The organism is Methylomonas aurea (genome assembly GCF_024505045.1).
Taxonomy (GTDB): Bacteria; Pseudomonadota; Gammaproteobacteria; order Methylococcales; family Methylomonadaceae; genus Methylomonas; species Methylomonas aurea.
Genome location: NZ_JANIBM010000009.1, coordinates 1 through 56,215 on the forward strand (window position 1 = coordinate 1; position 56,215 = coordinate 56,215).

At 56.0% G+C, this 56,215-nt stretch carries 56 protein-coding genes (1 of these 56 cut by a window edge); 33 read left to right on the forward strand and 23 right to left on the reverse strand.

The features are described 5' to 3' along the window. The first annotated feature begins 439 nt into the window (after positions 1–439). Positions 440–805 (forward strand): hypothetical protein, encoded by a 366-nt coding sequence (locus tag NP603_RS09775; RefSeq protein ID WP_256610687.1) that lies wholly within the window; start codon positions 440–442, stop codon positions 803–805. Between the two features lie 160 nt (positions 806–965). On the opposite strand, the gene NP603_RS09780 is transcribed toward NP603_RS09775, so the two are convergent. The 5 genes from NP603_RS09780 to NP603_RS09800 all read right to left on the reverse strand — a co-directional run bounded on the left by NP603_RS09780 (position 966) and on the right by NP603_RS09800 (position 4,624). Then, the gene (locus tag NP603_RS09780; RefSeq protein WP_256610689.1) at positions 966–1,271 is read right to left on the reverse strand and encodes a hypothetical protein; all 306 of its coding nucleotides are present in this window, start codon (positions 1,269–1,271) and stop codon (positions 966–968) included. 175 nt (positions 1,272–1,446) lie between these two features. Further along, positions 1,447–2,223, reverse strand: coding sequence for an N-acetylmuramidase domain-containing protein (locus tag NP603_RS09785; protein ID WP_256610691.1), 777 nt, complete (start codon positions 2,221–2,223; stop codon positions 1,447–1,449). 240 nt (positions 2,224–2,463) lie between these two features. After that, entirely contained in the window at positions 2,464–2,754 is a 291-nt protein-coding gene (locus NP603_RS09790) for an Rdx family protein (protein WP_256610692.1), read from the reverse strand. Then, positions 2,751–4,100 carry a UDP-N-acetylmuramate:L-alanyl-gamma-D-glutamyl-meso-diaminopimelate ligase gene (gene mpl, locus NP603_RS09795; protein ID WP_256610806.1) on the reverse strand — a complete coding sequence of 450 codons (1,350 nt, stop codon included), beginning with the start codon at positions 4,098–4,100 and terminating at the stop codon, positions 2,751–2,753. The genes NP603_RS09790 and mpl overlap by 4 nt, the downstream gene beginning before the upstream one ends. 14 nt (positions 4,101–4,114) lie before the next feature. After that, a complete protein-coding gene (locus NP603_RS09800; protein WP_256610693.1) occupies positions 4,115–4,624 on the reverse strand; it encodes an ankyrin repeat domain-containing protein in 510 nt (169 codons plus the stop codon). 67 nt (positions 4,625–4,691) lie between these two features. Here NP603_RS09800 and apaG point away from each other — a divergent pair, with 67 nt between their 5' ends. The 3 genes from apaG to NP603_RS09815 all read left to right on the forward strand — a co-directional run bounded on the left by apaG (position 4,692) and on the right by NP603_RS09815 (position 6,290). Next, positions 4,692–5,069: a Co2+/Mg2+ efflux facilitator ApaG/CorD gene (gene apaG / locus NP603_RS09805; RefSeq protein WP_256610694.1), complete on the forward strand. Its 378-nt coding sequence runs from the start codon at positions 4,692–4,694 to the stop codon at positions 5,067–5,069. Beyond that, complete coding sequence (locus NP603_RS09810) at positions 5,069–5,899, forward strand: symmetrical bis(5'-nucleosyl)-tetraphosphatase (protein ID WP_256610695.1); 831 nt, start codon at positions 5,069–5,071, stop codon at positions 5,897–5,899. Before apaG ends, NP603_RS09810 begins: the two co-directional genes overlap by 1 nt. A 73-nt stretch (positions 5,900–5,972) precedes the next feature. Next, entirely contained in the window at positions 5,973–6,290 is a 318-nt protein-coding gene (locus tag NP603_RS09815) for a hypothetical protein (RefSeq protein ID WP_256610696.1), read from the forward strand. 59 nt (positions 6,291–6,349) lie between these two features. On the opposite strand, the gene speD is transcribed toward NP603_RS09815, so the two are convergent. Next, a complete protein-coding gene (gene speD / locus NP603_RS09820; protein WP_256610697.1) occupies positions 6,350–7,129 on the reverse strand; it encodes an adenosylmethionine decarboxylase in 780 nt (259 codons plus the stop codon). Positions 7,130–7,133: 4 nt separating this feature from the next. Beyond that, positions 7,134–7,553 carry an OsmC family protein gene (locus NP603_RS09825; protein WP_256610698.1) on the reverse strand — a complete coding sequence of 140 codons (420 nt, stop codon included), beginning with the start codon at positions 7,551–7,553 and terminating at the stop codon, positions 7,134–7,136. A gap of 128 nt (positions 7,554–7,681) precedes the next feature. Here NP603_RS09825 and crp point away from each other — a divergent pair, with 128 nt between their 5' ends. Continuing rightward, the gene (gene crp, locus NP603_RS09830) at positions 7,682–8,335 is read left to right on the forward strand and encodes a cAMP-activated global transcriptional regulator CRP (protein WP_140914360.1); all 654 of its coding nucleotides are present in this window, start codon (positions 7,682–7,684) and stop codon (positions 8,333–8,335) included. A gap of 266 nt (positions 8,336–8,601) precedes the next feature. On the opposite strand, the gene NP603_RS09835 is transcribed toward crp, so the two are convergent. Further along, positions 8,602–9,387: a dienelactone hydrolase family protein gene (locus tag NP603_RS09835; protein ID WP_256610699.1), complete on the reverse strand. Its 786-nt coding sequence runs from the start codon at positions 9,385–9,387 to the stop codon at positions 8,602–8,604. 119 nt (positions 9,388–9,506) lie between these two features. Here NP603_RS09835 and NP603_RS09840 point away from each other — a divergent pair, with 119 nt between their 5' ends. After that, positions 9,507–10,700, forward strand: a complete 1,194-nt coding sequence (locus tag NP603_RS09840) for an MFS transporter (RefSeq protein WP_256610700.1) — start codon at positions 9,507–9,509, stop codon at positions 10,698–10,700. Between the two features lie 103 nt (positions 10,701–10,803). Here NP603_RS09840 and bamE read toward each other — a convergent pair whose 3' ends face one another. Further along, complete coding sequence (gene bamE, locus NP603_RS09845) at positions 10,804–11,148, reverse strand: outer membrane protein assembly factor BamE domain-containing protein (protein ID WP_256610701.1); 345 nt, start codon at positions 11,146–11,148, stop codon at positions 10,804–10,806. Between the two features lie 109 nt (positions 11,149–11,257). On the opposite strand from bamE, the gene NP603_RS09850 reads away from it, so the two are divergent. Both NP603_RS09850 and NP603_RS09855 read left to right on the forward strand, forming a co-directional pair. Further along, the gene (locus tag NP603_RS09850; protein WP_256610702.1) at positions 11,258–12,862 is read left to right on the forward strand and encodes a protein adenylyltransferase SelO; all 1,605 of its coding nucleotides are present in this window, start codon (positions 11,258–11,260) and stop codon (positions 12,860–12,862) included. 96 nt (positions 12,863–12,958) lie between these two features. Beyond that, the gene (locus NP603_RS09855) at positions 12,959–15,154 is read left to right on the forward strand and encodes a retention module-containing protein (protein ID WP_256610703.1); all 2,196 of its coding nucleotides are present in this window, start codon (positions 12,959–12,961) and stop codon (positions 15,152–15,154) included. A gap of 70 nt (positions 15,155–15,224) precedes the next feature. On the opposite strand, the gene NP603_RS09860 is transcribed toward NP603_RS09855, so the two are convergent. Further along, positions 15,225–15,812 carry a hypothetical protein gene (locus NP603_RS09860; RefSeq protein ID WP_256610704.1) on the reverse strand — a complete coding sequence of 196 codons (588 nt, stop codon included), beginning with the start codon at positions 15,810–15,812 and terminating at the stop codon, positions 15,225–15,227. A 245-nt stretch (positions 15,813–16,057) separates the two neighbouring features. On the opposite strand from NP603_RS09860, the gene aceE reads away from it, so the two are divergent. Together aceE and NP603_RS09870 are read left to right on the forward strand one after the other, a co-directional pair. Then, a complete protein-coding gene (gene aceE, locus NP603_RS09865; protein WP_256610705.1) occupies positions 16,058–18,730 on the forward strand; it encodes a pyruvate dehydrogenase (acetyl-transferring), homodimeric type in 2,673 nt (890 codons plus the stop codon). Positions 18,731–18,755: 25 nt separating this feature from the next. Then, the gene (locus NP603_RS09870; RefSeq protein WP_256610706.1) at positions 18,756–20,048 is read left to right on the forward strand and encodes a 2-oxo acid dehydrogenase subunit E2; all 1,293 of its coding nucleotides are present in this window, start codon (positions 18,756–18,758) and stop codon (positions 20,046–20,048) included. A gap of 120 nt (positions 20,049–20,168) precedes the next feature. On the opposite strand, the gene hisD is transcribed toward NP603_RS09870, so the two are convergent. The 7 genes from hisD to NP603_RS09905 are packed head-to-tail and all read right to left on the reverse strand — an operon-like array spanning position 20,169 to position 25,813. Beyond that, positions 20,169–21,470, reverse strand: a complete 1,302-nt coding sequence (hisD, locus tag NP603_RS09875; protein WP_256610707.1) for a histidinol dehydrogenase — start codon at positions 21,468–21,470, stop codon at positions 20,169–20,171. A gap of 5 nt (positions 21,471–21,475) precedes the next feature. Then, positions 21,476–22,102 (reverse strand): ATP phosphoribosyltransferase, encoded by a 627-nt coding sequence (hisG, locus tag NP603_RS09880; RefSeq protein WP_140911477.1) that lies wholly within the window; start codon positions 22,100–22,102, stop codon positions 21,476–21,478. 15 nt (positions 22,103–22,117) lie between these two features. Continuing rightward, positions 22,118–23,383 carry a UDP-N-acetylglucosamine 1-carboxyvinyltransferase gene (gene murA / locus NP603_RS09885; protein WP_256610708.1) on the reverse strand — a complete coding sequence of 422 codons (1,266 nt, stop codon included), beginning with the start codon at positions 23,381–23,383 and terminating at the stop codon, positions 22,118–22,120. Positions 23,384–23,416: 33 nt separating this feature from the next. Then, positions 23,417–23,728 carry an STAS domain-containing protein gene (locus tag NP603_RS09890; protein WP_256610709.1) on the reverse strand — a complete coding sequence of 104 codons (312 nt, stop codon included), beginning with the start codon at positions 23,726–23,728 and terminating at the stop codon, positions 23,417–23,419. Then, positions 23,729–24,193, reverse strand: coding sequence for an outer membrane lipid asymmetry maintenance protein MlaD (gene mlaD, locus NP603_RS09895; RefSeq protein WP_256610710.1), 465 nt, complete (start codon positions 24,191–24,193; stop codon positions 23,729–23,731). 1 nt (position 24,194) lies between these two features. Further along, positions 24,195–24,977, reverse strand: coding sequence for a lipid asymmetry maintenance ABC transporter permease subunit MlaE (gene mlaE, locus NP603_RS09900; RefSeq protein ID WP_256610711.1), 783 nt, complete (start codon positions 24,975–24,977; stop codon positions 24,195–24,197). Between the two features lie 17 nt (positions 24,978–24,994). Next, positions 24,995–25,813, reverse strand: coding sequence for an ABC transporter ATP-binding protein (locus NP603_RS09905; RefSeq protein WP_256610712.1), 819 nt, complete (start codon positions 25,811–25,813; stop codon positions 24,995–24,997). A 145-nt stretch (positions 25,814–25,958) separates the two neighbouring features. Between NP603_RS09905 and NP603_RS09910 the strand changes: the two genes are divergently transcribed. From NP603_RS09910 to NP603_RS09980, 15 genes are all read left to right on the forward strand, one after another. Beyond that, positions 25,959–26,933, forward strand: coding sequence for a KpsF/GutQ family sugar-phosphate isomerase (locus NP603_RS09910; RefSeq protein WP_504137831.1), 975 nt, complete (start codon positions 25,959–25,961; stop codon positions 26,931–26,933). Between the two features lie 13 nt (positions 26,934–26,946). Then, positions 26,947–27,480, forward strand: a complete 534-nt coding sequence (kdsC, locus tag NP603_RS09915; protein ID WP_256610713.1) for a 3-deoxy-manno-octulosonate-8-phosphatase KdsC — start codon at positions 26,947–26,949, stop codon at positions 27,478–27,480. Then, positions 27,477–28,043, forward strand: a complete 567-nt coding sequence (lptC, locus tag NP603_RS09920; RefSeq protein ID WP_256610714.1) for an LPS export ABC transporter periplasmic protein LptC — start codon at positions 27,477–27,479, stop codon at positions 28,041–28,043. Before kdsC ends, lptC begins: the two co-directional genes overlap by 4 nt. Then, the gene (gene lptA, locus NP603_RS09925; RefSeq protein ID WP_256610715.1) at positions 28,030–28,530 is read left to right on the forward strand and encodes a lipopolysaccharide transport periplasmic protein LptA; all 501 of its coding nucleotides are present in this window, start codon (positions 28,030–28,032) and stop codon (positions 28,528–28,530) included. The genes lptC and lptA overlap by 14 nt, the downstream gene beginning before the upstream one ends. Continuing rightward, on the forward strand, positions 28,530–29,255 hold the full coding sequence (gene lptB / locus NP603_RS09930; protein ID WP_256610716.1) for an LPS export ABC transporter ATP-binding protein: 726 nt from the start codon (positions 28,530–28,532) through the stop codon (positions 29,253–29,255). Before lptA ends, lptB begins: the two co-directional genes overlap by 1 nt. A gap of 13 nt (positions 29,256–29,268) precedes the next feature. After that, on the forward strand, positions 29,269–30,705 hold the full coding sequence (locus NP603_RS09935; protein ID WP_256610717.1) for an RNA polymerase factor sigma-54: 1,437 nt from the start codon (positions 29,269–29,271) through the stop codon (positions 30,703–30,705). Positions 30,706–30,744: 39 nt separating this feature from the next. Further along, positions 30,745–31,035, forward strand: coding sequence for a ribosome hibernation-promoting factor, HPF/YfiA family (gene hpf, locus NP603_RS09940; protein WP_054761376.1), 291 nt, complete (start codon positions 30,745–30,747; stop codon positions 31,033–31,035). Positions 31,036–31,090: 55 nt separating this feature from the next. Then, on the forward strand, positions 31,091–31,948 hold the full coding sequence (rapZ, locus tag NP603_RS09945; protein ID WP_256610718.1) for an RNase adapter RapZ: 858 nt from the start codon (positions 31,091–31,093) through the stop codon (positions 31,946–31,948). Between the two features lie 36 nt (positions 31,949–31,984). Continuing rightward, positions 31,985–33,343 (forward strand): magnesium transporter, encoded by a 1,359-nt coding sequence (gene mgtE / locus NP603_RS09950; RefSeq protein WP_256610719.1) that lies wholly within the window; start codon positions 31,985–31,987, stop codon positions 33,341–33,343. Positions 33,344–33,447: 104 nt separating this feature from the next. After that, on the forward strand, positions 33,448–34,155 hold the full coding sequence (gene minC, locus NP603_RS09955) for a septum site-determining protein MinC (protein WP_371928820.1): 708 nt from the start codon (positions 33,448–33,450) through the stop codon (positions 34,153–34,155). Positions 34,156–34,176: 21 nt separating this feature from the next. Further along, a complete protein-coding gene (gene minD / locus NP603_RS09960) occupies positions 34,177–34,989 on the forward strand; it encodes a septum site-determining protein MinD (RefSeq protein ID WP_054761387.1) in 813 nt (270 codons plus the stop codon). Next, positions 34,989–35,243: a cell division topological specificity factor MinE gene (gene minE, locus NP603_RS09965; RefSeq protein ID WP_054761388.1), complete on the forward strand. Its 255-nt coding sequence runs from the start codon at positions 34,989–34,991 to the stop codon at positions 35,241–35,243. Before minD ends, minE begins: the two co-directional genes overlap by 1 nt. 92 nt (positions 35,244–35,335) lie before the next feature. Further along, positions 35,336–35,533 carry a winged helix-turn-helix domain-containing protein gene (locus NP603_RS09970; RefSeq protein ID WP_140911460.1) on the forward strand — a complete coding sequence of 66 codons (198 nt, stop codon included), beginning with the start codon at positions 35,336–35,338 and terminating at the stop codon, positions 35,531–35,533. A gap of 310 nt (positions 35,534–35,843) precedes the next feature. Continuing rightward, positions 35,844–38,621: a glycosyltransferase gene (locus NP603_RS09975; protein ID WP_256610721.1), complete on the forward strand. Its 2,778-nt coding sequence runs from the start codon at positions 35,844–35,846 to the stop codon at positions 38,619–38,621. A 237-nt stretch (positions 38,622–38,858) separates the two neighbouring features. After that, entirely contained in the window at positions 38,859–40,097 is a 1,239-nt protein-coding gene (locus NP603_RS09980; protein WP_256610722.1) for a sialidase family protein, read from the forward strand. A 656-nt stretch (positions 40,098–40,753) separates the two neighbouring features. On the opposite strand, the gene NP603_RS09985 is transcribed toward NP603_RS09980, so the two are convergent. Together NP603_RS09985 and NP603_RS09990 are read right to left on the reverse strand one after the other, a co-directional pair. Next, positions 40,754–43,234, reverse strand: a complete 2,481-nt coding sequence (locus tag NP603_RS09985) for an ABC transporter permease (RefSeq protein ID WP_256610723.1) — start codon at positions 43,232–43,234, stop codon at positions 40,754–40,756. Then, positions 43,231–43,923, reverse strand: a complete 693-nt coding sequence (locus NP603_RS09990) for an ABC transporter ATP-binding protein (protein WP_256610724.1) — start codon at positions 43,921–43,923, stop codon at positions 43,231–43,233. Before NP603_RS09990 ends, NP603_RS09985 begins: the two co-directional genes overlap by 4 nt. Between NP603_RS09990 and NP603_RS09995 the strand changes: the two genes are divergently transcribed. Further along, positions 43,922–44,524, forward strand: coding sequence for an arylesterase (locus tag NP603_RS09995; protein WP_256610725.1), 603 nt, complete (start codon positions 43,922–43,924; stop codon positions 44,522–44,524). The genes NP603_RS09990 and NP603_RS09995 overlap by 2 nt on opposite strands. 18 nt (positions 44,525–44,542) lie before the next feature. Here the strand turns inward: NP603_RS09995 and NP603_RS10000 are convergent, their stop codons facing one another. The 3 genes from NP603_RS10000 to NP603_RS10010 form a co-directional block, all read right to left on the reverse strand. Then, positions 44,543–45,481, reverse strand: a complete 939-nt coding sequence (locus NP603_RS10000; RefSeq protein WP_256610726.1) for a glycosyltransferase family 2 protein — start codon at positions 45,479–45,481, stop codon at positions 44,543–44,545. Between the two features lie 34 nt (positions 45,482–45,515). After that, on the reverse strand, positions 45,516–46,610 hold the full coding sequence (locus NP603_RS10005; protein ID WP_256610727.1) for a GNAT family N-acetyltransferase: 1,095 nt from the start codon (positions 46,608–46,610) through the stop codon (positions 45,516–45,518). A 253-nt stretch (positions 46,611–46,863) separates the two neighbouring features. Continuing rightward, the gene (locus tag NP603_RS10010; protein WP_256610728.1) at positions 46,864–47,106 is read right to left on the reverse strand and encodes a hypothetical protein; all 243 of its coding nucleotides are present in this window, start codon (positions 47,104–47,106) and stop codon (positions 46,864–46,866) included. Between the two features lie 493 nt (positions 47,107–47,599). Between NP603_RS10010 and NP603_RS10015 the strand changes: the two genes are divergently transcribed. The 4 genes from NP603_RS10015 (at position 47,600) to tadA (ending at position 52,439) form a co-directional block, all read left to right on the forward strand. After that, entirely contained in the window at positions 47,600–49,018 is a 1,419-nt protein-coding gene (locus NP603_RS10015; protein WP_256610729.1) for an acetyl-CoA carboxylase biotin carboxylase subunit, read from the forward strand. Positions 49,019–49,033: 15 nt separating this feature from the next. Then, a complete protein-coding gene (gene oadA, locus NP603_RS10020) occupies positions 49,034–50,857 on the forward strand; it encodes a sodium-extruding oxaloacetate decarboxylase subunit alpha (protein WP_256610730.1) in 1,824 nt (607 codons plus the stop codon). Positions 50,858–51,001: 144 nt separating this feature from the next. Further along, the gene (locus NP603_RS10025) at positions 51,002–51,970 is read left to right on the forward strand and encodes an L-threonylcarbamoyladenylate synthase (protein WP_256610731.1); all 969 of its coding nucleotides are present in this window, start codon (positions 51,002–51,004) and stop codon (positions 51,968–51,970) included. A gap of 1 nt (position 51,971) precedes the next feature. After that, entirely contained in the window at positions 51,972–52,439 is a 468-nt protein-coding gene (gene tadA / locus NP603_RS10030) for a tRNA adenosine(34) deaminase TadA (RefSeq protein ID WP_256610732.1), read from the forward strand. A gap of 122 nt (positions 52,440–52,561) precedes the next feature. Here the strand turns inward: tadA and NP603_RS10035 are convergent, their stop codons facing one another. Next, on the reverse strand, positions 52,562–52,825 hold the full coding sequence (locus NP603_RS10035; protein ID WP_256610733.1) for a hypothetical protein: 264 nt from the start codon (positions 52,823–52,825) through the stop codon (positions 52,562–52,564). Positions 52,826–53,302: 477 nt separating this feature from the next. On the opposite strand from NP603_RS10035, the gene NP603_RS10040 reads away from it, so the two are divergent. From NP603_RS10040 to NP603_RS10050, 3 genes are all read left to right on the forward strand, one after another. Continuing rightward, positions 53,303–54,436 carry a S1C family serine protease gene (locus tag NP603_RS10040; protein WP_256610734.1) on the forward strand — a complete coding sequence of 378 codons (1,134 nt, stop codon included), beginning with the start codon at positions 53,303–53,305 and terminating at the stop codon, positions 54,434–54,436. A gap of 172 nt (positions 54,437–54,608) precedes the next feature. Beyond that, the gene (locus tag NP603_RS10045) at positions 54,609–54,845 is read left to right on the forward strand and encodes a TIGR02450 family Trp-rich protein (protein WP_256610735.1); all 237 of its coding nucleotides are present in this window, start codon (positions 54,609–54,611) and stop codon (positions 54,843–54,845) included. 3 nt (positions 54,846–54,848) lie between these two features. Then, positions 54,849–56,215, forward strand: partial view of a cryptochrome/deoxyribodipyrimidine photo-lyase family protein gene (locus NP603_RS10050; protein WP_256610736.1) — the 5' portion only. It continues 157 nt past the right edge of the window; only the first 1,367 of its 1,524 coding nucleotides appear in the window; it begins with the start codon at positions 54,849–54,851; the stop codon falls past the right edge of the window.

Sequence of the window (56,215 nt, forward strand, 5' to 3'; positions counted from 1 at the left end):
TAGCCCTGAGCTAAACCGCATCGAGTTACTCTGGCATAAAATGAAATATGAATGGTTGCCCTTCAAAATGTTTACTCCCGATGAGCTTGAAAGCGCCATTGATGAAATTGGACGGGGATTTGGCTCAAAATACACGTTAACTTTTTGCTAGGCGCTTAAGAAGCCAGAATTCACGCCCGATCAATTCAATGAAGCCTATGATGTAAGTGAGCAATTAAAGGCAAAATATAGAGGGATGTATGAACAAAATTTTAAATAAACACTATTATTTACTCATAAGTATTGTTTTGCTCTTCTCTTGTGTTGCGAAAGCTGATTATGATGACTTTTTAGAAGTAATTAGGTCGTCTATTGTTCCTGAGTCGGATACCATTTTTTTGGGAAGACGTCAGGATATAAGATAATAGAAAATGGATATGTAACTGATTCTGGCGAGGTATTGTCCATTGCCATCATTCAAGTAGAGGTCGTAAAACCGCTTAGAGGGAAGATTAAGGCAGGGGAGAAACATTTAGTATGCACCTGGTTTATGCCTGGAGGAGGAAGTTCTAAGGCGTATGGATTTGACTACGGAAAAGACAATGATGAAATAACCATCTTAGGAATAGCAACTGAATTCAATATACAGTTGCCTCACTTTCGCTATCACTTAATCGGCGGATTTAATACTGAATCTATAATTAAGGAAGGTTTGAAACTCCCTGAAAAACCTATTGAAAATAAATCTCGCATTTTGACAACTTTTTCCGAACCTAGAGATAAAATTATTAGAAACGCATGCAATGAAGCTAATGCTTGGCCTTAACAGGCTGGTGAAAAACTCAGAAAGGCAAGCAATCCACGGCCGTACGGCGGATGAATCGCACGGTGAGTGTCGTAAGGCGGATTCGGAGCGGTAGCGACAATCCGCCAAAACTCGAAACCACCCGGCGTTTTGCTATTGCGAAAACGCCCTACGGTCCGGGTTAGCGTTTCCGCGACAGCAATAGCAGCCAAACCAAAAACGGAGCCGAGTACACCGCAAAAGATGCTAACAGGCCCGGTATACCGTGCGGAGCCACTACCGTTTCGGTCAAAAACAGGGCATCGCCGAAAATTGCCGCAACCGGTAGGTAGTAAAACGACAGCATTACCAGAACGACAAAGCCGAATGGTAGCGGCGCGCCGAAAATCAGCAGCATTTCCAATAGGTTCGGCAGTACTGCCGCCAGCAGAAAAAACCGGCATAAGGTGCGGTATCGGTTCGGTTGGGGCGCTGTACCGTTATTCATCTTCAGCGTGATTTGGCAGGCTTGAGTCGTTACGGGAGCCGCTAAAAATTGCACGTCGATACGCTCAGTGCGAACGGCAGCCCCTATAAATCAGGGTATTACACGTTCATGCTTCGCGAAACTCCGCACGAACGGATAATTTTTAGAGGTTCCCATACGTCATGCTCGGCCTGGCCTACGCCGACTGAAACGCCTGGCTCAGCAGCGTGTTTTCCGTTGCGGTGTCCAGTTCGCCGGTTTTCGGCAGGCCGGTTTTTTCTTGATACGCCGTGATTGCCGAGCGGGTGCGTTTGCCGGTGACGCCGTCGATTGTGCCGGGGTCAAAGCCGAGATAGAGCAGCGCCGCTTGCGCCGTGCGTAAGCCCAAATCCGGCAGCATCACCTTGTATTGGGCGTGGGCCGCGGCCAGTCGGGTGTCGTATTGGTTTTTTTCGAAGCTCGGGCCGTTATAGCCGCGGGCGAACGCATCCCATTTGCCCTTTTGCATCGCGCCGGCCAAGCCATTGGCTTTGATGAAATTGGCCATCGCCAGCAACTGGGCGTTCTCGTCTGCAACGAATGCGGCCACCATGGCGTCCACAGTGGCAAATCCGGCGTCCTCGAAGTTAAAACCCATCACCTGGCCAATGCCCCAGGAAGCGCTTCTCAGCGCCGCCGCTTGGTCCAGTCCGAGCGCTCTGTGCAGGCGGTCGTATTCCGCCGCACCGCCGATGTAGCCGCCGGCTTTACTGTCGCTGATGTCAGGGGCGCTGCTGTCGAACCGGCCATCGGTTTGATTATGAAAAATATGCCGTTCAAACAGAATCTGCGGCCGCCGGTCTTTCAAAAAACCGAAGCCGCGCGTTTCCACGCTGAGCACCGCCCACACCTCGGGCTGGGCAACGCCCAAAGTGTTGCACACTTGCTCGATACCTTCGCCGCTTAATGGACGGCCTTGACCTTGAAAATTCATGATGTACCCCCCCTTGGTTGATTGTGCCGGGCGGAAGCAGACCCGCCCCCTGTTCGATTTAACCGCCCCGAGCCGGGACAGCCCGTTGCAAACCGGAATTACTAACCGGATACGGCCGACAAGCCGGCCCTGTCAGAGCGGCGCGGCGGGTTATCGTTACGATCCGGATGGGCAGAAATTGCGCTGGAGCATGTCGGACCGCCGCTTGCGATCTGCCGGTTCAGTGTTCGCAGAGCCCGCTCAAGATTGCGGCGAGGGCTTGCGGTCGATATGGCCCAAATCCCGCTCCGGCGCGATCACGTCTCTGACCAACTGTTTCAGTTCGGTAATTTCGGGGAAGCGGCCGCGTTCCTTGCGCGACCAGACCAGCACGCCGTCGGCGGACACTTCGAAAATGCCGCCGGTGCCGGGTTGCAGCGCCAGTTCGCTCAATTCGCTATCGAAGGTCGTCAACAGCTCTTGCGCCATCCAGGCCGCGCGCAGCAGCCAGCGGCATTGGGTGCAGTAACGGATTTCGACGCGGTGGCTCATAGACTGTCGCGCAGGCGTTGGTAGATGCCGCCGAAGCTGCCGTTGCTCATCAATAGGACGTGGCAAATGCCGCCGGCTTCGGCTTGGATCTTGTTCACGATCGAATCCAGGCTGTTGCAGATCTCGATGTTATTGGCGTATTTCAGCAATTGGCTCAAATCCCAGCCCAGATTGTCGGGTTGGTAGATGATGGCGCGGTCGGCCTGGCTCAACGATTCGGCCAGGGATTGGGTATGCACACCCAGGCGCATCGTATTCGAGCGCGGTTCGACGATGGCCAGGATTTTTTCGTTACCGACTTGTTTGCGCAAACCGTCCAGCGTGGTTTGGATCGCGGTCGGGTGGTGGGCGAAGTCGTCGTAAACCGTGATGCCGGCTTTTTTGACGATGACTTCCATCCGGCGCTTGACGTTCTGGAATTGCGCCAACGCGGCGATGGCGTCGGCCGGGGCCACGCCGACATGGCGGGCGGCGGCGATGGCGGACAAGGCGTTGTAGACGTTGTGACGGCCGGTCAGCGCCCATTCCACGGTGCCTTGGTTGTGGCCTTCGAAATGGATCGCAAAACGGCTGCCGTCGGCGGCCAGCAATTGCGCTTGCCACGGCGCCGGGGCATCGATCGCGGTCAGTTGCACCGGGCTCCAGCAGCCCATCGCCAATACTTCGGCGACGTGTTTTTCGCAGTCGGGGGCGATGATCAAGCCTTGACCGGGGACGGTTCTGACCAAATGGTGGAACTGCTTTTTGATTGCGTCCAGATTTTCGAAGATGTCGGCGTGGTCGTATTCCAGGTTGTTCAGAATCGCGGTGCGCGGCCGGTAATGCACGAATTTCGAGCGTTTGTCGAAAAAGGCGCAGTCGTATTCGTCGGCCTCGATGACGAAGAAATCCGATTCCCCCAGCCGGGCGGAAATGCCGAAGTTCAAAGGTATGCCGCCGATCAGAAAGCCGGGCTTGAAACCGTTGTGTTCCAGAATCCAGCTCAGCATGCTGGTGGTGGTGGTTTTGCCGTGGGTGCCCGCGACGGCCAATGCCCATTTGTGTTGCAGCACGTGTTCGGCCAACCATTGCGGGCCGGAGATATAGGGCAGGCCCAAGTTTAATACCGCTTCCACTTCCGGATTGCCGCGCGACATCGCGTTGCCGACCACGACCAGGTCGGGTTTCACGTCCAGATTTTCGGCCTTATAGCCGTTCATCAACTTGATGCCTTGTTGTTCGAGCTGAGTGCTCATCGGCGGGTAGACGTTCTGGTCGGAGCCGCTGACGGTGTAGCCGAGTTCGCGGGCGATCAGGGCCAGGCCGCCCATGAAAGTGCCGCAAATGCCGAGGATGTGGATATGCACAGGTTTGGGTTGGGTCATTTTTTCGGTTCTTCGGATTTTGCTTCGGTTGGGGCAGGGACTACTTCCTCGGCCTTGGCTTCCTGCACTTTGGCGCCGGCCGCTTCCAATAATTTGACGATGTTGTCGCGGCCCAGTTTTTTGGCTTTGTCGAGGACTTTTACGCCTTGGGCGTCGGCCGCGTTGACGTTGGCGCCGGCGGCGATCAACACGCCGACCAGATCCGGGTTGCCGAACATTACCGCATCCGTTAGCGCGGTCGAGCCGAGTTTATCGGCCAGATTGACATCGGCGCCGTAAGCGAGCAGGGTTTTGACGATTCTGATGTTGCCGTTGAAGCTGGCCGCCATCAACGCGGTGCGATCTTGGTCGATCTTGCCGTTGGCATCCAGACCTTGCGCCAATAACGATTCGACCCGTTCGATTTTGCCGGCGGCCGCGGCGGCGAACAGGTCTTTGGCGTCTTCGGCAAACGCCGCCAAGGGCAGGGCCAGCAGGGCCGCGCCCCAAAATCTGCGGATGTTCATGGGATTGCTTGCGTTTGGTTACCAGTTGGGTTGAAATAACCGAAAGTCCGTTTTACATGATCCATCAATGAGCGAAAAAAACAAAGTTTTAGTTGAAGCGCAACCTTACTACGTCGAGGCGCAATCCTCGCCGGAACAGAACCGTTACGTGTTCGCTTACACCGTCACGATTACCAACGTCGGTTCCACGCCGGCCAAATTGCTGACCCGGCACTGGCTCATCACCGATGCCAACGGCAAGATCCAGGAAGTCAACGGCGAAGGCGTGGTCGGCGAGCATCCGCATCTGAATCCGGGCGATTCGTTCCGTTACACCAGCGCGGCGATGATCGAAACTCCGGTCGGCGTGATGCAGGGCAAATACCAGATGCAGGCCGATACCGGCGAGAATTTCAACGCAGCCATTCCTAAATTCACGTTGTCGATCCCTCGAACCCTGCACTGATGGCGGTTTATGCAATTGGTGATATCCAGGGCTGTTACGATGAATTCCGCAGGTTACTGGACCAGATAGCATTCGATCCTGGCCGCGACCGGTTGTGGCTGGCTGGCGATCTGGTCAACCGCGGGCCCAAGTCGCTGGAGACGCTGCGTTTCGTCAAGGGCCTCGGCGATGCGGCGATTACCGTGCTGGGCAACCACGATTTGCACCTGATCGCAACCGTGGTGTCGCTGAGCAAGGCCGGCAAAAAAGATACCTTGGGTGCTATTTTGCGGGCCGAGGATTGCGACGAGCTGATTCACTGGCTGCGCCACCAGCGCTTGTTTTACCGCGACGGCGATTTCTGCATGCTGCATGCCGGCCTGCCGCCGCAGTGGGACCCGGCTACGACCGAGCAGATGGCGCGCGAGACCGAACAAGCCATGCAGGGGGGGGATTACGAACGCTTTTTCCGCTCGATGTACGGCAACAAACCTCTGCTTTGGCGGGACGATTTGCCGAAGAACGAGAAGCTGCGCTTTGCGGTCAACTGTTTTACCCGCTTGCGTTATTGCACGCTCGCCGGCGAGCTGGATTTCGGCCAGAAAGGTGCGCCGGGCACGCAGCCACCGCATTTGTTGCCCTGGTTCCAGGTGCCGGGCCGGAAAAGCCGGGAGCTGCGGATCATTTTCGGCCACTGGTCGACCTTGGGCTATTACGAAGGCTACAACTGTTATTCGATCGATACCGGATGCCTGTGGGGCGGCCAATTGACCGCGTTGCGCCTGGACGATGATATGCCGCAACGCTTCAGCATCGATTGTCGCCCGGCACAGGATCCGCTGGCTTACTGAGTTCCCGGCCCGCTTGCCGCGGCCGTTTTTCGCGGAATCCGCCCTTTCCATCCAATCCATAGGAAATACCACAATGCAAAACAGATGGCTGTACGCGATGTTTTTGGCTATGCCGCTGACGGCATTCGCTTATACCGGCGAAAACGATTACGGCCAGCCGGTCGACCACAAGCTGGAAAGTTTGACGCAATTGCTGCAACTGACGCCGGAGCAAAAATCCAAACTGGAAACGATTTTCAAGGAACAGCACGAGAAATTCCGGGCGATCCATGAAGAATCGCACAGCCGCATCAAACAGGTGTTAAACCCGGAGCAGATGCGGAAAATGGACGAATTGCGCAAGCAACACAAAGAGCGGATGCAGGAAGACGCGCAAAAGTCGGCCCGCTAAACGAAAAAGGCGGTAGCGGCACCGATTATGCCGCTACCGCCTTTTTTCGAGCTGTCGGTTTAAGAGAAATTGCGGCCGTAGAAGATTTCCGCCATTTCGTCCTGCAGCATTTCCTGGATTTCCTGCTTCTCGTCGTCGCTGAAGTTGCTTTCCTTTTCGAACAGGTAATTTTCCAGCTCGGTTTCCTTCAGCATCATTTTGGTGTGGAAGATGTTCTCCTGATAGACGTTGACGTCGATCATTTGGTACAGCTCTTTGGTGCTCTCGGCGATGTAGTTCTGGATCGAGTTGATCTTGTGGTCGATGTAATGCTTTTGGCCGGAAATATCGCGAGTGAAACCGCGTACCCGGTAGTCCATGATCACGATGTCGGACTCGAAGCTGTGGATCAGGTAATTCAGCGCTTTCAACGGCGAAATTTGGCCGCAGGTCGAGACGTCGATGTCGGCACGGAAGGTACAGATATCGGTGTCCGGATGGCTTTCCGGATAGGTATGCACGGTGATGTGGCTTTTGTCCAGGTGGGCCAGAATCGTGTCGGGCAAGGGGCCTGGCGATTCGGAGTTCATGCCGGCCGGAATCACTGCACCTTCGGAAATCAGCATCGTTACGCTGGCGCCCTGCGGATCGTAGTCCTGGTGGGCGATGTTCAGAATCTGGGCGCCGATGATGTTGGCGACGTCTTTCAAAATCTGGGTCAGACGCTTGGCGTTGTAGGCTTCGTCGATATATTCGATGTAGGCTTTTTCCTGCTCTTTGGGCGCATAGCACACATCGTAGATATTGAAACTCAGCGATTTGGTCAGGTTGTTAAACCCGTGTAATTGTAACTTGCTCAACCGGTCAGCCCTCTATAACTTCAAAATCATGACTTATTTCCACGCCCGCTTTGCCGAGCATGATAGACGCGGAACAGTATTTCTCGGCCGATAGTTTCACCGCCCGTTCCACCGCCGCCGCCGGCAGATTCTTGCCGGTCACCTTGAAATGCAAATGGATTTTGGTGAATACCGCCGGCACGCTATCGGCCCGTTCCGCGGTCAGCTCGGCCGTGCAATGGACGATGTCGTGCCTGCCCTTTTGCAGAATATCGACCACATCGAACGACGAGCAGCCGCCGATGCCCAGCAACAGCATTTCCATCGGCCGCACACCGAGATTGCGGCCGCCGTGGTCCGGCGGCCCGTCCATCACGACGGTGTGGCCGCTGCCGGATTCCCCGACAAATAGCCGGCCGTCGACCCATTTAATCGTTGCCTGCATAATCAATCCTAACCAAAAACAAAATTGGCGCGGATTTTACAACGAACCTGTCAAATGTCTTGATTTTTTTCTAAAACTACTGCACCTTGGTAGAGTACTCAAACTAGTTCACAAAATTATTACAACTTATGAGCTTTGTTAAACAAAACAAAATATCTCCCGCCGCCCTGGATGCCTTTCTGCGTTTCTGCCACGTTAGGAGTTATCCGGCCAAAATAACCATCGTTCGCCCGGGTGACGTCGGCGATAAATTGTTGTTCGTTGTCGACGGTTCGGTAAGTGTAAGCGTTGAGGACGAAGAGGGGCGCGAACTGATTCTGGCGTATTTGAATAAGCACGATTTCGTCGGCGAGATCGGCGTGTTCAAAAACGCCGAAACCCGTAGCGTATCGGTTAAAACCCGGACCAAATGCCAGATGGCAGAAATCGGCTACGAGCGGTTCAAGCTGTTGTTGAATACCGATTTGCGCGATCACGCCGTGGAGATTTTGACGGTATTGGGCGAGCAACTTTCCACCCGGCTGTTGATCACCAGCCGCAAATATCGCGACTTGGCGTTCATGGACGTCGAAGGCCGCATTGCCCGGACGTTATTGGATTTGTGCAAGGAACCGGATGCGATCACCCATCCCGACGGTATGCAATTGCATATCACCCGCCAGGAAATCGGCCGTATCGTAGGTTGTTCGCGTGAAATGGCCGGGCGGGTGTTGAAAGAGCTGGAAGACAAAGGTTTGATCACCGCCCACGGCAAGACCATTGTCGTGTTCGGCACCCGATAAGAGTTGTTCGGGCTAAGCTCTGTCGTCACCCGTTTAGACCAAAACGATCCCGTTCCGGTAAAAAACCGTCGTGAAGGGAGCCGGCCATTTTGGCGGCAGCGCGATCCTCGGAGGCGTGGAAACCGCCGCGCAACATACGTTATGAAAAACAGCCACTGCGCGGCGCCTCAAGGCTATGTGTTCGGCCAACCACTGCCGATCGCCGAATTCAAGACTCTACTCCATTTGTGCCGGCTTGAGCCGGAGTCCGGTTTCTAATCGGATCGTTATTTTCCGAATACCTTCCGAAACAAGTCCTGCATCGCCGCCCACGATTGCCGGTCGGCTTCGGAGTCGTAAGCGATCGGTAGGTTATTGGCCTTGCCCAGTCGGTCGGCGTCCGGGTTGCTGAAGCCGTGGCGGACGCCGGGATAGTTGACGAAACGGTAATCGGCGCCGGCTCGAGCCATTTCCGCTTCGAACGCGGCAATGCTGTCCGCGCTGACGAACTCGTCCGCCGCACCGTTCAACACCAGAATTCTGGCTTTCACTTTGCCGGGTTGGGCCGGGGTTTTGGTCGCCAGATTGCCGTGGAAGCTCACCACGGCGGCCAGATCGCCGCCCTGTCTGGCCATATTCAATACCGTGGCGCCGCCGAAGCAGTAACCTATTGCGGCAATTTTGCTCGGATCGACACTGGGCTGACGTTTCAGAAAGGCCTCTGCTGCAGCAAAACGCTGTTCGGAAACGCCGGCCCGTTCGACCACGCTGGCCATGAAAGCCGAGGCCTCGGCCGCATGTTCGCTGGATTTGCCGTCGCCGTACATATCCACCGCCAGGGCGGTATAGCCCAGTTCCGCCAACATTTTCGCGCGCTGTTTGGCGTAGTCGTTCAAACCCCACCATTCGTGTACGACCAGCACGCCCGGTTGTTTCGCGCCCTTGGCGTCGTCCCAGGCCAGATAACCTTTGAATGTAGTGCCGCCGGCCTGGTAGCTGACGCTCTCTTCGCGCAGCGCGGCCTGTAGCCCGGAACTGAAAAACAAAGCCAAAAACAATAAGCGGGATATCATGTAGCTCTCCTGTTAGCGTGAAAACGGTTACGGTTACATCACTAACGGATATTGTCAATCGGCTGGCGGGCGGCGGCGCACGCACGTCTTGTTCAGCGCAACATCATGGAGGCGATCCTATGAAACCTAGCGGTTCGCGCCCGGTGTGGCGGCAAATACCCGCCAGCGTCTGGGCCTTGGGCTGTGTCAGCATGTTGATGGATATTTCTTCGGAAATGATCCATAGCCTGTTGCCGCTGTTCATGGCGACGGTGTTGCACGCCAGCAGCCTTAGTATCGGCTTGATCGAAGGTGCGGCCGAGGCTACCGCGCTCATCGTCAAGGTATTTTCCGGCACGCTCAGCGATTATCTGGGCAAACGCAAGAGTTTGGCGTTGTTGGGTTATAGCCTAGGTGCGTTGACCAAGCCGTTGTTCGCGCTTGCCGCCAGTATCGACATGGTGTTGAGTGCGCGTTTGTTGGATCGGGTCGGCAAGGGAATACGCGGAGCGCCGCGCGATGCGCTGGTGGCCGATGTGACGCCGGTCGAAATACGCGGTGCGGCTTTCGGTTTGCGGCAATCGCTGGACACGATTGGCTCTTTCCTGGGGCCGCTGTTGGCGGTCGGCTTGATGCTGGCCTGGGCCAACGATTTTCGAGCTGTATTTTGGGTGGCGGTGATCCCCGGGGTGTTATCGGTCGCCATGCTGTTGTTCGGCGTCACAGAGCCGGCCAACTTGGCGCGGGCCAAACGCGGCAACCCGATCCGGCGCAGCAATTTGCGGCGCCTGGGCCGGGAATACTGGTGGGTGGTGATGGTGGGTGCGGTATTTACGCTGGCCCGCTTCAGCGAGGCGTTTTTGGTGCTGCGGGCGCAGCAGGGCGGCATAGCTATCGCTTGGGTGCCGCTGGTTATGGTGGCAATGAACGTTGTTTATTCGGCCACAGCTTACCCTTTCGGGCGCCTGTCCGACCGGATGCCGCACCGCACCTTGCTGGCCTGGGGCTTGCTTGTGTTGGTCGGCGCCGATTTGATTTTAGCTTCTAGCGCCCGCTGGGAGGCGATGTTGGCAGGAGTCGGATTATGGGGGTTGCATATGGGGATGACACAGGGCTTGTTGGCGAAAATGGTGGCCGATACCGCGCCGGAGGATTTACGCGGTACCGGCTTCGGCTTTTTCAATCTGGTTAGCGGGGTGGCGATGCTTTTGGCCAGCGCGCTAGCCGGTTTGTTGTGGGACCGCCTGGGCGCGGCGGCGACATTTTATGCCGGCGCCGGCTTTAGCCTGTTGTCGTTGGCGATGTTATTTATGCGTCGGATTGGCAGCCGCTAATTGCTTCCCGGTGATGTTCCGCGGCAATTCTCGTCCGCCGCTCGCTAGGGGCCGGCAAAACGAGAATCGGCGCGCCAAGGCGTTACGCAAGCCGATTTTTCGGCTATTTGCGGGTGGTGCTGAACGTGTAGGAGCGGACGATGCCTTGAGCGTCGAAGCGGATCAGCAGGTCCTGCGAATCGGTGCCACCGAACAAGGCATACTTGTAAATACCGTAGGTCCAGGTCGGTTTGCCGTCTTCCATGCCGGTGCGCCAAGGTGTGCCGAACAGCTCGGTAATATCCTGTTTGCGGGTTTGGCCGATTTTGATTTCCGGCACGTGATTTGCTGCAAACTCCTGGCCGACCGTGAAACAACCGGTCAATTGCGTTGTCGATAAAGCGCTAACCAGCAACAGCGACGTTAACGTTAAAGTGCGCGGATTGAGTTTGACGAAATGGTTTTTCATAAGCATTGCCTTCAGGAAAATTGATGGATCTAAACTAGCGTTTAACGATTTATCTTAGCTGTTTCCGGTCGCCACCCGTAAACTTTTTAGCCAGAATCCGGATGCCCAGATGCTCACCCACGCCGATAGTTCCACTCTCGATTGTCTCAGATTCGATAACCGTTTCGTCCGCGAATTGCCGGGCGACACCGAAACCGATAATTTTCGCCGTCAGGTTTACGGCGCCTGTTACTCATTGGTGCAGCCAACGCCGGTGAAAAGTCCGCGCTTGGTGGCATATTCGCCGGAAGTGGCGGCGGAGTTGGGGATTTCGGATCAGGATTGCCTGTCCCACGACTTCTGTCAGGTGTTTGCCGGCAACCGCCTGGCGGCCGGGATGCTGCCGTTCGCGATGTGTTACGGCGGTCACCAGTTCGGCCACTGGGCCGGTCAGCTCGGCGACGGCCGTGCCATTAACCTCGGCGAAGTGGTGTGTCCAGACGGGTTGCGCCGAACCCTGCAATTGAAAGGAGCCGGCCCCACTCCGTATTCCCGTAGCGCGGATGGTCTGGCCGTGTTGCGTTCGTCTGTCCGCGAGTTTTTATGTAGCGAGGCGATGCATCATTTGGGCGTGCCGACCACCCGCGCGCTCAGTCTGGTGTTGACCGGCGAAACCGTGGTGCGCGACATGTTCTACGACGGTAATCCGCAACTGGAGCCCGGAGCGATTGTATGTCGAGTAGCGCCGTCGTTTACCCGTTTCGGCAATTTCCAGATTTTTACCGCCCGCGACGATTTGGAGTCGTTGAAGAAATTGGCCGACTACACGATCCGCAACGACTTCCCGGAATTGGGCGAGCCGAGTCCTAAGGTGTATCTGCGTTGGTTCGAGGAAGTCTGCCGGCTCACCGCCGAAATGGTCGTGCATTGGCAGCGGGTCGGTTTCGTGCACGGCGTGATGAACACCGACAATATGTCCATTCTGGGTTTGACCATCGATTACGGCCCATACGGCTGGTTGGAAAATTACGATCCGGACTGGACGCCGAATACGACCGATGCCCAGGGGCGTCGCTACCGCTTCGGCAATCAACCGAAAATCGCCTACTGGAATCTGGTCCAGCTCGCCAACGCCATTTATCCGTTGGTGATGCGTGCAGAAGCCTTGCAACAAGCGTTGTCGGCGTTCAGCGAAACCTACGAGGCGAAGTGGCGCGCTACGATGGCTGCCAAACTGGGTTTTAGCCGTTTCGATCAGGACAAAGACCAGGCCCTGGTTGGCGATTTGTTACAACTGCTACAAAGTGCCGAAACCGATATGACACTGTTCTATCGGCAACTGGCCGACATCGATCCTTACGATCTGGCCGGTTCTGGAGTCGGCTTCTTGACGATGCTGGAGCGCAACAGTTATGCGTCGCTGACGGAAGGAATACGTGATCGTGCGCTGGATTGGTTTGGGCATTATAGCGACCGTTCCCGAAGCGATGGGAGCGATGGTGCAGCGCGTCGGCAGCGGATGAATGCGGTGAATCCGAAATATGTGCTGCGCAATTATCTGGCGCAATTGGCGATCGATCAGGCGGAGCAGGGCGATTTCGGCTTGGTGACGGAATTGTTGGACACATTGCGCAAGCCTTACAGCGAGCAACCCGGTCGCGAGCGTTTCGCCGAGAAGCGTCCGGATTGGGCCAAACAGCGAGCGGGATGTTCGATGTTGTCGTGCAGTTCTTAATCGGTACCAGTCCCGGTTTTTGGGGGCAGTTACTGTACTGAGTTGTCAGGCTGGCATACTATTGTTCCATCTAGCTGAATTTATCCGGAGCAAGGCATGGCTCAACAAATCGGTATCGTGAAATCTGTAAGTGGCGCAGTCAGCGCCAAGGCCGCCGATGGGGGCGTACGTATACTGCGAGCGGGCGACAGAGTGTTCGACACCGATTTGCTGGCTACCTCGGCTGGCAGCAGCATTGTCATTGAGTTGGCCGACGGCTCCAGCGTGGATATGGGCGCTAACGACAGCATGTTGCTTGGGGCGGTGTTGCAAGAACAGTCCCAGGAGATCGCTACCGTTGCGCCGACTACGGCTCCGGCCGGACCTTCGGCGGAAGACATTCAAGCGGCCTTGCTGGCGGGTGCCGATCCGACTCAAATCGCCGATCCGACCGCTGCCGGTGCGCCGGGTGCTGGCCCTGCTGGCGGCGGCGTTGCCGGTAACGAAGGCCACGTCCCTGTCAGCGTCGATTATTTGAATCCGGTTGCGCCGGTCACAAACGGTTTCGATACTACAGGCCCCAGCGTCGCGTTCAACGACATTGCTCCCGAGGTATTGTTGCTGAACCCAGGAACCCTTCCTGGAGAGCCTATTGCTGGCGGAAATCTGCCGCCGGTGGCGCTGGATGACAGTATCTTTGGCCAAATTCCGGGGACGCCCGCTGTGTTGTTGAACGTAATCGGTAACGACTTCGACCCCGATGGCCCGGCTCCGGAACCTTCGACTATCCAATTCGTCGGCACGGCTGGCCCCGGCCTGCCTTTGGTCGTCGCCGGGCAAGGGGTTTGGAGCGTCAATCCGACTAACGGCAATGTAACTTTTACGCCCGAGCCGGGTTTCCTGGGTAATCCGACCCCGATCAAATACACGGGCACGGACAACTTGGGTTTGGTTTCCAATCAAGCTACGATCAGCGTCAGTTATGTTCCAACTGTGGCTGCGACGAGTGTCACGGTGGATGAAACGACCGGCAAATTGGCGGCGACCGGTGCTGTGTCGGTCGAACCTGCAGGCAGCGGAGTGTTGTTAATCAATGGTGCTGCCCCGGTTTCCGTGACTTTGGCGGCTGCCGGAGCAACCTGGGATGCTGCCAGCAAAACTTTGGATGCCAGTACCTACCGGATTACGGTCAATGCCGACGGCACCTACGAGTTTGAGTTGAAAGCAGCATTGCCGCACCCCGGTCTGGCAGACGCGGCTTCGACGCCAATCCAATACGATATTTCTGCGGTATTGACTGGCACTAACGGTGCCGTAGCGAATGCGACATTTTCTGCCAGCGTGTTCGACGACGGTCCGACGGTTGGCGGTCGCAATGGCCAGCTATTGCATAATGCCGAAATGAAAGACGCGGCGGGCGAGAGCTTAGCGGGATTGATTCAATACGATCTTGGCTTCGACGGGTTTGGCGGTAGCGGAGGCATCACTTTGGTAAAACCTACGGCAAGTTTAACCTCGTTATTCGACAGTGTATCGTTTACGGTATTGGACACCAACAACGACGGCTTGGACGAATTGTATGCCTACGTTGACAATGGGCCGGCCGGATTCGGCGTTGAAGACCGCCAGGTGTTTACGCTGCTGCCGACGCATAACGGTGCCAGTGTCGGCGACTATGCCTTGACGTTGCAGAGCATGCTGGATTTGCCTGCGGCGCCGATTATCGACTTGAATTTTACTGCGGCCGCGGTTGGTCCCTCCGGGAATATTGCGGTTGGTAATTCGTTACTGATTACCGGTGCGGCGCTCGTGCTCGACAACGGGCACGTTGGTGTCAACAACGGTGTGATGGACAGGGGCGAAAGCGTTACCTATAAGTTCGGTACGGTCAACAACTTCGGCATAGACGCGCCGCAGTTGGTCAATGGCGTCAGGTTGAGCGAAATCAATGTCGGCGGCAGTGCCGATTCGTTCAAATGGACCGCGTATCGCGACGGAGCCGAAGTGGGCAGTAGGACGGTGAACTACAGTGCGCCTGCGGGCGGGGGCGACGCTCCGGCCATAGTTGTTGACGGTGGTTACGACACGTTGAAGATCGAGGTCAGAAACGGCAGTTTCGAAGTGGTCGGGTTGAAGTACTCGAATTTTCCAAATACGCAAACTTTGCCGTTGACGTTTGATTTTGTGGCGACGGATGGCGACGGCGACAGCAAATCGGGCAGTTTTAACGTTCAGGTAGGTAACCAGTTATTGTCCCATTTGACTGACACACTGGCGCCGCTAAATCATCCCGATAGCGTCGTTTCCCATTAAGTTGCAAAACCTTGGAGCAATAAAAAACACGGCCGGAGCCGTGTTTTCTGTGTCTGGCAGATTGGAGTTTTTAAATTGCGCGTTTGCGCACCGTAAAGCCAAATAGGCCAAGCAATCCACTACCGAATAACCAAACGGCTGCCGGTACCGGTACCGCGCTGGTAAAGTAGCTTAGCTTGGCTTGCACGAACGGCGGGAACTGGTCGGTCAAGCCGCCCGCAACCAGATTGGCATTGACCACGCTGGCCAAGTCCAGATTAACCACAATTTGGCCGTCTTGAGTCCAGCTAACTAAATCGTCGCCACTTAAAGCGATCTGCCAACGCCATTCGACCAGGTCGTTTGTATCATGAGCATTGACCAGATTGCCGTCTTGCGACAGTACATCCACGGCGACACTGTTACCGTCTTCAATCTGCACGAAAATGCTCTCAGTCGTTGAGGTAAGGCCGTAATCGCCCCTCGCGTGCAAAGAAAATAAGCCATCGGCCAGTGCAGCCAACGGCGCATTGTCGATAGTAAACGTGAAGCTTTCCCCGTCGGCGGTTTGCCAATAAATGGGCGACGTGTAAACCGCTTCCTGCAAAGCGGCGTTTGCCTGCATGCCGGTTGTTGCCAGAGCCAGCAGTGTGAACACTTTTGTTAAGCTTTTACCCATCGCGATTTTCCTAAAGTTGGGACCGGCACAAATTCTAAGGCATGCCGGTTTGCGAATCCACTGTACTTTGGGGTTGCGCGGACAAAAAATCGGCGGCGGAAACAAGTCTTGCCGGTTTGCTGATCGACTCGGAAATACGCGACTCAAGCCCGTTGCCGGCAGTGCCGGGGTACAAAAAACACATGCCGAAACCTGCCTTTTCGGGTATCCTTTTCAGGCTATTCCCATGTTTTCTAGGTTCCGTAATGACCAACAACACCGACATTGCCGCCAAACACGATATAGATCCTGCAGAAACTCAAGAATGGATGGAAGCCCTGCAAGCGGTGATCGAAAAGGAAGGCAGCGAACGCGCCAGTTACCTGATCGAAACACTGCTCAGTACCGCCAGACAAGCCGGGTTGGACATTCCGTTTTCGGCTAACACGCCTTATATCAATACGATTCCGGTCGATAAGCAACCCAAATTTCCCGGCAATACCGATATCGAGCGCACCATCCGGTCTTACGTGCGTTGGAACGCGATGATGATGGTGTTACGCGCCAATAAGCACACCAATGTCGGCGGCCACATCGCCAGTTTTGCTTCCGCCATCACTCTGTACGATGTAGGCCAGAACCATTTCTGGAACGCCGCATCCGACAAGCACGGCGGTGATTTGATTTTCTCGCAAGGCCATTCGGCGCCCGGAACTTACGCCCAAGCCTTTTTGCTCGGTCGGCTTAGCGAGGAGCAGATGGACAACTTCCGTCAGGAAGTTGGCGGCAACGGTTTGTCTTCCTATCCGCACCCCTGGCTGATGCCCGACTTTTGGCAATTCCCAACCGTATCGATGGGCTTAGGGCCGATCATGGCGATCTATCAAGCGCGCTTCATGCGCTACATGCAGGATCGCGGTATGGCCAATACCGAAGGGCGCAAGGTGTGGGCCTTCCTTGGCGACGGCGAATGCGACGAACCGGAAACCCTGGGCGCGATCGGCATGGCCGGCCGGGAGAAGCTGGACAACCTGATCTTCGTCATTAACTGCAATCTGCAGCGACTGGACGGCCCGGTGCGCGGTAACGGGAAGATTATCCAGGAATTGGAAAGCAATTTCCGCGGCGCCAATTGGAACGTGATCAAAGTGATCTGGGGGCGGCGCTGGGACGCGATTTTGGCACGCGATAAGGACGGTTTGATCGTCAAACGCATGATGGAATGCGTAGACGGCGACTACCAAACCTTCAAATCCAAGGACGGTGCTTACGTGCGCGAGCATTTCTTCAATACCCCGGAACTGAAAGAATTGGTCAAGGACTACACCGACCGCGACATTTGGGAATTGAACCGCGGCGGCCACGATCCGATTAAGGTATTCGCTGCTTACAATGCGGCAGCCAACCACAAAGGTCAGCCTACCGTAATCTTGGCAAAGACCATAAAAGGCTACGGCATGGGTGATTCCGGCCAGGCGCAAAACACCAGCCACCAGCAGAAGAAGATGAGCCTGGAGTCGATCAAGGCCATTCGCGATCGTTACCAGCTGCCCATCAGCGACGAAGACCTGCCCAACCTGCCTTACATCCGTCTGGCCGAAGATTCCGAAGAACTCAAATACTTACGCCAGCGCCGCGCCGACTTGGGTGGTTATTTGCCGGCGCGGCGGGCAAAATCCTATTCGCTGGAAATCCCGGCCTTGTCGGCGTTCAAGGCCTTGCTGGACGGCACCGGTGAGGGCCATGAAATCTCGACGACGATGGCTTTCGTCCGCATCCTCAACATTCTGGTCAAGGACAAACAAATCGGCAAACGCGTCGTGCCTATCGTGCCGGACGAATCCCGCACATTCGGTATGGAAGGCATGTTCCGCCAACTGGGTATCTGGTCTCAAGTCGGCCAGCTATATACGCCGCAAGACGCCGAACAATTGATGTTCTACAAGGAAGACAAGCACGGCCAGGTGTTGCAGGAAGGCATCAACGAAGCCGGTGGTTTGTGCGACTGGATCGCGGCGGGTACGGCCTATTCCACCCACGGCACGCCGATGATTCCGTTCTTTATCTACTACTCGATGTTCGGCTTCCAGCGCGTTGCCGACTTGATTTGGGCCGCGGCCGACCAACGTACTCGCGGCTTCCTGCTCGGCGGCACCGCCGGCAGAACCACGCTGAACGGCGAAGGCTTGCAGCACGAAGACGGCCATAGCCATTTGATTTCGGCCACGGTACCCAACTGTTATTCCTACGATCCGACCTTCGCCTGCGAACTGGCCGTGATCATCCACGATGGCTTGCGCCGGATGTACGTAGAGCAAGAGGATATCTTCTATTACATCACGTTGATGAATGAAAATTACGACCAACCGGCGTTGGTCGAAGGCTCGGAAGCCGACATTTTGAAAGGCATGTATCTGTTCAAAAAGGGCCACAAAGGTAATAAGCCTAAGGTGCAATTGTTGGGCTCCGGCACCATTTTCATCGAAGTGATTTTTGCCGCGCAGTTGCTGCACGACGATTGGGGCGTGGATGCGGATCTGTGGAGTTGCCCCAGCTTTACCGAGCTGGCGCGCGACGGCCAAAGTTGCGAACGCTGGAACCGGATGCATCCAACCGAAAAACCGCGCGTTACTCACGTCGAACGTTGCCTGGAAGATGCCAAAGGCCCGGTTATCGCTGCAACCGACTATATGCGCGCCTTTGCCGAACAGATTCGGCCTTGGGTGAAAAATCCCTACACTGTTCTGGGCACCGACGGTTTCGGCCGTTCCGATACTCGCGCCAATCTGCGCAAATTCTTCGAGGTGGACCGCTACCACGTTACCGTCGCCGCGCTGCACGCGTTGGCGCAGGCCGGCGAGTTCGAAGCCGCCAAAGTCGACGTGGCGATTGCCAAATATGGCATTGACCCCGACGCCACCGCTCCCTGGTTGATTTAACGGCTGAATTAACGGAAAACGATAGATGAGTTCTTTAGTTGAAGTAAAAGTCCCCGACGTCGGCAATGTGCCGGAAATCGATATCGTCGAAGTCTTGGTGCAGCCCGGCGATGTGGTGGCGATCGAGCAGACATTGGCCGTGATGGAAACCGACAAGGCAACGATGGACCTGCCGTCCAGCGCGGCAGGTATTGTTAAGTCGGTCCATATCAAGCCGGGCGATAAAGTGGCTGAAGGCACCTTAATCGTCACGGTGGAAGTAGGTGCCGTCCCCGCAGAGCCGGTTGCCGAAGCCGCGCCGGTGGCTGTTGCCGCCGAGCCGCCTCCGGCGCCTGTCGCAGAAGCGCCGAAAATCGAACCGGTTCAAGCCGTCGCCGCGCCTGTGGAACCGGTCGCTGCCAGCGCCGAGGGCTACAAGCCGCATGCGACGCCGAGCGTACGCTTGTTCGCCCGCGAATTGGGCGTCGATTTGAGTAAAATTCCAGCCGGCAGCGGCCGCAAAGGGCGGATCTTGCAGGAAGACGTGAAAAAATTCGTCAAGCAAGTCATGACATCCGGCGTTGCGGTAAGTGGTGGCGGCGCCGGCATTCCAGCCATCCCGGCGGTCGATTTCACTCAATTCGGCGAAATCGAAGAAAAGCCATTGAGCAAAATCAAACGCCTGACCGGGCAAAATTTGACCCGGGTTTGGTTGAATCTACCGTTGGTAACCTACCACGACGAAGTCGCGATCGACGAGATGGAAGAGTTCCGCAAGGCAGTCAACGCCGGCCAAGGCAAAGACGGCATCAAAGTCACCGGACTGGTATTCATCATGAAGGCCTTGGTTGCGGCGCTGCAGAAATTCCCGTCGTTCAACAGCTCGCTATCTCCGGAAGGCGACAAACTGTTCCTGAAAAAGTACTACCACCTCGGCATTGCGGTCGACACGCCGAACGGCTTGGTCGTACCGGTAATTCGCGATGTGGACAAGAAAGGCATTTTCCAGTTGTCCAAGGAATTGGCCGAGGTCAGCGAGCTGGCGCGGGTGGGTAAACTGAAACCGGCCGATATGCAGGGCGGTTGCATGACTATCTCCAGCCTTGGCGGTATCGGCGGCACCGCGTTTACGCCTATTGTCAATGCGCCGGAAGTCGCGATCCTAGGTGTGACCCGCTCCAAGGTGCAACCGGTTTGGAACGGCAAGGAGTTCGAACCGAAACTGATGTTGCCGTTGGACATTACTTACGACCATCGTGTCATCGACGGTGCCGAAGGCGCGCGTTTCATGGAAGCCTTGAAAGCCAACCTGGCGGATATTCGCCGTCTGTTGCTGTAAAACCGGCCAAGTTGCCGCCCCGTTTATTTCCGCTCTGGAGTAAACGGGGCGGCGCTTTGTTGTAGAAGTTTATTCCACTCGTTCGGCATCGCCACGATCGACGGCACCGAATCTGCTCCGCTAAATTCTGAATTCCGCCGACCGGGCGTGCGCAGTCAAACTCTCTCCCCGCGCCAACACCGAGGCGATTTTCCCTAAGTTCTGTGCCCCTGTTGCGGAGCAGTTGATCAGGCTGCTGCGTTTTTGAAAGTCGTAGACGCCCAGTGGCGAGGAATAGCGGGCGGTGCTGGACGTGGGTAGCACGTGGTTGGGGCCGGCGCAGTAGTCGCCCAGGGCTTCGGCGGTGTAACGGCCCATGAAGATGGCACCGGCGTTGCGGATTTGCTCGGCCAAGGCTTCCGGATCGGCGACCGACAGCTCCAGATGTTCCGGCGCGATACGGTTCGCTACTTGCGCGGCTTGCTCAAGGTCGGCGACTTTGATAAACGCGCCGCGGCCGGTCAATGAGGCTTTGATGATGGCGGCGCGCTCCATTTCCGGCAGCAGCTTATTGATGCTGGCTTCGACTTTTTTCAGGAACTCGGCGTCCGGGCTGATCAGGATTGCTTGGGCGTTTTCGTCGTGTTCGGCTTGCGAGAACATATCCATCGCGATCCAGTCCGGATCGGTCTGGCCGTCGCAGATAATCAGGATTTCCGACGGCCCGGCAATCATGTCGATACCGACCTGGCCAAACACCAGCTTTTTCGCCGTGGCGACATAGATGTTGCCTGGGCCGACGATTTTATCGACGGCCGGCACTGTTTCGGTGCCGTACGCCAGCGCCGCGACAGCCTGGGCGCCGCCGATCGTGAACACCCGGTCCACGCCGGCGACGTAGGCCGCCGCCAACACCAGCGGATTGGTTTCGCCGCCGGGCGTCGGTACCACCATGACCAATTCGCCGACGCCGGCGACTTTGGCCGGAATCGCGTTCATCAGCACAGAGGAAGGGTAAGCGGCTTTGCCGCCCGGCACGTAGAGGCCGGCTTTGTCCAGCGGCGTCACTTTCTGTCCGAGCAGGGTGCCGTCCAGTTCGGTGTATTGCCAGGACTGCAATTTTTGATGTTCCGCGTAAGCTCGTACCCGGTCCGCGGCGGTTTGCAAAGCAATCGCTTGTGTGCTGGGTAGCGTGTCCCAGGCCTGCTTCAGTGCCTCCTGGCTCAGTTCCAGTTCTTTGCCGGCCTTGAATGCGGTGCGGTCGAAACGGTTGGTGTATTCCAGCAAGGCCTGGTCGCCGCGTTTTTTGACATCGGCGATGATGTCCAACACCCGTTTATGGATTTCCAAATCGTCGCTGGCGTCCCAGTCCAGGCGCGTCTGCAATTGTTTGGCGAAATCGGCGGACGAACTGTCCAGGCGTAACATTTTGATCGCAGCCATGGGGCTTACCTCTGCGCCAGCGTGGTTTCGAATTGGTCTATCAAGGCTTGAATGGCTTGGTGCTTCATTTTCATCGCCGCTTTATTGACTACCAGCCTGGAGGTGATGTTGGCGATCAGTTCGCGCGGCTCCAGGCCGTTGGCTTTTAACGTATTGCCGGTGTCCACCAAGTCGACGATGCAGTCGGCCAGGCCAACCAGCGGCGCCAGCTCCATCGAGCCGTACAGCTTGATGATCTCGGCCTGCACGCCCAGGTCGGCAAAATAGCGTTGCGCGGTTTTGACGTACTTGGTTGCAACGCGCAAGCGGCCTTTGACCGGCGGCGCGCCGACCGGGCCGGCCGTCATCAAGCGGCAGCCGGCGATGCCCAGATCCAACGGTTCGTAAAGGCTTTCCGCGCCGTGCTCCAGCAATACGTCCTTGCCGGCGATGCCGAGGTCGGCGGCGCCGTACTCGACGAAGGTCGGTACGTCGGTGGCGCGGATAATCACCAATTGCACGTCATCGCGGGTGGTTTGCAGGATTAATTTCCGGCTTTTATCCGGATCGTCGATCGGCGTGATGCCGGCCTGTTGCAAAAACGGCAGGGCTTCTTCGTAAATTCGGCCTTTGGATACGGCGATGGTTAACATGGCTCGGTAGCAGGTTTAGTTGGGAACGCGGCGGATCGTGGCGCCCAGTTGCGATAATTTTTCCTCGATATGATCGTAACCGCGGTCGATATGGTAAATCCGGTCCACCAAGGTTTCGCCTTCCGCAATCAGGCCGGCCAGCACCAGGCTGGCGGACGCGCGCAAGTCGGTAGCCATCACCGGCGCCGCTTTCAGACCTTCGTTGCCGGTGCAGATCGCGGTGTTGGATTCGAGTTTGATCTGAGCGCCCATGCGCTGCAATTCCTGCACGTGCATGAAGCGGTTCTCGAATACGGTTTCGGTAATCAGGCCGACGCCTTCGGCGACCGAATTCAACGCCGTGAATTGGGCCTGCATGTCGGTCGGGAAGGCCGGATAGGGTGCGGTGCGCACCGTGACCGCTTTCGGCCGTTTGCCGTGCATGTTCAATTCGATCCAGTTTTCGCCGCAGGTGATGTCGGCGCCGGCTTCCTTCAATTTAGCCAGCACGGCGTCCAGCGTGTTCGGGTCGGTATTTTTCAGACGGACATGGCCGCGGGTAATCGCTCCGGCGACCAGATAGGTACCGGTTTCGATCCGGTCCGGCAGAATATCGTAATGCAGGCCGGGAACGCCGAGCTTTTCGACGCCTTCTACGGTCAGAATATCGGTGCCGACGCCGCTGATCTTGGCGCCCATTTTATTCAGAAAATGCGCCAGATCTGTGACTTCCGGCTCTTTGGCGGCATTTTCGATTATGGTGATGCCGTCCGCCAGCGTGGCGGCCATCAGGATGTTTTCGGTGCCGGTCACGGTGATTTTATCCAGCACCAGGCGGCAGCCTTTCAGACGCGTGGCCTTGGCGTGGATGTAACCGGCTTCGACGGTGATGTCCGCTCCCATCTTGATCAGCGAGTCGATGTGGATATCCACCGGCCGGGTGCCGATCGCGCAGCCGCCGGGCAGCGACACGTAAGCTTCGCCGAAACGGGCCAGCAACGGCCCCAGCACCAGGATCGAGGCGCGCATGGTTTTGACCAGTTCGTAAGGCGCTTCGTATTTGTGGATGCTGCTGGTGTCGACTTCGATGTTCATTTTCTCGTCGACGGTCAAGCCCACGCCCATTTGGCCCAGCAATTCCATCGTCGTGGTGATGTCGTGCAGGTGCGGAATGTTGCCGACGCTGACCGGTACTTCGGACAGTAGCGTCGCGGCCAGAATCGGCAGGGCGGCGTTTTTGGCGCCGGAAATCCGCAGTTCGCCGTGTAAGGGTTGGCCGCCGGTAATCAGTAATTTATCCATGAATGCTCTCGGGTAAGTGGGGCAGAACGCCGCTCAAGGCGTGCGGTTTGCAAAATATTCGGTTTCGTCGAAGCCGCTGAGTTTGGCCAATGCCAACAATTGGGCCGGAACGTTCTTGAAAGACAGTTTGACGCGGTTGCTGCGCGCCTGTTTGATCCATTCGATCATCAACGCCAGGCCGGCACTATCGGTCATGCCGACTAGCGACAGGTCGATGCAGATACTGTCCATGCCTTTCAGAAAGTTGAAGGATTTCAATGACTGCTTGTCGATACTGGCGAAGGTCAGATTGCCTTCCACGGTGTAATGGCCCGGAGCCTGTTCGGTAACGCTCAGTCTCGGCATTTATTTGCCTTCCGCCTTGTTCAGCATGAACTTGCCGATCATTTCTTCCAGGACGATGGCCGAGCTGGTGATGTCGAGCTGGCTCTTGTCGTGCAAATACTCTTCCGACGAGCCGGGGTCGATGCTGATGTACTGCTCGCCCAACAGGCCGGCAGTATAAATGCTGGCGCCGGAATCCATCGGGATGTTGTTATATTTGGATTCGATGCGCATCTCGACGACCGATTCGTGGCTGTCGCGGTCCAGTCGGATCGACGATACCCGGCCGATGCGGACGCCGGCGATCGATACCGGCGATTTGACTTTCAGGCCGCCGGAATTTTGAAAATGGGCAATCACAGTGTAGCTGTCGTCGCTGGTATAGCTGCCGAGGTTGCTGACTTGCAGGGCCATATAAAACAACGCGGCAATGCCGGAGGCGACAAAAAATCCGACCAGAGTATCCTGCGTCTTGGAATGCTGCATGTTAAATGTCTCCAAACATGAGTGCGGTTAAGATGAAATCCAGTGCCAATACCGAAAACGCCGAATTGACCACGGTGCGGGTGGTGGCGCGGCTGACGCCTTCCGAGGTCGGGATGGCGTCGTAGCCTTCGAACAGGGCGATCCAGGATACGACGAAGCCGAACACGACGCTTTTAATCACGCCGTTGACGATGTCTTCGTGAAAATCGATGCTGGCCTGCATTTGCGCCCAAAACGCGCCGTCGTCAACGCCGAGCATGCCGACGCCGACCAGATGGCCGCCCATGATGCCGATCGCGCTGAACAGTGCGGCCAGCAATGGCATGGCCAGAAAGCCGGCCAGAAAGCGCGGCGAAATGATGCGGTTGATCGGGTCGACCGCCATCATTTCCATGCCGGACAGTTGTTCGGTGGCCTTCATCAGGCCGATTTCGGCGGTCAGTGCCGAGCCGGCGCGGCCGGCGAACAGCAGGGCGGATACCACCGGCCCCAGTTCGCGGACCAGCGATGCGGCAACCATGACCCCCAGCGACTCTTCGGCGCCGAAGTCGGACAGGATATTGAAACCTTGCAAACCCAATACCATGCCGACGAACAGGCCGGAAATGGTGATGATCAGAAACGACAGCACGCCGACCGAGTACACCTGCTTCACCAGCAAATTCGGGCGCGGCAGGACCTCGCTTATTCCGGTCAGGGTATGCAGCAGAAAAAAGGTGCCGCGCCCCAGTTTGGCGAAAGCGCTGCGCGTGGTTTTTCCCAGAGTTTGCAGTAATTCGAGCATCGCGTTCTCAAATAGGCTTATTTGCCGGACAACAAGTCGTCCAGATAGTCCGGGGCCGGATAGTGGAAGTGCACCGGGCCGTCGGCGTAACCGTTCATAAACTGTTCCACCCATTCCGAATCGGAGGCCGCCAACTGTTGCGGGGTGCCTTGGCCGACGACCCGGCCCCCGGACAGCACGTAGATGTAGTCGGCGATTGCCGCGGTTTCCTGCACGTCGTGGGAGACAATGATGCTGGTCAGGCCCAGCGTCGTGTTCAGGGCCTTGATCAAATGCACCAATGCGCCCATCGAGATCGGGTCCTGGCCGGTGAACGGTTCGTCGTACATGATCATCATCGGATCCAACGCGATAGCCCGCGCCAGCGCCACCCGGCGCGCCATGCCGCCGGACAGTTCGTTCGGCATCAAACGGTGGGCGCCGCGCAAACCGACCGCGTGCAATTTCATTAACACCAGGGTGCGGATCATCGATTCCGGCAAATGGGTATGTTCCCGTAGCGGAAACGCCACGTTGTCGTAGACGTTCATATCGGTCAGCAGGGCGCCGCTTTGGAACAGCATCCCCATCCGTTTGCGCAAATTGTACAGATCTCGGGTCGGCAAACGGTGGACGTTCAGGCCATCGACGCGAATTTCGCCCCGCTCCGGTGCCAGTTGCCCGCCTATCAGTTTCAGCAACGTAGTTTTGCCGGTGCCGCTGGGGCCCATGATGGCGGTGATCTTGCCGCGTTGGATTTCGAGGTCGATGTTGTCGAAAATCTTCCTGGCGCCTCTGGAAAAGCTCAAGTTGCTAATCGAAACGAGTGTGCTTTCAGGGCTTGCGCTAGTGGCCATCTGCTGTAATTACAGGAGTATCCGGATTGGTAACTGGTTATTTTCTATGACTGGTCGAGAATAAGTCAATGACTTGGGGTGAAAAGTCGGCCGATAACATGCAATAATGGTTCCTTTTTTCTCAAGTGCGCGGAGTCGGTTTTAGGTGGGCGGCGATCAGAACATTCAAGCGTTGGCGTTGGCGGTGATTCAAACCGAAATGCAAGCGGTTGCCGCGCTGGCCTCGCGCATCGACCGGCAGTTCGTCAGTGCCTGCCGTTTGCTGTTGGCCTGCAAGGGTCGAGTGGTTGTCACCGGCATGGGCAAATCCGGCCATATCGCCGGAAAAATCGCGGCGACACTGGCCAGTACCGGAACGCCGGCGTTTTTCGTGCATCCGGGCGAGGCTAGCCACGGCGACTTGGGGATGATCACCCGCCAGGACGTGGTGCTGGCTTTATCGAATTCCGGCGAAACCGGAGAAATTCTGACGATTTTGCCTATCATTAAGCGCCTGGGCGTGCCGTTGATCGCGTTGACCGGTAATCCGTCCTCGACACTGGCCAAATTCGCGACCGTGCATATCGACGTCGCAGTGGAGCAGGAGGCGTGTCCGCTGGGGCTGGCGCCGACGGCCAGCACGACCGCGGCATTGGTTATGGGAGATGCATTGGCTGTGTCGTTGCTGGAAACTCGCGGCTTCACCCGGGACGATTTCGCGTTGTCCCATCCGGGCGGCAGCTTGGGCAAGCGATTGCTGTTGCAGGTCGGCGATATCATGCACCGCGGTAGCGAGGTGCCGGTGGTATCAGATACGGTGTTGGTCGGCGAAGCGCTGTTGGAAATGACCGGCAAGAAATTGGGGATGACCGCGGTAACCGATGCGCAAGGGCGTGTGGCCGGTATTTTTACCGACGGCGATTTGCGGCGGATGCTGGAGAAAAACCTGGATGTGCACCTGACCCGGATCGCAGAAGTCATGACCCGGAATTGCAAGTCCGTCGACGAACGCATGTTGGCGGCCGAGGCAATGCAGATCATGGAGGCAAAAAAAATCAATGCCTTATTGGTGGTCGACGAGAATAATAAGTTGCTCGGTGCATTGAATATGCATGATTTATTGCGGGCCGGGATTGTTTGAAGCGTGAACGGAAATGTTTGAGTTAAACCCTGAACAACTCGCTGTCGTCCGCGAGCTCAAATTGTTGGTGTTGGATGTCGACGGTGTACTAACCGACGGTCGTTTGTTTTTCGACGATAGCGGCAGGGAGTACAAATGCTTCCACGCCCGCGATGGTCATGGTATCAAGTTGCTGCGCCAAACTGGCGTCGAGGTTGCGGTCATTTCCGGCCGAAAATCCAATTCGGTGACCTTGCGGATGCAGGGGCTTGGCGTCGAGCATGTCTACCAAGGGCACGAAAACAAACGGGCAGCTTTCGCCGACGTGTTACAGCGGCTGAATTTGCAATCGCAGCAGGTGGCCTATGTCGGCGACGATGTTTTGGATTTGCCGATCATGCGGCAGGTCGGATTTGCCGTGGCGGTCAAGGATGCCAATTTCGCGGTGTTGGAGCATGCGCATTGGCGAACCACAATCCCGGGCGGCTTGGGTGCCGTGCGCGAGGTGTGCGATTTGATCATGCAGGTCCAGGGAACTCTGGACGGAGTATTGCAAAGCTATCTATGACGGCGCAGAAGAATTTTCAGATTTTTATCTACGTCGGACTCGCTGCGGTGCTGTCGTGGTGGCTGGTAAAACTCAACGAGCAGCGTGACGCCGAAATAAAAATTGCCGAAAATAGTCCGGATTTCTTCAGTGTGGGTTATTACAAAAAAGAGATGGGTCTGGACGGCTTGCCGAAAAGCGAGTTGTCGGCCGCGCGGATGGAGCATTATAAGGCCGATGGCAGTACGCATTTGCAGCAGCCGGTCATGACGTTGTTCAATCCCAATCAAAACCCATGGTCGATCAAATCCGAAACCGGAATCATGGCAGCGGACGGCGATAGTTTGCAGCTGAACGGGAAGGCCTACATCAACCGGGATGCATCGAAAACCAATTCGGCTTTAACCATTAACACATCGGATTTGCGGGTCAAACTCGCCAGTCATTATGCACAGACCCAAGCTTGGGCGGAAATTATCAGTCCTCCCAATAGAACGGAAGGGATAGGAATGGAGGCGACTTTCGTCAGTCCGATTCACCTGAAATTGTTGTCCAAAGTGAAAGGTCGCTATGAAATTAAGTAGAATAGTGGGGGTGGGCCTGTTGTTGTCGGCGAGGCTTGCGTTCGGTTTGGAATCGGATTCCGAGCAACCTATTTATATCGATTCCAACAACGCCGTCTACGATGAGAAAAGCCAGGTCAGCACCTACACCGGCAATGTGGTGGCGACCCAGGGCAGTATCCGAATCGACGCCGACCAACTGGTGGTATACCTGAAAGATGGTGCGATTACCAAATTGGTGGCGACTGGCAAACCGTCCCGTTTCAAACAATTGCCGGCCGTGGGTAAGGAAGAAATGCACGGCGAGGGTTTGATCAACGAGTTTTACCCTGACAAGAATTTATTGATTTTCATGAAAAACGCCTCGGTTTGGCAGGGCGACGCCAAGCAATCCAGCGAGTACATTGAGTACGATACGAAAAATTCGCTGTTGAAGGCCGGAGAGTCCAATTCCGATGGCAAGCGGGTGCATTCGGTGATACAACCCAAAGCCAAGAAGGCCCAATAGTGGCGCGCCTGGTTGCAAAGGAGTTGTACAAGCGTTACAACTCGCGCAATGTGGTTGATGGTGTCAGTTTGCAGGTCGATACCGGTGAAGTGGTCGGCTTGCTGGGACCGAACGGTGCTGGTAAAACCACCAGCTTCTATATGATGGTGGGCTTGGTCAAGGCGGACCGCGGCGATATTTTTCTCGACGACCAGCGTATCACGTTGCATCCGATGCATCGGCGTGCCAGGCTGGGAATAGGTTATCTGGCTCAGGAAGCGTCGGTGTTCCGCAAGCTCAATGTCGCCGACAACTTGCGCGCTGTGCTTCAGATTCGCGAGGATTTGACCGATGGCCAGATCGAACTGGTTATCGACGAGCTGTTAGCCGAGTTCGGCATCGGCCACCTGCGCAACCAATTGGCGTTGGGCTTGTCCGGCGGCGAGCGGCGGCGGGTCGAGATTGCCCGCGCTTTGGCCAGCGAACCGCAGTTTATTTTATTGGACGAGCCGTTTGCCGGCGTCGATCCGATTTCGGTTTTGGAATTGCAAAAAATTATCGCGCATTTGAAGCAGCGTGGTATCGGTATCCTGATCACCGAGCACAAAGTCAGGGAGACATTGGAGATATGCGATTGCGCCTACATCTTGAACGAAGGCAAGGTTATCGCCGAAGGGCAATCCCGGCAGCTTGTCGAAAACGACGAGGTGCGTAGAGTGTATTTGGGCGAAAAATTCAGTTTATGAAATCCGAGTAGTCATGAAGCAATCCTTACAGCTCCGCATCGGTCAAAGTTTGACCATGACGCCGCAGTTGCAGCAGGCAATAAAACTGCTGCAAATGTCGACTTTGGATTTGCAGCAGGAAATTCAGCAGGCGCTGGAATCCAATATGATGCTGGAATTGGACGAAGAAGAGCTGCCGGCTTTGGAGTTCCGCGATAAAAAGCTCGACAATACCGACCAGGTTACCAGCGAAGGCTCGCAAACCGATTTGCCGGACGAGTTGCCGGTGGACGTCAGTTGGGACGATGTTTACGAGAGTTCGTTACCCAGCGGCGGCGATGACGGCGATTCCCCGGAATTCGAAACCTTCCGCGGCAAATCTGAAAGCTTGCGCGACCATCTGTTGTGGCAATTGGATCTGGTTCCGATCTCGGATCGGGATTATGCGATTGCGGTGGCGATCATCGATGCGATCAACGACGACGGTTACGTGGCTAGCGATCTGCAGGACATTTTTCAAGGCTTGCAAGAGCAATTGGACGGATTGGAATTCGACGAGGTTCAGGCGGTGCTGCACCGGATTCAGAATTTCGATCCGGTCGGTGTGGCCGCGCTGGACTTGGCCGATTGCCTGCGTTTGCAGTTGCAGCAATTGCCCGATAGCACCCGCTATAAGGCGGAAGCGTTGGATTTCGTGCAGCGGCACTTGGATTTGCTGACCAGTTGCGACCAAGCCCGCTTGATGAAACGGGTCGGGCTAAGCGAAGACGAACTGAAAGGCATACTGGCGTTGATTCGGACCTTGGACCCCAAGCCCGGAGCCAGTTTGCAGGAAGTGGACGTCGAATATGTCGTGCCTGACGTGTTCGTGGCCAAAGTCAACGGCCAGTGGCTGGTCAGTTTGAATCCGGATATCGCGCCGAAATTGCGCATCAATCCGTTCTATTCCGGCATGATCAAGCGCGCCGACAATAGTTCGGACAACGTCAGCATGAAGAACCATTTGCAGGAAGCGCGTTGGTTTATCAAAAGCCTGCATAGCCGCAATGACACCCTGCTGCGGGTCGCGAAAAGTATCGTCGAAAAACAGGGCGATTTTTTCGAACACGGCGCGATTGCGATGAAACCGATGGTGCTGCGGGATATTGCCGAGGAATTGGAGTTGCACGAATCGACGATCTCGCGGGTGACCACGCAGAAATATATGCACACGCCGCACGGCGTGATCGAATTTAAATACTTTTTCTCCAGCCATGTCAGTACCGATGGCGGAGGCGAGTGCTCGGCGACGGCAATCCGGGCACTGATAAAAGAGTTGGTCGGCAACGAAAATCCGGCTAAGCCGTTAAGCGATAGTAAAATATCGGATTTATTGAACGAGAAGGGCATTAACGTCGCACGCCGCACCATCGCCAAATACCGGGAAGCGATGTCTATTCCTTCAACCAGCCAGCGGAAAAGGCACATTTAACCGATCGGGAAGCATAATTTTTAAAAACAGGAGTATTCCATGCAAGTTAGTATCACAGGCCATCACGTAGAAGTTACCGAGGCGTTGAAAGCCTATGTCGAAGAGAAAATCGGCAAAATCAAGCGCCATTTCGACAACGTCGTTGATGTCCATGTCATTTTGACCGTTGAAAAACTGGAGCAAAAAGCCGAAGCGGCAGTACAAGTCAGCGGTGCCAAGCTCTACGCCGAAGACGTGCAGGAAGACATGTATGCGGCGATCGACAATATGGTCGACAAGCTTGATCGCCAGATCGTCAAGCACAAAGAAAAATCTCAAAACCATCGTTAATCGGATATTCGGCGACACGGGATGAAAACGGCTTTCGTCTCGTGTCCAGTCAACCATGAAGCTTGTTATCGTCAGCGGTTTATCGGGGTCGGGCAAGAGTATCGCGTTGGATACTCTGGAAGATTGTGGCTATTACTGCATCGATAACCTACCGGTCGCATTGCTAGGCGATTTTGTCGATCACGTGATGCTGAAAAACCAAGCCACTTATAGTAAGACTGCGATCGGCATCGATGCTCGCAACCGTTCCGACAATCTGGCCGGTTTTCCGGATAGTCTGGCGGCGATCCGCAACAAGGGGATCGATTGCGAACTGGTCTACATGGAAGCGGATGAAAACATCATCCTGAAACGCTACAGCGAAACCCGTCGCCGCCATCCGCTCAGTACTGAAAGCCGGCCGCTGCGGGAAGCACTGGAAATCGAGCGGGAGATGTTGCGTCCGCTGGCCTTGAGAGCCGACATCGTCATCGACACCAGCTACACCCATTATCACCAATTGCGGGACCTATTGAAAAATCGGTTGGGCGAGAAAGGTAAAAACTCGTTGTCGATTCTATTCCAGTCGTTCGGTTTCAAATACGGGATTCCGCTAGACGCCGACTTTGTGTTCGATGCCCGTAGCCTGCCGAATCCGTATTGGGCTCCGGAGCTAAGGGGCTTAACCGGCAAAAACCCCGCAGTTGCCGATTTTTTGCAGAACGATCCGGCGGTGAAGGAGTTTCTGCACGATATCGGTTACTTCATCGGTCGTTGGGCGCCGCGGTTCGAATCGGATAACCGCAGTTACTTGACGATTGCGATCGGTTGTACCGGCGGCCAACACCGTTCGGTGTATCTGGTCGAAGCATTAAGCAAACATTTTCAAACGATTACCGCCAACGTCATCGTCAGGCATCGGGAGTTGCGTTAACCCCGGGTCGTTGGCCCTCTTTTTGGTTTTACACCTATGACATCAGCAGTGAAGCTCGAAAACGCGGAATCTTTATTGGATCGGGCGCTGGAGATTTTGGCCAGCGGTTCGCAGATCGAGATCCGGAACCTGGTGCGCTCGCTTTACCCGGCTGAAGCGGCACATATTCTCGAAGCTTTGGATTCGGAGAGTCGGGCAAAGTTGTGGGCAGTAATACCGCCCAGCGTAATCGGTCAGGTTCTGGTCGAGGTGAATGTCGAAGTCGGCGCCGCATTGCTGAAAATCACCGACCGCAAAGACTTGATTGCCGCCACCGAGTCGATGGGCGCCGACGGCATGGTCGATCTGTTGCACGTGCTGCCCGAGCCTCTGCTGTCGCAAGTCATGGAGTCGATCGGCGTACATAACCGCAACCGGATCGAAAAAGCCTTGAGCTATGGCGAACATACTGCCGGCGGCATCATGTCCGACGATGTCCTGACAATACGCGGTGATGTCACGCTCGACGTTGTGGCGCGTTACTTGCGTTTGCGCGGCAATGTTCCGGCTAATACCGATAGCCTGATCGTCGTCGATCGCAAGGAGCATTTTCAGGGCGTATTGCCTCTCAGCCAATTGTTGAGCCACGATCCGCATACCAAAGTGGCCGCAGTGATGGACACGCGCATTTCCGGTATTCCTTACCGGATGCCGAGCCGTGAAGTCGCCGGGCTATTCGAGCGGCGCAAGTTGTTGTCCGCTCCGGTGTTGGCTGACGACGGTAGAGTGGTTGGGCGGATAGCGGTCGAAGACGTGATCGGTTTGATCAGAGACGAGGCGGACCATTCTCTGATGAGTATGGCGGGCTTGAGCGAAGAGCAAGATATGTTCGCGCCTGTGGTCAGTAGCGCCAAGCGGCGCGCGCTTTGGCTGGGCGTTAATTTGATGACGGCGTTTTTGGCAGCTTCGGTGATCGATTTGTTCGAAGATACTATCCAGCAGATTGTTGCGCTGGCCGTGCTGATGCCGATTGTGGCCAGCATGGGGGGTATCGCCGGTAGTCAGACCCTGACCCTGGTGGTCAGGGGCTTGGCTTTGCGCCAAGTCACCGGTAGCAATGCCGGCCGGTTATTGTTCAAGGAAATTTCGGTCGGTTTGCTGAACGGTCTATTGTGGGCCGGAGTCGTGGCGGTGGTTGCCGGCATGTGGTTTCACCGGCCGGATATCGGTATTTTGTTGGGCGTAGCCATGCTGATCAATCTGGTGTGCGCTGCATTGTCCGGAGTGGCGATACCGGTACTACTGGAAAAGATGGGGGTCGACCCGGCACTGGCTGGAGGGGTGTTGCTGACCACAGTCACCGATGTCGTTGGTTTTATGGCCTTTTTGGGTTTGGCGACCTTGTTTCTCCTTTAAGGGTTTGTGCTTTTTGTCACGGAAAATGGTAGTATTCTGGACGTACAGCAGCTTATTTTCCAAACTAAATGTCGACCGGCGCACCTATTACGCAAAAAACAGCTTTGGAGTTCAAAAGCACGTCGCTGACGGTGCCGGTATTGCTGCTAGCCGGTAACGACATGATCCTGATCGATCAGCAGTTGCAGGAAAAGGTCGCGCAAGCGCCCGAATTTTTCAAAAACTCGCCGCTGTTGATCGATTTGCAGAAACTGAATACGCAAAATCTCGAACTGGATTTTGCTGAAATCGTGGCGTTGGTGCGTAAGCACGGCTTCATGCCAATCGGCATTCGCGGCGGCAACCAGAAGCAAACCGACGATGCGCTGGCGATGAATCTGCCGCATTATTCCCTGCATGGCGCCAATGCGCCGCTAACCGCCAACAAACCTGCCGCAAAAACATTGCCGCCGCCGGTCGTCGATGAACCGAAGCAGCAAAGCCAGATTGTGGAGAACAAACTCGTGACGCAACCGGTCCGCTCCGGACAGCGGGTTTATGCCAAAGGGGATTTGATCGTTACCGCCACCGTCAGCGCCGGCGCCGAAATCATGGCCGAAGGCAATATTCACATTTACGGATCGTTGCGCGGCAGAGCCTTGGCCGGGGTTTTGGGCGACGCGTCTGCCCGCATTTTCTGCTCGGATCTGCAAGCCGAATTGATCTCAATCGCCGGGATTTACCAATTGAGCGAGGATTTGAGCAAATACCCGGCGCATAAACCGCTGCAGATCAGTCTGGACAATCAAACGCTGATTATTAAAGAATTTTAAGCTTTTCTTGGAGGAATAATTTTGGCCAGAATAATCGTAGTAACATCGGGAAAAGGTGGTGTGGGCAAAACCACGACCAGTGCCGCGATCGCGATGGGCTTGGCGAAGCGTGGGCACAAGACTGCCGTGATTGACTTCGATGTGGGACTGCGTAACCTCGACCTGATCATGGGTTGCGAACGGCGCGTGGTTTACGATTTGGTCAATGTTATCAACAATGAAGCGACCTTGAACCAAGCCTTGATCAAGGATAAGCGTTGCGAACAGTTGTACATTCTGCCCGCCTCGCAAACTCGCGATAAAGATGCGTTGACGACGGAAGGCGTCGGCAAGATTCTGGAAGAGTTATCCAAGGACTTTAAATATATCGTTTGCGATTCGCCGGCGGGCATCGAGCGCGGTGCTACACTTGCCATGTACTTTGCCGACGATGCTTTCGTCGTTACCAACCCGGAAGTCTCTTCGGTTCGGGATTCGGATCGGATGTTAGGCATCCTGGCCAGCAAGTCCCGCCGCGCCGAAAAGGGCGAGGAACCGATCAAGGAATACTTGTTGTTGACGCGTTATGCGCCGGACCGGGTCAAACTGGGGGAAATGTTGAGCGTCGACGACGTACAGGAAATCTTGTCGCTGCATTTGTTGGGCGTGATTCCGGAATCGAAATCGGTGTTGAACGCTTCCAACTCCGGCACTCCGGTGATATTGGATGAGCAAAGCGATGCCGGGCAAGCGTATGCCGATATCGTCGCCCGTTATCTGGGCGAGAACAGACCGCACCGTTTTATCGAGGAAGAGAAGAAGGGCTTGTTCAGCAAGCTGTTCGGGAGCAAGTGATGAGTCTCTTAGATTACTTCAGGTCGTCGAAAACCAATACGGCGTCTTTGGCCAAGGAGCGGCTGCAAATTCTGGTGGCGCACGAGCGAGCCTCGCGCAACCAGCCTTCTTATTTGCCAGAACTACAAAAAGAACTATTGGCAGTAATCCAAAAATATGTAAATGTCGGGCAGGATGCTATTACCGTCAATTTCGAGCAGGACGGTAATCAGGAAACACTCGAGTTGAATATCGTGTTGCCTGACGAGCGTTAGTTGCGTTTGCTTGTTTAACAAGGTTTTTCGCGGCGTTTTCGCCGGAGAAAAGCCGCCGATTTTTTTTGTTGTGCAAATAATGAGGAGTTGAAATGGTAGATACAATTGGCGAAGCAGCCGGCGCAGTCTGGCAATTTCTGAACGCGAATGGCGAAGCCAGCGTAAACAAGATCACGACCGAAACCGGGCTGGGCAAAAATGAAGTGCAACGGGCCATCGGTTGGTTGGCTAAAGAAGATAAACTGAATATCGAAATGAAAGGACGCGTCGAAACCCTTTCATTGAAATAAAAGTTTTCCCGCATACCCGCTTAAGACGAGGCTAAGCGAGACAGCTTTCAATGCCGGAGAATCGTTCGGTTATTGCGTTGTCGAAGTCTCTGTCTCAGGCGGGTACTCCAAATGCCGCTATATTTTGTAGGTAAGCCTGTTGCCTGACTGGAATGTGTGGCCCGCATCTTGACCAGTGCCTGGTTGCCTTGTCGAATTCAGATTCAATACAACAAACGAGAAGTAATCCGCCGATGGATCGGCTTGGTAACGCCGTAATAACGATAAAAATACCCTAGAAAAACAACTAACGCGGAGCCTTTCTGTCGAAATGAAAGCCAAAATTGCCACATTTTTTAGCCTAGTGCTGTTGGTGCTGATCAACCTCGGTATCTGGTCCTACATTAACAACCCGTTAAAGCTTCCTTCCTGGAGCGATACGATGATGGGGGTGACTTTCAACCCCAAGCAGCGCGATTTCAATCCGCAGGACGGCATATTTCCGACCAGGGAACAAATCCAGGCCGATGTCGAGCTGTTGTCGGGCAAGGCGCATTCCATCAGAACTTATACCGCTCTGGAAGGGATGGAAGTCGTTCCGGAATTGACTGCGAAAAGCGCGTTGAATCTGGCGATGGGCTGCTGGGTGGATTTGGTCGAGGATGAAGAGAGCGAGGAGAATCGACAAAAACGGTTGGACAAGAACCAGCGCGAAGTCGAGAGTCTGATCAATCTGGCCAACCAGTATCCAAAAACGATCATTCGGACGCTGGTCGGCAACGAATCATTGTTGCGGGTCAGAAACAAGGTCAGCGAGCCGGTTGCGAAGCGTGTGCGGGATGAGTTCGCCGGCCAGATGTCGGAGCAGGAACTGCAAAATAAAATCAAGGCCGAGATCAATGTCGAAGTTACCAACAAAGCTAACGAACTGATCGAATACATCCGCGAAGTCAAAAAACGCACCTGGAAGCCGGTCAGTACCGCCGAGACCTGGGATATTTGGGTCGACCATCCTGAATTGGCGGCCGAAGTAGACTACATCGCGGTGCATATCCTGCCCTACTGGGAAGGTATTCCGGTAGAATTGCCCCAGGGCGCGGAAGGCGATAATGCCGTCGACTACGTGTTCAAGCGCTATTACGAACTGCAAAAGCTTTACCCGGATAAAACCATCGTGATTACAGAGGTGGGTTGGCCGTCAGATGGTCCGCCCCAAAAAGCCGCTACGGCTTCGTTGGCGAATCAGGCCAAGTTTTTACGCGAATTCCTGAACCGTGCCACCGCCGAGAACGTGATTTACTACGTGGTCGAGGCCTTCGACCAACCTTGGAAAATCAAGCTGGAAGGTACTGCCGGCGCTTACTGGGGGTTGTTCAATGCCGACCGCCAGCCCAAATTCCCGATGGAAGGCGATGTTTTGGCCAATCCGACCTGGCGCAACTGGGCCAGCGGTGCTGCGATACTGAGTATCATCCTGATGGCGGCCTTCCTGTTCACCCGGAAAAGTTTGAAACTGCCCGGTAAGTTCTTCTTCGGCATCGTCGCCAACTTGGCGGCATCGGTGTTGTTCTGGTCGGCTTCGATTGCTGCGGCCCAATACCAGACCGGTTTCTCGGTAGTGTTTTGGGCGATTCTGTTGATGATGCAGGCCATGGCGATCTTGGTGCTGTTGACCGAAAGCTTGGAAATAGCCGAAGTCATCTGGCACCGAAAAGGCCGCCGCACTTTCCAGCCGCTAACGCCAGCGGCCGATTTTCGCTACCCGAAGGTCTCGATTCACCTGCCGATTCACAACGAACCGCCGGAAATGGTGCGCAAGACTTTGAATGCCCTGGCCAAGGTCGACTATCCGAATTACGAAGTGTTGGTGATGGACAACAACACCAAGGATCCGGCAGTTTGGCAACCGGTACGCGACGATTGCGACCGCTTGGGCGAGAAATTCCGCTTCTTCCATTTGGACAACTGGCCCGGTTACAAAGCCGGCGCGATCAACTATGCGCTGGAAAATACCGCAGAGGATGCCGAAATTATCGCGGTGATCGATAGCGATTACATTTTGTCGCCGGATTGGTTGAAAGCCATGGTGCCTTATTTCGACCAGGAAAACGTCGGCTTCGTCCAGTCTCCGCAAGACTATCGCGACGCCCACCAGGGTTCGTTCAAAAACATGTGCTACTGGGAGTATGCCGGTTTCTTCAACATCGGCATGGTGCAGCGTAACGAATACAACGCCATCATCCAGCACGGCACGATGACGATGGTGCGTAAATCGGCGTTCGAAAAAGTCGGCCCCTGGGGCGAATGGTGCATTTGCGAGGACAGCGAACTGGGTCTGCGTTTGTACGAGGCGGGTTACGATTCGGTGTATTGCAAAGAATCGTTCGGCCGCGGCTTGATGCCGGATACCTTTTCCGGCTATATGACGCAACGCTTCCGTTGGGTGTACGGCGCGATGCAAATCATCAAAAAGCACTGGCGGCATTTCCTGCCCAACAAGAAATCATCACTGACTTCGGCACAGCGCTACTACTTCGTGGCCGGCTGGTTGCCGTGGTTTTCCGACGCGTTGGCGTTGCTGTTCACCGGCACCAGTCTGATTTTGACGGCTCTGATCGTCGCCGATCCCAAGCACAGCGAATTGCCGGTAAATGCCTTCCTGTTGCCGACCATAGGTTTGTTTGCGTTCAAGATCGTGCGCGGACTGTGGCTATACAAGGCGCGGGTGGCTTGTTCAATGTTGCAGGCCTTGGGTGCGGCGCTGGCCGGCCTGTCGTTGACGCACACTGTGGCGCGCGGCACCTTGCAGGGTTTGTTCACCTCCGGTAAGCCTTTCATGCGTACGCCTAAATATGAGAAGCAAGGGCCTTTGGTCGCCGGCTTGCTGATTATCTGGCAAGAACTGCTGTTACTGTCTCTGCTGATTGCAGGTATCGTCGCCATGCGCTCGGTCGAATATTTCGACAATTTGAGCGGTCGGTTATGGGTCGCGGTACTGGCGGTGCAGTCGGTGCCGTATATCGCTACCTTCGTCACGATTCTGATCAGTGTCGCGCCCAATTATTTTCCCGGTAAAAAATTGTCGGCCGACGAATTGGATACGGAATAGCCGTTTTTTGCCAGCGAGCAAACGCAGCCTCGGCCGGAGTAGCGGCCGGGGCTTTTTTATGCGATATCGTCGCCGGCAACGCATGGCACCCGAAACCGACTGCCGTTGCCGGGAATTTTCAGTATCATGGTACCCGAGTCGCGCTCGGCGCCAGCCTCAGCGATAAACTTCGAAATAATAACAATCCAACGGTTTCGGCAAAAACCGGCCGCAACCTTTCAACACGCCGGACGATATATGAAACTATCCAAGCTTTTTTCGGCCTTAATCCCATGTTTATTTGTGACCGCTTGCGCGACTGCTCCTCTGGATCAAAGCCAGCCAGCCGCGTTACCGCAGCAAGGCTCGGCAAACCCCACTGCTTGCGCCAATCCGCTATCCTTGCCGCAGATTAACTGCTCGGATACCGTTACGGCCAGCTTCGACAGTAACGGCAAGCTCTGGATCGTTTGGGTGCAGCAACAGCATATTTATCTGCAAGCGTCGGATGACGCCGGCCGGCATTTCTCCACGCCGGTCATGGTCAATGCAGACGCGGAGGCGATTGCTGCGCACGGCGAGTATCGGCCGAAAATTAAAGTCGGACCTGAAGGCAATATCTACCTGACCTGGACCCAAAGTCTGGAAAAACGCCACACCGGGCATATCCGTTTCAGCCGCTCCACCGACGGCGGCAAAACCTTTTCCAAGCCGGTAACGGTGAATGATAACCTCGACGTGATCAGCCACCGCTTCGATGCATTGGCGCTGGGCAAAAACGGCGAAGTATTTATCGCATGGCTGGACGCGCGCGATAAAGAAAAGGCTAAAGCCGCCAAGCAGGAGTTCAACGGCAGTGCGGTGTATTACACTTGGTCTGACGACGGCGGCCAGAGCTTTCACCCCAACCGAATCGTCGCCCCGCATAGCTGCGAATGTTGCCGCTTGGGCGTCGAAATCGATCAAGACAATCTGCCGGTAGTGATGTGGCGGCATGTTTACGACGGTAATATCCGCGACCACGCTCTATCTCGATTCCGTAGTTGGAATGAGCCGGGGCCGGTGCAACGGGTTAGCAGCGAGAATTGGCAAATCGATGCGTGTCCGCATCATGGGCCGGCGTTGTCGATCGCCGAGGATGGCCGCACGCATAGCGTTTGGTTCAGCGGAGCGCCCGACCGACAGGGTTTGTTTTACGGATATGCGCAGGACGGGGCGGCCGGTTTTTCCGTTCCCCTTCGATTCGGCAATCCTGGTGCTAAGCATCCCCAAGTTTTGGCGTTGGGCCGGCGGGTGGTAGTAGTTTGGTCCGAGTTCGACGGCAGCAATAATCTGGTCAAATCGATCGAGTCGGAAGACGGCGGTAATCGCTGGTCGCAACCCGAAATTGCTGAATCAAGCGAGGCCGCTGCCGACGACGCCTTTTTGTTGAGCCATGGCGGTAAAATTTATTTGTCCTGGCAAACCGCAGGCGGCTATCGCTTTCGTGAGCTTTAAGCGCCGACCGGTCAAATGCTCCTTGCTCGAATTGGTCGGTTTCGGGTCTGCAATTTCCGTACGGAATCGCCGCAATAGCGCGCGGCAGTTCCCTGCTCTGTAATAGGAGCGATTTTTTGTGCTCTGTCGGACAATTCTTACATTACGCAATGGTGTGTCGGCTTGGGTTCGGCTTATCGTGTGGTCTCGATACAATTACTGACCCAAGGAGCTTGAGTTGAACCAGCCGATATCGCAATGGCCGGGTGGCGATCGCCGGAAAAGCCGTTACCGCAGCTACGGATTTGCCCGCGCTTCATTGATTATCTCCGCTTCGAGTTGCGCCGCGTGGTTACTGGTTTTGATGCCAGCCACGTTGGCGGCGGCGTCCCCGGGCACTAATCTGTTCGACGGGATTATGATTTTCGTTATCGCGTTTTTGGCATTGGATGTCGGCGGACTATGCATCGCGGTATTCGCGATGGTCAAAACCAAATTAAACAGTTCGCTTGCAATCTACGGCGCTCTGTCCAACGTTGTGTGTATCACTCTAAATTTGTCACTCATTAATTTCTGAATCCGCTCTACTGTGAAGGCAAACCCCGGTGGCCAGCGCCCGACCAGGCCTATGCCTGGTTGGTGCGACCGATCCCAGGGCTGGCCTGGACAAATGCTGGTCAGCGGCGCAACACGCGTAACGGCGCTTGCCTGACCACATCGCGCACCCCCCAATAGCCCGCCAGAGTCACTCCCGCCACGCCGGCGGCCGGCAAGGTCAGCCATAAATAAACGTGCACTTGATAGTCGATTTGCATCACCCGAGTATACAGTGCGTAGAGAATAGACTCGGCCGCCAATGTGGCCAGCAGACCAGCCGCCAGTCCCAACACGCCGAATTCGATTAAATGCGCAATTCTTAAAAGTCTGCGCCGGGCTCCCAATGTGCGCAGCAATGCGCCTTCGTAGATCCGTTGGTCCAAGGTGGAATAAACGGCGCCGAACAATACGCTAAAGCCAGCCGCCAGAGCGAAATACAAAATCAGATTAATAGCCGCCGTCAATTGGGCCAGTATGGTTCGGAATTGCTGCAGGATCTGGTCGACCTCCAGTACTGTTACCGCCGGATACTTTTTTAGTAACGGTGGCAGCACCGTTTTTTGTGCTTCGGTCAGATAAAAGCTGGTCATATAGGTGGCTGGAAAACCGGCCAGGGTGCCCGGCGAAAAAATCATGTAAAAATTGGGGCGCATCGTATCCCATTGCACGCTGCGCAAATTAACCACCGTGGCCGCAAGTTGAGCGTTGCCGACAGTAAAGGCCAGTTGGTCGCCGGGGCGAATGCCTAAATTGTCCGCCAATTTTTTCTCGACCGATACTTGGCCGGGTCTATCCGCCTGCCAGGCCGCGCCGTCGGTAATCTGATTGTCTTCCGGAAATCGGTCCGACCAGGTCAGGCTCAGCTCGCGCTGGGTAGCGGCTTCGCCTTGGCTGTCTTTACTGACCCGGCCCTGCACTGCTTCTCCGTTGATGGCTACTAAACGGCCGCGGACTACCGGATAAAACCGGCTGTCCGGAATCTGTTCCCGCTGCAGGTCGGTTTGAAAATCCGCCAACGACGACGGCAGGATGTTGATCGCAAAATGGTTGGGAGCCCGATCGGGCAGTTGCCGGCGCCAATCGTCCAGCAAATGGCTGCGAACGCTGAAACTCAAAGCCATCGCGGTCAATGTGATAGCGAATGCCAGAATCTGGCCGACTCCGGCCCTGCTATCGCGCAACAAACCCCGCAAACCGAAGCGCCAGTGCAGGCCGAGCCTGGGCAATAGCCGGCGCGATAATTGCAAAATCGTGTGAATGGCCAGTCCGAATATCAGCAATACTAGCAATCCGGTGCCGATGATTGCGCCAGTCAATTTTGGATCGTCGGTATAGCGCCAAATCAACGCGGCGACTACGGCTGCTGCCAAGCCATATACCAGCCAGCCGCTGCTGGGCAATGGTTCCAACTCGCGGCGCAGCACGCGTAGCGGCGGTACTGCTTGCAAGCGCAACAGCGGCGGCAGGGCAAAACCCCATAAGATAACCAATCCGGTGCCGAGGCCATAGACGATCGCCAATCCCCCGGGGTTCGCCAGCGTTTCCGGCAACAGATTTTTCAACAATCGAAACAGGCCGTATTGTGCCAGCCAGCCCAAAGCGCAGCCTGCGGCGCTGACTATCAAGCCCAGCACCAGAAATTGGGCGGCATAGAGTCGTACGATTTCCGCTTGGGTACAGCCCAGGCAGCGCAACAGGGCCGTAGCGTTGAAATGGCGTTCGCTGTAGCGGCGGGTAGCCATCGCAATTGCAACGCCGGCAATCAATGTCACGACGACGCTGGACAAGCCGAGATAGCGCTCGGCGCGCTGCAAAGCCGAACCCAGTTCGGGCCGGTCGCGGTGGATGTCCAGAATTTTTTGCGAAGGATTCAAATTCGGTTGCAACCAGGCTTTGAAATCTGCCAATGCGTTTTCGCTGCCGCGAAATTGGTAGGCGTAATGGACTCTACTGCCGGGTTGGACCGCACCGGTAGCGGCCAAATCGTCGAGATGCATCATCACTCGCGGCGAGAAGCTGTAAAAATCGCCGCGCTTATCCGGCTCGTAACTGATCACGCGGGTGACTTTCAGGACTTTTTCGCCGACGGTCAGAGTATCGTTTAGTTTCAGTTTCAGCGCGGGCAGCAGGCGCTTGTCAATCCAGGCTTCGCCGGCTGCCGGGCCGCGACTGCTGACGACTTCATCTTGCAACTCGGCGTCGCGAGTCTTCAGCCGGCCGCGTAAGGGATAAGTTTCGCTGACAGCCTTGATCGACGCCAGCTGCATTTCGCCGTTTTCCAGCAGCATGCTCGGAAACTCGACGGTTTGCGATCCGCTCAGGGCGTATTCGTCCGCCTTTGCCAGCCATTGCGGATCGACCGGAGCCGGTCCGGCCAAGACCAAATCGCCGGCCAGGAATTCGGCGGCTTGCAAATTCATCGTCCGCTGCAGCCGGTCGGCGAACAACGAGATCGAGGTGGTACCACCCACCGCAATCAATAATGCCAGGGCCAGTAGAGTCAATTCGCCGGAACGGGCGTCGCGCCACAACAGTTTCAACGAGAGGCGAAAACGCGTCATACGATACTCCCGGCTTCCAGACGGATCGTGCGTTGGCAACGGGCCGCCAAAGACATGTCGTGCGTTACCAGAATCAACGTGGTCTGTTGCTCTTGGTTCAATTCAAACAACAGATCGATGACTTTGGCGCCGGTTTTTCGGTCTAGATTGCCGGTCGGTTCATCGGCAAACAAAATTGCCGGGCGGCTGACGAAGGCGCGGGCCAAGGCCACGCGTTGTTGTTCGCCGCCGGAAAGTTGCCGCGGCGTGTGCTGCAGGCGCTGGGCCAGGCCGACGCGTTGCAACAGTGCCCGCGCCGATTGCTCGGCGTCAGCCACGCCGCTCAGCTCCAGCGGTAGCATCACATTCTCCAGCGCGGTTAAACCCGGCAGCAATTGGAACGACTGGAACACGAAACCGACCAATTCGTTGCGCAGTAACGCCCGCCCGTCTTCGTTCAACCGGTTCAAGTCGCGGCCGTCGATTTCGACCGAGCCGCTACTCGGAGTATCCAGACCGGCCAGCAGGCTGAGTAAGGTCGATTTGCCCGAGCCGGATTCGCCGACAATGGCGATACTCTCGCCGCGCTTGATGATTAGATCGACCGATGCCAAGATATGTAAGGTGCCTTCGGATGTTGGAACCGCTTTGCCGAGTTTACGGGCGTTGATGATGGCGGAAGCGGAGTGATTGGAATGAGTGTTTATCATGTATAGCGTAGTCCTTGCCTTAGTCTTGAGTGTTTTGCCTGTTAGCGCGTCGGCCAAATCGATCGTCGTGCTTGGAGACAGTATTAGTGCCGGCTACGGTATCGAAGTTCAGCAAGGTTGGGTGGCCTTGCTGCAAAAAAAAATTACTTCACGCGGCTTCGACTATACGATCTATAACGAAAGTATTAGCGGCGATACCACCGCCGGCGGTCTGGCCCGCTTGCCGCCGATATTGGCCAATCACAAGCCCGATATTCTGCTGTTGGAGTTGGGTGCGAACGACGGTTTGCGCGGGTTGTCGCCGCAGGAAATGGAGGCCAATTTGGCGGCAATCATAGGGCGGTCGCTGCAAGCCGGGGCTAAAGTGATATTGCTCGCGATGAAAATTCCGCCGAACTACGGCAAGCGTTACGTGGAGATGTTTTACGACATTTATCCGGAACTGGCGCAAGAGTTCAAGATATCCTACGTGCCGTTCCTGTTGGAGGATATCGTGTTACGGCCGGAGTTGATGCAAGAGGACGGCATACACCCCAATGCGTTGGCGCAGCCCATCCTGGCCGACAAAATGTGGAAGCACTTACAGTTCCAGTTGAAGTGAGTGGACCCGGGCGGACGTTTATCTGTCACGGAAAGCCTGTAATTGTCGGTACCCGCAAATCTCTCCCGCCGTAAAACACCGTTTCATTTGCAATTGCAACCTTTGGTCCGGTCTCGGTTCCAAGCAACTGCGTAGGCCGCGAGCGATCCACTGCCGCCACAAATACAGTGGCACGCCGGCCAAGCATTTACCGGCGGGTTTCTTGCCGAAAGCGAGAACTTGACAGCGGGCCACTTCGTACATCCAGTGGCGGACGTAGCCTTTGGTCATCCGCTCGGGGACGTTGCAATGGAATAGTAAAGCGTTCGGTACGTACCAAAATGTGCCGCCGCCCTCGCGATAACGGCGCATGTAGTCGGTATCTTCGGTAAACGGAATCGTTGTGCCGGGGCCCAAGTCTTCTCGAAACCATCCGTTTCTGGCGGCGGCGGCGGACCTAAGGGCGGTATTAACGCCGCCCGGAATCACGTCGTTAGCCAGCAAGCTTTCGTTGTCGCCGAAGTCGCGAGTATTGGTGATGCCGCGGGGTAATGAAAAAGGTCCTTCGGTATGCAGCCAATCCGGAATTTTCCCTAACCATTTGGGTAATACTTTGCCGGCAAATCCATCGATTTCCGGATGCTGCGCAGCAGCGTCGATATAGGCCTGTAGCCAGGCCGGGCTCGGTTCGACATCGTCGTCGGTAAACACCAGCAGTTTGCCGCGGGCTTCACGGATCGCCCGGTTTAACGCTCTGGATTTGCCGGGGATGGGTTCCGATAGCATTTGCAACGGCAAGCGGCCGGTTGAAATTTCGTCTGCGATCACTTGTGCAGTGTCGTCGGTACTGCCATTGTCGATCAACAACAATTCCCAGCGCACATCCGCGGTTAAACGCATGCCGGCCAGCGCATCGAATAGGCGGGGTAATATTTGCGCTCGGTTGCGCGTGCTGATAATTACTGAAGCATTCAACATAAATACTGTGCTGGTAGATAGATGTTGTGCCGGGCTATAGCGGATGGTCGAAATAATCGCCGTCGATGCCGCTCCGGTACCATTCGCTTAAAACATCTTCCGACAGCGGCGGATCGCTGTAGATTTGGTAACGGTTGCCGTGCGAGCCCAAGGCTTCGTAACCCAATTCTTTGAACAATGCTGTCAAACGCGGTGAAGCCACTTCCAAGTTTCCCCAACTGATGCCGTTTTCCCGCCAGTAAGCGAATACATGGTACAGCAAGCCGCGAATGGCCGGATCGTCTTGCGGCAGATAAAACACGTCGCGCAGCACCGCCATGCTGACCGAGTTTGCAAAGTTTTGCCGATGCCAGATCGCATAAGCGCGCAAAACGCCCGCATTGTCGCGCAGCGCGAGCAGTTGTAACGGACAAGTCGGGAATTCGAACAGGCGCCAGTTAAGATAGCGGCTGCTGCGCTCCAGGCACGATGGGTAAGCTGTTTTTGCCCGATTCCAAAGCGAATCGAACTCGGCTCCGCAGTGGTTGCATTCATCCAAAATGAATTCGCGGCGGTACAAATTTCGGTCGCGCCAGCGTAAGCCGAGGTCGCAGGCGCTGCCCAGGATTTGTCCTAACAGTTTGCCGACCCGTTTTTCCCAGGAGCCGCGATAACCGATGCGCAGGCGAAAGAAGTCGTTACCTTCGCCGCCGATTCTGGCGAAGCCGCATGACCCGAAAGATTTCTGAGTGATTACCCCGGCCGTAACGCTTCCATTTATGGCAGTCACTCCGCAACTGAACTTGATCAGCGCGGTCGCCAAGCCTTTTCCTCTATAGTCTGAGTCGATACAGGTATTAGCACCGAAAGCTAGGACGGTGGATTTTCCGTTCAACCACCACGGCTGAGCAAACATGGCTCTGAAACCTATCATGCGTGAGCCGTGCCAGGCGCCGACGCCAGGGCCGGGCAATGCGCTTTGCCAGGGATTATGCGTGATGCGTCGCTCGAACCATTGGCTAATATGTTGCGGGTGGTCGCGGAATTCGTCGAAATTCGCGACCGCAAGCCGGATGCATTCGCCGATATCCTCTGGTTGCAGGATGCGAAACTGAAATTGGTCTGCCGTATCGGTTACGGTATCTGGCATCGGCGATTCCTGAAAATGTTGGCGAATAATCCGCTCAAACTGCAAAACGGATCAAATAGCAGTGAGCAATTATTAGCCAAATCCTGACGGCTGCCAAATTAACGATGGCGATTTACTCCGAGCACGGTTAACGCTTTGTAATGCTGCGTAGTAACCGTGTTAGATTTCGCTGGTCCGCGCTACGGCGGAACCCAGCGAACAGATTCATTACCGGCGGATTCTGCACGGTCCGGTAACGCAGAGCAGCAGAAGGCTAACCGGCTAAGCTGCGTTTCTTTCGGCTCAAAACGCCCAACAGGCCGCCCAACAATAACCAAACCGCACCGGGCAGAGCGGCTTCCGGATTTTGCAACGGCAACGCTTCGAGTAACGAAGGAATGCCGATCCAGCCGAAAAATCCGGCCTGCATGCCGAAATCCAGCCAGTGTTGCAGACTGGTTAAAGTTTCGCGAAAAGCGGAACTGGCGCCGCGTTCGGCGTGTTCGGCAAAATTCATCGCCGTCTCCCGCCAAGAGTTAGCCGCCGGTTCAGATGGGCGGACGCCGGCTGCTGCGGCAGTTTGCGGTAACATAACCGCCACCAACGCTAGGTGGAGAGATAGCAAAACCGGAAGTAGCGTTTTTTGTTTTTCCATAAATAAGACCTCGCAAATCGGCGATTAATTTAGAGGTAACAACCCTGGGCCCTAGGCTCAGGCATCCTGTGCAATACCAGAATAGCAGCATATGTGCCAATAGCAATAGTTTGTTTGGATTGGTTTTTTTCGAGCCAGATCAGCGCTGATGTCCGGATTTCGACACGCGATGACGACAAATTGTGGCTAACGCAGCAAGTTATCGGATCTGCGATGCTTGTTCGCGGTGCGATCCCGCATAGATTTTTCTTCGGCTTGCGACATGTTGCCAAGCCGGGCGGGCAGCGGTTTTGTAGTTGAAAGTTATCGATAAGTTGTTAGAGTAATAGCCGTCTCGGAACCGCATATAAAAATCATGTTACGCAAAATCCTGATCGCCAATCGCGGCGAAATTGCCGTCCGCATTATCCGTGCGTGTGCCGAAATGGGTATCCGCTCCGCCGCGATATATTCCGAAGCGGACCGTTTTGCCTTGCACGTGAAAAAGGCCGACGAGTCTTACTACATCGGTAGCGAGCCTTTGGCGGGCTATCTGAATATTTACGGTTTGGTCGATCTGGCTTTGCGCACCGGCTGCGATGCGATTCACCCCGGTTATGGCTTTCTGTCGGAGAACGCCCAATTTGCCAAGGCCTGTCAGGAGCGCGGGTTGGTCTTTATCGGACCGTCGGCGGAAGTCATCCGGCGCATGGGCGATAAAACCGAAGCGCGGGCGGCGATGAAAGCCGCCGGCCTGCCGGTCACGCCAGGTTCGGACGGCAATCTGGAAAATGTCGATCATGCCTTGCAGGTCGCGGAGCAGATCGGCTATCCGATCATGTTGAAAGCCACCTCGGGCGGCGGCGGTCGCGGCATCCGGCGTTGCGATAACCCCGACGAACTTCGCCAAAATTACCAACGCGTCATTTCCGAAGCGACCAAGGCCTTCGGCAGCGCCGACGTGTTTCTGGAAAAATGCGTAGTCAATCCGATCCATATTGAAGTTCAGGTTTTGGCCGACCAATTCGGTAATACCATCCATCTCTACGAACGCGATTGCTCGGTACAGCGCCGCAACCAGAAACTGATCGAAATTGCGCCGTCGCCGCAGCTCGACGAGGCTCAGCGCCAATATCTGGGCGGTCTGGCGGTGATGGCGGCCAAGGCGGTTGGCTATACCAATGCCGGTACCGTCGAGTTTCTACTGGACAGCAACGGCCGGTTTTATTTCATGGAAATGAACACTCGGGTGCAGGTCGAACATACCATCACCGAGACCATCACCGGCGTAGACATCGTCGAAGAACAAATTCGCGTCGCTGCCGGGCTGCCGTTGCGCTTCAAGCAGGAAGAAATCGTCAGGCGCGGTTACGCAATCCAATTTCGCGTCAATGCCGAAGACCCGAAAAACAATTTTCTACCCAGCTTCGGCCATATTTCCCGCTATTACGCACCCGGCGGTCCCGGCGTGCGTACCGACACCGCGATATATACCGGCTACGAAGTGCCGCCGTTTTACGATTCGATGCTGGCTAAAGTCATTGTTAGCGCGATGACCTGGGAAGACGCTATCAATCGCGGCGAGCGGGCTTTGAAGGATATGGGTTTGTTCGGTATCAAAACCACGATTCCGTATTACCTGCGGATACTGGCGCACCCGGATTTTCGCCGCGGTCGCTTCAACACCGGTTTCGTCGAAGCCAATCCCGATTTGATCAATTATTCCAACAAACCGCGCCCGGAAATACTGGCCAGCGTACTGGCGGCCGTCGTTGCTTCCCATACCGGCCTCTAAGCCAAGGAAACCCTCATGAGCAAAGTGTATGTAACCGACGTTATTCTGCGCGACGCCCACCAGTCGCTGATTGCCACCCGGATGCGAACCGAAGACATGCTGCCGGCCTGTGCGATGCTGGACGACATTGGCTATTGGTCGCTGGAATGTTGGGGCGGCGCCACCTTCGACGCCTGCTTGCGCTTTTTAAAAGAAGACCCTTGGGAGCGCTTGAGCAAATTGAAAGCGGCTTTGCCCAAAACCAAGCTGCAAATGCTGCTGCGCGGTCAGAATCTGCTGGGCTACCGGCATTATTCCGACGATGTGGTGCGCAAGTTCGTCGAAACTGCGGCCTGCAACGGCATGGACGTGTTCCGCATCTTCGACGCCTTGAACGACATCCGCAACCTGGAAACGGCCGTCGAAGCTACCCGCGAAGCCGGCAAGCATGCCCAAGGCACGATTTGTTATACCACCAGCCCGGTGCACGACATCGCCAGCTTCATCAAGCTGGGCAAGGGCTTAGCTAATTTGGGCTGCAATTCGATTGCGATCAAGGACATGGCCGGCCTGCTGACGCCTTACATTGCCGGCGAACTGGTCAAGGCCCTGAAAGACGCTGTCGATCTGCCTCTACATTTGCATTGCCACGCGACCGCGGGTCTGGCGGAAATGTGTCAGATCAAGGCCATCGAGGCCGGCTGCGAGCACGTCGACACCGCCTTGTCGTCGTGGGCCGGCGGCACCAGCCATCCGCCGACCGAAAGCCTGGTTACCGCATTGCGCGGCACCGAGTACGACACCGGGCTGGATTTGGATAAATTACAGGCGGTTAACGACTATTTCGCCGCAGTCCGCAAAAAATACCATCGCTTCGAAAGCGCCTTTACCGGCATCGACACTCGCGTGCATATCTTCCAGGTGCCGGGCGGCATGATCTCCAATCTGGCCAACCAGTTGAAAGAACGCAACGCGCTGGATCGGATCGACGAGGTATATCGGGAAATCCCGGAAGTGCGTAAAGACCTGGGCTATCCGCCTTTGGTGACGCCGACCTCGCAAATCGTCGGTACCCAGGCGGTGTTGAATGTGTTGATCGGCAAACGTTACGAGACCATCAGTAACGAGGTCAAACGTTATCTGCATGGCGGCTACGGCAAGGCGCCGGCGCCGGTCAATGCGCAATTGTTGGCCAAGGCGGTCGGTAAGGAAGAAATCATCGAATGCCGGCCGGCCGATTTGTTAAAACCCGAGTTCGAGCATCTGCGCGGCGAAATCGCCCATCTGGCGCTGAACGACGAAGATGTGTTGAGTTACGCGATGTTTCCGGAGATCGGCAAACAATTTTTGGAATTGCGTTCCACCGATAATCTGGTGCCGGAACCGCTCGAACTGGAACAGGCGCCAAAGCCCGGCGAAGTCAAAAAAGCGCCGACCGAGTTTAACGTCGCTCTGCACGGCGAGCAGTACCATGTCAAAGTCACCGGCGCCGGCCCGAAAAACCAAAGTCTGCGGCATTTTTATTTCACCGTCGATGGCATGCCGGAAGAAATCGTCATCGAGACGCTGGACGAAATCGTGCTGGATGGCGGCGCCCAGGGCGCGGTGCAAAGCGCGATTGCCAGCAAACGCCGCCGCCCCAGCGAACCGGGCGATGTCGTCACCAGTATGCCTTGCAACATCATCGATGTGTTGGTCAAGGAAGGCCAGAAAGTCAGCGCCGGCCAAGCCCTGCTGGTCACCGAGGCGATGAAGATGGAAACCGAGATCACCGCGCCGATTGCCGGCATCGTCAAAGCAATTTATGTGGCGAAAGGTGACGCGGTTAACCCCAACGAGGTATTGGTGGAAATAAATTGAGAGAAAAGCGGCAAGACGAAAGGTAAAATAGAGCGGCTTTGCTTAATCGCCTAAACTTTATCACCACGATGTGCAGTGCGGTGGCCAAGGTAAGCGATTGGCTCCGCCACTGTTTTCGTATTCGACCTTTCGTCCGGCTCTACCGTGAAACCAACCCCCGTCACCGAAGCTTCGATCCACCACGCTGCCGATTTGCTCAGGCAGGGTCAATTAGTCGCGTTTCCGACTGAAACCGTTTATGGCTTGGGCGCCGATGCGTCCAATCCGGAGGCGGTGGCGAAAATTTTTGCGGCCAAGGGCCGGCCGGCGGACCATCCTTTGATCGTGCATATTGCCGGTGCCGAGCGAATGGCCGATTGGGCCGATCCTGTGCCCGATGCCGCCTGGCGCCTGGCGGAACACTTCTGGCCGGGACCGTTGACGATGATTTTAAAAAAACGCCAGTCGGTGCCGCTGGCGGTGACCGGCGGCCAGGATACCGTGGGATTGCGGGTGCCGGCCAATCCGGTGGCGTTGCGGTTGCTGCAGGCGTTTGGCGGCGGCGTCGCCGCGCCATCGGCCAATCGTTTCGGCCGCATCAGCCCGACCTTAGCCCAGCACGTGGCCGAAGAATTGGACGACAGTGTGGCTTGTATTCTGGACGGCGGCCCCTGCGCCGTAGGGGTGGAATCGACGATCATCGACCTCAGCGACGACATCCCGACCATCCTCCGTCCCGGCCGCATTACCCGCAGCCAACTCAAAGCGGTATTGCATGCCGATATTCGGCTCTCCTCGCAAACCAAGATCCGGGCGCCGGGCATGATGGCTGTGCACTATGCGCCCAACACAATGGCCTTTCTCTGCCCGGCCGACACCCTGATCGCAATGGCCGACGACCTCTGCGCCAAGGGGCAGCATATCGGCATATTGGCCTTCAGCGCCGAGATTGCCGAAATTCCCTGTCTGCATATTCTCAGGCTGCCGGCCGATGCCGAGCTTTATGAACCGGCACTGTACAGTTCGCTGCGGGCTCTGGACAATCTGGCATTGGATACGATTCTGATCGAACAGCCGCCCGAGACCGAAGCCTGGGCCGCCGTCAACGACCGCCTGAATAAAGCCACGGTTTGAGATGGACGACACGGAATGGATGCGCTACGCGATCCGGTTGGCGCAGCGCGCCGAGGATCAAGGCGAAGTGCCGGTTGGGGCTTTGCTGGTAAAGGATAACCGCTGTATCGCCGAAGCTTGGAACCAACCGATCCAAACCCACGATCCGACCGCCCACGCCGAAATCGTCGCATTGCGCAAAGCCGGCCAAGTCCTCGATAACTACCGTCTGATCGATACCACCTTGTACGTAACGCTGGAGCCCTGCGTGATGTGCATGGGCGCCATCGCCCACGCTCGCGTCAAACGCCTGGTGTTCGGCGCTTACGATTCCAAGCGCGGAGCGGTCTGCCATGCGCTGCAACTCAGCGATGCGGAATTTTTAAATCACAAGGTGGAATGGACGGGCGGGGTACTGCAAACGGATTGTGCCGACTTGCTCGGCGACTTCTTCAAGGCCCGCCGCGCACGCGCCAAAAAGACCGGCTAAGCCTTTCGCGATCGGTGCCCGAAACCGCCGCGAAAAGGATTAACAAAGTATTTCATCAGTCTCCTACATGCCGGATTGCAACTGCCGTTAATCCAAACACGGCCGACCGGAGTAGCCGGCCGTTACCGGTCATGGTATTCCAGCTCCGGATATTTCTGCTCGCCCGGATGCTGGTTTTTTTGAAGATGGCGGAACAGATAATTCTGTAAGGTACCGGTATAAGTTATCCCGGCGTGGTAATCGTAAAACTCGTATTCGGCTTCTTCTTCGGCTGGCGCAGGTGTTTTCGCTACCGTATGTTCGCCCTGTTCGGCCCAGGCCGGCGCCAGCCAAAGTCCGCATAAAACGGCCAACCCTGCGGTTTTTAGTGTGTTGTTTTTTTTCATATTAGTCACCTCTGTTCAATTACAGCGGTTTCGGGCGCAATTCCGACCTTGCCGTTCCAAGCATAGTTCCTGAGTCCCCAGCCATTTCCGAGCTTTCCGAAACAGTGGTGATAACGGCACAAGCCCGAACCGCTGCAGGAAAGTCCAAGTCCGCTCAGTGCAAACTATCTTACTTGTCGGGAATGTTGCCCGATAAGTATTCGCATCGATAACGCTTAAAAATATGGAGTACGCTATAAAACCGACATTCACCATGACGCCCCCGGCGTTTTGTGATCGGCGTTATTGAAGTACTCACTCGCAAAAGTTCCGATTCAGTCAATCTGTGTCGACGCTACCCTCCGCGCTTGAAATTAGTCAAACGCGCTACCATGTTTTTGCAGCATGGTAGCTTTGTCGAGGGTATCGCCAAAATTACCAAATCCTAGATTCCGGGTTCCACGACCCATCGTTGGAACCCATTAACCGGAGGCCGATATGCAAAAACCACATGATCAGAAAACTTCCGATCCCTTCGTCAAGCGCGTGCTTGTGGTCGGCGCGGTGGCGGCCGTATTGCTGACCGTTTGGAACTGGCGGCCCGTGCCATCGGCTCCGGAACCGGCATCGATCCGAACCGTGGCGGCGCGCGGCGATTTGGCGGCCGACGAGAAAAGCACCATCGAGCTATTCGAAAAATCCCGCGATTCAGTGGTGTACATCAGCACCGCCGCGCTGGTGCGCGACGCCTGGACCCGTAACGTATTTTCGGTGCCCAAGGGTACCGGCTCCGGCTTTATCTGGGACGAAGCCGGCCATGTGGTGACCAATTTCCATGTCATCGCCGGCGCCAACGAAGCCACCGTCAAACTGGCCGACGGCCGCGATTACAAAGCCGCGCTGGTCGGCGCCAGCCAGGTGCACGACATTGCGGTGTTGAAGATCGGTGTCGGCTTCAAACGGCCGCCGCCGGTGCCGGTCGGTACTAGCAGCGATTTGAAGGTCGGGCAAAAAGTGTTCGCGATCGGCAACCCGTTCGGTCTGGACTGGACCTTGACCAGCGGCCTGGTATCGGCGCTGGACCGCTCGTTGGGCGGCCAGGAAGGTCCTGCCGTCGAGCATTTGATTCAAACCGACGCGGCGATTAATCCCGGCAATTCCGGCGGTCCGTTGCTGGATTCCGCCGGCCGCCTGATTGGCATCAATACCGCAATCTATAGCCCCAGCGGCGCCTCGGCCGGCATCGGTTTCGCGGTGCCGGTGGACACAGTGATGCGGGTGGTGCCGGAATTGATCAAACAGGGCAAATACATTCGTCCGGCCCTGGGCATCGAAATCGATCAACAGATGAACGAACGGCTGGCCGCTTTGACCGGCACGGCCGGCGTCGCGGTGTTGCGCGTACAACCCGGTTCGGCGGCGGATAAGGCCGGCTTGCGCGGTGTCGAACTCACGCCGAACGGGATAATCCCCGGCGACATCATCGTCGCGATCAACGGCAAGCCGGTCGACTCCTTGTCCAAATTGTTCGCCCGCCTGGACGAACAGAAAATCGGCGATGTCGTCAAAGTGCAACTGGTCAACAACGGCCAGACCCGCGAAGTCGAAGTAACCTTGCAGCCGGGGAATTGATTGGGCTTGGTAGTTGGTTAGAACTACCAAGCTGTAAATGATCGAACCCCACCGTCGCTCCCGCGAACGCGGGAGCCCCGTTGCGCATTCGATTCGCACCTTGGCTGCAAAATCTCGCCAAATCCGGATCGACTGGTATGCTCGCAGACTAAACGCCTGCATATCACCAGCCATGACCCCAACCAAACCGCCCAAACTCAATCCGCGTAAATTGCTGCTCAGCAAATGGACCGCCGTCGCGCCGCAAAACCGGGAAAAGCATTTCATCGTCAGTAAGGTGCTATGGCCCGACGATCCGACGTTACCTTTGGAGTTGATCGAACTGGAAGCGGTGCACAGCAAGCGCATCCAACTGCTGCCGTGGCGGGCTTTGCAGGACACCGCCACCTGGCGTCAGGGCTGGCATTGAGCGATGAGTTACAACCTGGTCTGGTTCAAGCGCGATCTGCGCCTGCACGACCACGCGCCGCTGTGGCAAGCTTGCCGCCATGGTCCGGTCCAGTGCCTGTACATCATCGAACCCAGCCTTTGGGCCGCGGCCGATGCGGCAAGCCAGCACTACCTTTTTCTGCGGGAAAGTCTGTTAGACCTGGATTTGGCGCTACGCAAACGCGGTGGCGGCTTGCGGGTCGAAATCGGCGCAGCGGTCGATGTGCTGGAACTGCTGTGGCGGCAGGCGCCATTCGCGGCCTTGTATTCGCATCAGGAAACCGGCAACTGGCTCAGCTTTCAGCGCGACTTGGCCGTGCAGCGTTGGTGTCAGATGCGGCGTTTAACATGGCACGAATATCCGCAATTCGGCGTCGTGCGCCGTCTGCGGGATCGCGATCTATGGCAGGCCGAGTGGGAAAAACTGATGGCCGCGAACTGTCTTGAGGCACCAACGGCCGGCCAATGGCTGCAACCGGAGTTGCCAATGACGTTACCCGAGCCGCAGACCTTGGGCCTAACTCAACCTGATCCGCCGCAGCGGCAACAGGGCGGCCGCCGCCAAGGTATCGAAACCTTGCGCGATTTTCTGTTCGAACGCAGCCGCGCTTATCGCGGCGGCATCTCCTCGCCATTATCGGCGCCGACTGCCTGCTCGCGGCTGTCGCCGTATCTGGCCTTCGGTTGTCTGAGCTTGCGGGAAGTAGTGCAAGCCAGCCGCCGCCAGATCGCTGCCTTGCCGCAAGGCGACCCGCGCCGGGCCGGTCTGACGGCTTTCGTCAGCCGGTTGTACTGGCATTGCCATTTCATCCAGAAGCTGGAAAGCGAGCCGGAGCTGGAATTCAGAAATATGCATCGCGGCTACGACGGTCTGCGCGAAGCCGATTGGAATCCGCATCATTTTCAAGCCCTGATCGACGGCCGCACCGGCTGGCCGCTGGTCGACGCCTGCGTGGCGATGTTGAAGCAGACCGGCTGGCTGAATTTCCGGATGCGGGCCATGCTGGTTTCGGTGGCCAGTTATCCGCTGTGGCTGCACTGGCAGCCGGTCGGCCATTGGCTGGCCCGGCAGTTTCTGGATTACGAGCCGGGGATTCACTGGAGCCAGATGCAAATGCAGGCGGGCACCACCGGCATCAACGCCACCCGCGTCTATAACCCGATCAAACAAGCTCGCGATCACGACCCGCACGGCCACTTCGTTAGGCATTGGCTGCCGGCCATGCGGCGGGTGCCGCAGGCATGGCTGTTCGAACCTTGGCGGATGCCGGCCAGACTGCAACAGCAATGCGGGGTCAAGGTCGGCGTCGATATTGCCGAACCGCCGGTCGATCTGGAAATCGCCACCCG

What these genes read in the sequence shown, in the direction of transcription:
- NP603_RS09780 (WP_256610689.1), bottom strand. Translation starts at nt 1,271, where the DNA reads ATGAATAACGGTACAGCGCCCCAACCGAACCGATACCGCACCTTATGC.
- NP603_RS09785 (WP_256610691.1), bottom strand. Translation starts at nt 2,223, where the DNA reads ATGAATTTTCAAGGTCAAGGCCGTCCATTAAGCGGCGAAGGTATCGAG.
- NP603_RS09790 (WP_256610692.1), bottom strand. Translation starts at nt 2,754, where the DNA reads ATGAGCCACCGCGTCGAAATCCGTTACTGCACCCAATGCCGCTGGCTG.
- NP603_RS09800 (WP_256610693.1), bottom strand. Translation starts at nt 4,624, where the DNA reads ATGAACATCCGCAGATTTTGGGGCGCGGCCCTGCTGGCCCTGCCCTTG.
- apaG (WP_256610694.1), top strand. Translation starts at nt 4,692, where the DNA reads ATGAGCGAAAAAAACAAAGTTTTAGTTGAAGCGCAACCTTACTACGTC.
- NP603_RS09810 (WP_256610695.1), top strand. Translation starts at nt 5,069, where the DNA reads ATGGCGGTTTATGCAATTGGTGATATCCAGGGCTGTTACGATGAATTC.
- NP603_RS09815 (WP_256610696.1), top strand. Translation starts at nt 5,973, where the DNA reads ATGCAAAACAGATGGCTGTACGCGATGTTTTTGGCTATGCCGCTGACG.
- NP603_RS09825 (WP_256610698.1), bottom strand. Translation starts at nt 7,553, where the DNA reads ATGCAGGCAACGATTAAATGGGTCGACGGCCGGCTATTTGTCGGGGAA.
- crp (WP_140914360.1), top strand. Translation starts at nt 7,682, where the DNA reads ATGAGCTTTGTTAAACAAAACAAAATATCTCCCGCCGCCCTGGATGCC.
- NP603_RS09835 (WP_256610699.1), bottom strand. Translation starts at nt 9,387, where the DNA reads ATGATATCCCGCTTATTGTTTTTGGCTTTGTTTTTCAGTTCCGGGCTA.
- NP603_RS09840 (WP_256610700.1), top strand. Translation starts at nt 9,507, where the DNA reads ATGAAACCTAGCGGTTCGCGCCCGGTGTGGCGGCAAATACCCGCCAGC.
- bamE (WP_256610701.1), bottom strand. Translation starts at nt 11,148, where the DNA reads ATGAAAAACCATTTCGTCAAACTCAATCCGCGCACTTTAACGTTAACG.
- NP603_RS09850 (WP_256610702.1), top strand. Translation starts at nt 11,258, where the DNA reads ATGCTCACCCACGCCGATAGTTCCACTCTCGATTGTCTCAGATTCGAT.
- NP603_RS09855 (WP_256610703.1), top strand. Translation starts at nt 12,959, where the DNA reads ATGGCTCAACAAATCGGTATCGTGAAATCTGTAAGTGGCGCAGTCAGC.
- NP603_RS09860 (WP_256610704.1), bottom strand. Translation starts at nt 15,812, where the DNA reads ATGGGTAAAAGCTTAACAAAAGTGTTCACACTGCTGGCTCTGGCAACA.
- aceE (WP_256610705.1), top strand. Translation starts at nt 16,058, where the DNA reads ATGACCAACAACACCGACATTGCCGCCAAACACGATATAGATCCTGCA.
- NP603_RS09870 (WP_256610706.1), top strand. Translation starts at nt 18,756, where the DNA reads ATGAGTTCTTTAGTTGAAGTAAAAGTCCCCGACGTCGGCAATGTGCCG.
- hisD (WP_256610707.1), bottom strand. Translation starts at nt 21,470, where the DNA reads ATGGCTGCGATCAAAATGTTACGCCTGGACAGTTCGTCCGCCGATTTC.
- hisG (WP_140911477.1), bottom strand. Translation starts at nt 22,102, where the DNA reads ATGTTAACCATCGCCGTATCCAAAGGCCGAATTTACGAAGAAGCCCTG.
- murA (WP_256610708.1), bottom strand. Translation starts at nt 23,383, where the DNA reads ATGGATAAATTACTGATTACCGGCGGCCAACCCTTACACGGCGAACTG.
- NP603_RS09890 (WP_256610709.1), bottom strand. Translation starts at nt 23,728, where the DNA reads ATGCCGAGACTGAGCGTTACCGAACAGGCTCCGGGCCATTACACCGTG.
- mlaD (WP_256610710.1), bottom strand. Translation starts at nt 24,193, where the DNA reads ATGCAGCATTCCAAGACGCAGGATACTCTGGTCGGATTTTTTGTCGCC.
- mlaE (WP_256610711.1), bottom strand. Translation starts at nt 24,977, where the DNA reads ATGCTCGAATTACTGCAAACTCTGGGAAAAACCACGCGCAGCGCTTTC.
- NP603_RS09905 (WP_256610712.1), bottom strand. Translation starts at nt 25,813, where the DNA reads ATGGCCACTAGCGCAAGCCCTGAAAGCACACTCGTTTCGATTAGCAAC.
- kdsC (WP_256610713.1), top strand. Translation starts at nt 26,947, where the DNA reads ATGTTTGAGTTAAACCCTGAACAACTCGCTGTCGTCCGCGAGCTCAAA.
- lptC (WP_256610714.1), top strand. Translation starts at nt 27,477, where the DNA reads ATGACGGCGCAGAAGAATTTTCAGATTTTTATCTACGTCGGACTCGCT.
- lptA (WP_256610715.1), top strand. Translation starts at nt 28,030, where the DNA reads ATGAAATTAAGTAGAATAGTGGGGGTGGGCCTGTTGTTGTCGGCGAGG.
- NP603_RS09935 (WP_256610717.1), top strand. Translation starts at nt 29,269, where the DNA reads ATGAAGCAATCCTTACAGCTCCGCATCGGTCAAAGTTTGACCATGACG.
- hpf (WP_054761376.1), top strand. Translation starts at nt 30,745, where the DNA reads ATGCAAGTTAGTATCACAGGCCATCACGTAGAAGTTACCGAGGCGTTG.
- rapZ (WP_256610718.1), top strand. Translation starts at nt 31,091, where the DNA reads ATGAAGCTTGTTATCGTCAGCGGTTTATCGGGGTCGGGCAAGAGTATC.
- mgtE (WP_256610719.1), top strand. Translation starts at nt 31,985, where the DNA reads ATGACATCAGCAGTGAAGCTCGAAAACGCGGAATCTTTATTGGATCGG.
- minE (WP_054761388.1), top strand. Translation starts at nt 34,989, where the DNA reads ATGAGTCTCTTAGATTACTTCAGGTCGTCGAAAACCAATACGGCGTCT.
- NP603_RS09970 (WP_140911460.1), top strand. Translation starts at nt 35,336, where the DNA reads ATGGTAGATACAATTGGCGAAGCAGCCGGCGCAGTCTGGCAATTTCTG.
- NP603_RS09975 (WP_256610721.1), top strand. Translation starts at nt 35,844, where the DNA reads ATGAAAGCCAAAATTGCCACATTTTTTAGCCTAGTGCTGTTGGTGCTG.
- NP603_RS09980 (WP_256610722.1), top strand. Translation starts at nt 38,859, where the DNA reads ATGAAACTATCCAAGCTTTTTTCGGCCTTAATCCCATGTTTATTTGTG.
- NP603_RS09985 (WP_256610723.1), bottom strand. Translation starts at nt 43,234, where the DNA reads ATGACGCGTTTTCGCCTCTCGTTGAAACTGTTGTGGCGCGACGCCCGT.
- NP603_RS09995 (WP_256610725.1), top strand. Translation starts at nt 43,922, where the DNA reads ATGTATAGCGTAGTCCTTGCCTTAGTCTTGAGTGTTTTGCCTGTTAGC.
- NP603_RS09990 (WP_256610724.1), bottom strand. Translation starts at nt 43,923, where the DNA reads ATGATAAACACTCATTCCAATCACTCCGCTTCCGCCATCATCAACGCC.
- NP603_RS10000 (WP_256610726.1), bottom strand. Translation starts at nt 45,481, where the DNA reads ATGTTGAATGCTTCAGTAATTATCAGCACGCGCAACCGAGCGCAAATA.
- NP603_RS10005 (WP_256610727.1), bottom strand. Translation starts at nt 46,610, where the DNA reads ATGCCAGATACCGTAACCGATACGGCAGACCAATTTCAGTTTCGCATC.
- NP603_RS10010 (WP_256610728.1), bottom strand. Translation starts at nt 47,106, where the DNA reads ATGAATTTTGCCGAACACGCCGAACGCGGCGCCAGTTCCGCTTTTCGC.
- NP603_RS10015 (WP_256610729.1), top strand. Translation starts at nt 47,600, where the DNA reads ATGTTACGCAAAATCCTGATCGCCAATCGCGGCGAAATTGCCGTCCGC.
- oadA (WP_256610730.1), top strand. Translation starts at nt 49,034, where the DNA reads ATGAGCAAAGTGTATGTAACCGACGTTATTCTGCGCGACGCCCACCAG.
- tadA (WP_256610732.1), top strand. Translation starts at nt 51,972, where the DNA reads ATGGACGACACGGAATGGATGCGCTACGCGATCCGGTTGGCGCAGCGC.
- NP603_RS10035 (WP_256610733.1), bottom strand. Translation starts at nt 52,825, where the DNA reads ATGAAAAAAAACAACACACTAAAAACCGCAGGGTTGGCCGTTTTATGC.
- NP603_RS10040 (WP_256610734.1), top strand. Translation starts at nt 53,303, where the DNA reads ATGCAAAAACCACATGATCAGAAAACTTCCGATCCCTTCGTCAAGCGC.
- NP603_RS10045 (WP_256610735.1), top strand. Translation starts at nt 54,609, where the DNA reads ATGACCCCAACCAAACCGCCCAAACTCAATCCGCGTAAATTGCTGCTC.